The organism is Maribacter sp. HTCC2170 (genome assembly GCF_000153165.2).
In the GTDB taxonomy this organism is placed as follows: domain Bacteria; phylum Bacteroidota; class Bacteroidia; order Flavobacteriales; family Flavobacteriaceae; genus Maribacter_A.
This window is the reverse complement of record NC_014472.1, coordinates 1,863,081-1,920,751: the sequence shown is the minus strand read 5'-3', so window position 1 is coordinate 1,920,751 and position 57,671 is coordinate 1,863,081. Positions and strand designations below refer to the sequence as shown.

The 57,671-nt window shown below is 36.1% G+C and carries 53 protein-coding genes (1 of these 53 only partly in view); 26 read left to right on the top strand and 27 right to left on the bottom strand.

Translation table 11 applies throughout. From position 1 onward, the window contains the following. A protein-coding gene (locus tag FB2170_RS08470) for a hypothetical protein (protein ID WP_013306125.1) crosses the window boundary here: on the top strand, window positions 1-56 show its 3' end. It extends 463 nt beyond the left edge of the window; the window shows 56 of its 519 coding nt (coding positions 464-519); the start codon falls outside the window, past its left edge; its stop codon occupies window positions 54-56. 25 nt (window positions 57-81) lie between these two features. Next, window positions 82-633: a DUF3575 domain-containing protein gene (locus FB2170_RS08465; RefSeq protein ID WP_013306124.1), complete on the top strand. Its 552-nt coding sequence runs from the start codon at window positions 82-84 to the stop codon at window positions 631-633. 12 nt (window positions 634-645) lie between these two features. On the opposite strand, the gene FB2170_RS08460 is transcribed toward FB2170_RS08465, so the two are convergent. Beyond that, window positions 646-1,530, bottom strand: a complete 885-nt coding sequence (locus FB2170_RS08460) for a hypothetical protein (RefSeq protein ID WP_013306123.1) — start codon at window positions 1,528-1,530, stop codon at window positions 646-648. Window positions 1,531-1,796: 266 nt separating this feature from the next. Here FB2170_RS08460 and FB2170_RS08455 point away from each other — a divergent pair, with 266 nt between their 5' ends. The 9 genes from FB2170_RS08455 (at window position 1,797) to FB2170_RS08415 (ending at window position 9,286) form a co-directional block, all read left to right on the top strand. Then, window positions 1,797-3,878: a TonB-dependent receptor family protein gene (locus tag FB2170_RS08455; RefSeq protein ID WP_041633124.1), complete on the top strand. Its 2,082-nt coding sequence runs from the start codon at window positions 1,797-1,799 to the stop codon at window positions 3,876-3,878. Window positions 3,879-3,964: 86 nt separating this feature from the next. Continuing rightward, the gene (locus FB2170_RS08450) at window positions 3,965-4,432 is read left to right on the top strand and encodes a DUF423 domain-containing protein (protein ID WP_013306121.1); all 468 of its coding nucleotides are present in this window, start codon (window positions 3,965-3,967) and stop codon (window positions 4,430-4,432) included. Between the two features lie 59 nt (window positions 4,433-4,491). Beyond that, window positions 4,492-4,815: a hypothetical protein gene (locus tag FB2170_RS08445; protein WP_013306120.1), complete on the top strand. Its 324-nt coding sequence runs from the start codon at window positions 4,492-4,494 to the stop codon at window positions 4,813-4,815. A 105-nt stretch (window positions 4,816-4,920) separates the two neighbouring features. Further along, window positions 4,921-5,679: an AraC family transcriptional regulator gene (locus tag FB2170_RS08440; protein WP_316927706.1), complete on the top strand. Its 759-nt coding sequence runs from the start codon at window positions 4,921-4,923 to the stop codon at window positions 5,677-5,679. Window positions 5,680-5,701: 22 nt separating this feature from the next. Continuing rightward, on the top strand, window positions 5,702-6,469 hold the full coding sequence (locus FB2170_RS08435) for a hypothetical protein (RefSeq protein WP_013306118.1): 768 nt from the start codon (window positions 5,702-5,704) through the stop codon (window positions 6,467-6,469). Window position 6,470: 1 nt separating this feature from the next. After that, on the top strand, window positions 6,471-7,772 hold the full coding sequence (locus FB2170_RS08430; RefSeq protein WP_083802957.1) for a ferric reductase-like transmembrane domain-containing protein: 1,302 nt from the start codon (window positions 6,471-6,473) through the stop codon (window positions 7,770-7,772). Window positions 7,773-7,783: 11 nt separating this feature from the next. Beyond that, window positions 7,784-8,299, top strand: a complete 516-nt coding sequence (locus FB2170_RS08425; RefSeq protein ID WP_013306116.1) for a cytochrome b — start codon at window positions 7,784-7,786, stop codon at window positions 8,297-8,299. A 27-nt stretch (window positions 8,300-8,326) separates the two neighbouring features. Further along, window positions 8,327-8,812 carry a hypothetical protein gene (locus FB2170_RS08420; RefSeq protein WP_013306115.1) on the top strand — a complete coding sequence of 162 codons (486 nt, stop codon included), beginning with the start codon at window positions 8,327-8,329 and terminating at the stop codon, window positions 8,810-8,812. 30 nt (window positions 8,813-8,842) lie between these two features. After that, a complete protein-coding gene (locus tag FB2170_RS08415) occupies window positions 8,843-9,286 on the top strand; it encodes a DUF1772 domain-containing protein (protein ID WP_041632760.1) in 444 nt (147 codons plus the stop codon). Window positions 9,287-9,376: 90 nt separating this feature from the next. Here FB2170_RS08415 and FB2170_RS08410 read toward each other — a convergent pair whose 3' ends face one another. Beyond that, on the bottom strand, window positions 9,377-10,921 hold the full coding sequence (locus FB2170_RS08410; protein WP_013306113.1) for a glycine--tRNA ligase: 1,545 nt from the start codon (window positions 10,919-10,921) through the stop codon (window positions 9,377-9,379). A gap of 36 nt (window positions 10,922-10,957) precedes the next feature. After that, entirely contained in the window at window positions 10,958-11,854 is an 897-nt protein-coding gene (locus FB2170_RS08405) for a hypothetical protein (RefSeq protein WP_013306112.1), read from the bottom strand. A 43-nt stretch (window positions 11,855-11,897) separates the two neighbouring features. Here FB2170_RS08405 and FB2170_RS08400 point away from each other — a divergent pair, with 43 nt between their 5' ends. Both FB2170_RS08400 and FB2170_RS08395 read left to right on the top strand, forming a co-directional pair. Further along, entirely contained in the window at window positions 11,898-12,605 is a 708-nt protein-coding gene (locus tag FB2170_RS08400) for a ComF family protein (RefSeq protein WP_049782643.1), read from the top strand. Between the two features lie 101 nt (window positions 12,606-12,706). Beyond that, the gene (locus FB2170_RS08395; RefSeq protein ID WP_013306110.1) at window positions 12,707-14,323 is read left to right on the top strand and encodes an Ig-like domain-containing protein; all 1,617 of its coding nucleotides are present in this window, start codon (window positions 12,707-12,709) and stop codon (window positions 14,321-14,323) included. On the opposite strand, the gene FB2170_RS08390 is transcribed toward FB2170_RS08395, so the two are convergent. The 3 genes from FB2170_RS08390 to katG all read right to left on the bottom strand — a co-directional run bounded on the left by FB2170_RS08390 (window position 14,307) and on the right by katG (window position 17,965). Then, window positions 14,307-15,086, bottom strand: a complete 780-nt coding sequence (locus FB2170_RS08390; RefSeq protein WP_013306109.1) for an amidohydrolase — start codon at window positions 15,084-15,086, stop codon at window positions 14,307-14,309. The two genes, FB2170_RS08395 and FB2170_RS08390, sit on opposite strands and share 17 nt — an antisense overlap. Before the next feature lie 3 nt (window positions 15,087-15,089). After that, window positions 15,090-15,713 carry an NUDIX hydrolase N-terminal domain-containing protein gene (locus tag FB2170_RS08385; RefSeq protein ID WP_013306108.1) on the bottom strand — a complete coding sequence of 208 codons (624 nt, stop codon included), beginning with the start codon at window positions 15,711-15,713 and terminating at the stop codon, window positions 15,090-15,092. Window positions 15,714-15,799: 86 nt separating this feature from the next. After that, window positions 15,800-17,965, bottom strand: coding sequence for a catalase/peroxidase HPI (gene katG / locus FB2170_RS08380; RefSeq protein ID WP_013306107.1), 2,166 nt, complete (start codon window positions 17,963-17,965; stop codon window positions 15,800-15,802). 255 nt (window positions 17,966-18,220) lie between these two features. On the opposite strand from katG, the gene FB2170_RS08375 reads away from it, so the two are divergent. Continuing rightward, window positions 18,221-18,844 (top strand): DinB family protein, encoded by a 624-nt coding sequence (locus tag FB2170_RS08375; RefSeq protein WP_013306106.1) that lies wholly within the window; start codon window positions 18,221-18,223, stop codon window positions 18,842-18,844. 82 nt (window positions 18,845-18,926) lie between these two features. On the opposite strand, the gene FB2170_RS08370 is transcribed toward FB2170_RS08375, so the two are convergent. Further along, complete coding sequence (locus tag FB2170_RS08370) at window positions 18,927-19,256, bottom strand: hypothetical protein (protein ID WP_013306105.1); 330 nt, start codon at window positions 19,254-19,256, stop codon at window positions 18,927-18,929. Window positions 19,257-19,356: 100 nt separating this feature from the next. Next, on the bottom strand, window positions 19,357-19,680 hold the full coding sequence (locus FB2170_RS08365; protein ID WP_013306103.1) for a hypothetical protein: 324 nt from the start codon (window positions 19,678-19,680) through the stop codon (window positions 19,357-19,359). A 94-nt stretch (window positions 19,681-19,774) separates the two neighbouring features. Between FB2170_RS08365 and FB2170_RS08360 the strand changes: the two genes are divergently transcribed. Beyond that, window positions 19,775-20,116 carry a hypothetical protein gene (locus tag FB2170_RS08360; protein WP_148232083.1) on the top strand — a complete coding sequence of 114 codons (342 nt, stop codon included), beginning with the start codon at window positions 19,775-19,777 and terminating at the stop codon, window positions 20,114-20,116. 51 nt (window positions 20,117-20,167) lie between these two features. Next, the gene (locus tag FB2170_RS08355; protein ID WP_013306101.1) at window positions 20,168-20,419 is read left to right on the top strand and encodes a hypothetical protein; all 252 of its coding nucleotides are present in this window, start codon (window positions 20,168-20,170) and stop codon (window positions 20,417-20,419) included. A 235-nt stretch (window positions 20,420-20,654) separates the two neighbouring features. On the opposite strand, the gene FB2170_RS08350 is transcribed toward FB2170_RS08355, so the two are convergent. Beyond that, entirely contained in the window at window positions 20,655-20,840 is a 186-nt protein-coding gene (locus FB2170_RS08350) for a hypothetical protein (protein WP_013306100.1), read from the bottom strand. A gap of 211 nt (window positions 20,841-21,051) precedes the next feature. On the opposite strand from FB2170_RS08350, the gene FB2170_RS08345 reads away from it, so the two are divergent. Continuing rightward, entirely contained in the window at window positions 21,052-22,092 is a 1,041-nt protein-coding gene (locus tag FB2170_RS08345; RefSeq protein ID WP_041632759.1) for an endonuclease, read from the top strand. A gap of 6 nt (window positions 22,093-22,098) precedes the next feature. Here FB2170_RS08345 and FB2170_RS08340 read toward each other — a convergent pair whose 3' ends face one another. The 9 genes from FB2170_RS08340 to uvrC all read right to left on the bottom strand — a co-directional run bounded on the left by FB2170_RS08340 (window position 22,099) and on the right by uvrC (window position 36,028). Next, entirely contained in the window at window positions 22,099-22,701 is a 603-nt protein-coding gene (locus FB2170_RS08340; protein ID WP_013306098.1) for a DUF1080 domain-containing protein, read from the bottom strand. A 58-nt stretch (window positions 22,702-22,759) separates the two neighbouring features. Then, the gene (locus FB2170_RS08335; protein ID WP_013306097.1) at window positions 22,760-23,218 is read right to left on the bottom strand and encodes a hypothetical protein; all 459 of its coding nucleotides are present in this window, start codon (window positions 23,216-23,218) and stop codon (window positions 22,760-22,762) included. Between the two features lie 89 nt (window positions 23,219-23,307). After that, the gene (locus FB2170_RS08330; protein ID WP_013306096.1) at window positions 23,308-26,046 is read right to left on the bottom strand and encodes a TonB-dependent receptor; all 2,739 of its coding nucleotides are present in this window, start codon (window positions 26,044-26,046) and stop codon (window positions 23,308-23,310) included. Between the two features lie 173 nt (window positions 26,047-26,219). Then, window positions 26,220-27,857 carry a glucose-6-phosphate isomerase gene (gene pgi / locus FB2170_RS08325; RefSeq protein ID WP_041632758.1) on the bottom strand — a complete coding sequence of 546 codons (1,638 nt, stop codon included), beginning with the start codon at window positions 27,855-27,857 and terminating at the stop codon, window positions 26,220-26,222. Window position 27,858: 1 nt separating this feature from the next. After that, window positions 27,859-29,142 (bottom strand): peptidoglycan DD-metalloendopeptidase family protein, encoded by a 1,284-nt coding sequence (locus FB2170_RS08320; RefSeq protein ID WP_013306094.1) that lies wholly within the window; start codon window positions 29,140-29,142, stop codon window positions 27,859-27,861. Between the two features lie 385 nt (window positions 29,143-29,527). Beyond that, entirely contained in the window at window positions 29,528-30,307 is a 780-nt protein-coding gene (locus FB2170_RS08315) for a DUF3108 domain-containing protein (protein WP_041632757.1), read from the bottom strand. Between the two features lie 316 nt (window positions 30,308-30,623). Then, on the bottom strand, window positions 30,624-31,766 hold the full coding sequence (gene hppD / locus FB2170_RS08310; RefSeq protein ID WP_013306092.1) for a 4-hydroxyphenylpyruvate dioxygenase: 1,143 nt from the start codon (window positions 31,764-31,766) through the stop codon (window positions 30,624-30,626). Window positions 31,767-31,951: 185 nt separating this feature from the next. Continuing rightward, complete coding sequence (locus FB2170_RS08305; protein ID WP_013306091.1) at window positions 31,952-34,219, bottom strand: patatin-like phospholipase family protein; 2,268 nt, start codon at window positions 34,217-34,219, stop codon at window positions 31,952-31,954. Window positions 34,220-34,237: 18 nt separating this feature from the next. Next, window positions 34,238-36,028 (bottom strand): excinuclease ABC subunit UvrC, encoded by a 1,791-nt coding sequence (gene uvrC, locus FB2170_RS08300; RefSeq protein ID WP_013306090.1) that lies wholly within the window; start codon window positions 36,026-36,028, stop codon window positions 34,238-34,240. A gap of 575 nt (window positions 36,029-36,603) precedes the next feature. On the opposite strand from uvrC, the gene FB2170_RS08295 reads away from it, so the two are divergent. After that, window positions 36,604-37,170: a 5-formyltetrahydrofolate cyclo-ligase gene (locus FB2170_RS08295; RefSeq protein WP_013306089.1), complete on the top strand. Its 567-nt coding sequence runs from the start codon at window positions 36,604-36,606 to the stop codon at window positions 37,168-37,170. Here the strand turns inward: FB2170_RS08295 and FB2170_RS08290 are convergent. The 4 genes from FB2170_RS08290 to ileS are packed head-to-tail and all read right to left on the bottom strand — an operon-like array spanning window position 37,149 to window position 42,295. Further along, window positions 37,149-37,811, bottom strand: a complete 663-nt coding sequence (locus FB2170_RS08290) for a lipoprotein signal peptidase (protein WP_013306088.1) — start codon at window positions 37,809-37,811, stop codon at window positions 37,149-37,151. The two genes, FB2170_RS08295 and FB2170_RS08290, sit on opposite strands and share 22 nt — an antisense overlap. A gap of 33 nt (window positions 37,812-37,844) precedes the next feature. After that, the gene (locus FB2170_RS08285; RefSeq protein WP_013306087.1) at window positions 37,845-38,468 is read right to left on the bottom strand and encodes a hypothetical protein; all 624 of its coding nucleotides are present in this window, start codon (window positions 38,466-38,468) and stop codon (window positions 37,845-37,847) included. A 37-nt stretch (window positions 38,469-38,505) separates the two neighbouring features. Beyond that, window positions 38,506-38,889, bottom strand: coding sequence for a TraR/DksA family transcriptional regulator (locus tag FB2170_RS08280; protein WP_041633121.1), 384 nt, complete (start codon window positions 38,887-38,889; stop codon window positions 38,506-38,508). 4 nt (window positions 38,890-38,893) lie between these two features. After that, the gene (ileS, locus tag FB2170_RS08275; protein WP_013306085.1) at window positions 38,894-42,295 is read right to left on the bottom strand and encodes an isoleucine--tRNA ligase; all 3,402 of its coding nucleotides are present in this window, start codon (window positions 42,293-42,295) and stop codon (window positions 38,894-38,896) included. Window positions 42,296-42,488: 193 nt separating this feature from the next. Here ileS and FB2170_RS08270 point away from each other — a divergent pair, with 193 nt between their 5' ends. After that, entirely contained in the window at window positions 42,489-42,830 is a 342-nt protein-coding gene (locus FB2170_RS08270) for a hypothetical protein (RefSeq protein ID WP_013306084.1), read from the top strand. Between the two features lie 53 nt (window positions 42,831-42,883). On the opposite strand, the gene FB2170_RS08265 is transcribed toward FB2170_RS08270, so the two are convergent. The 3 genes from FB2170_RS08265 to gdhA form a co-directional block, all read right to left on the bottom strand. Beyond that, window positions 42,884-45,295: a TonB-dependent receptor domain-containing protein gene (locus FB2170_RS08265; protein ID WP_049782667.1), complete on the bottom strand. Its 2,412-nt coding sequence runs from the start codon at window positions 45,293-45,295 to the stop codon at window positions 42,884-42,886. Window position 45,296: 1 nt separating this feature from the next. Then, on the bottom strand, window positions 45,297-46,016 hold the full coding sequence (gene recO, locus FB2170_RS08260; RefSeq protein ID WP_013306082.1) for a DNA repair protein RecO: 720 nt from the start codon (window positions 46,014-46,016) through the stop codon (window positions 45,297-45,299). A 144-nt stretch (window positions 46,017-46,160) separates the two neighbouring features. Continuing rightward, on the bottom strand, window positions 46,161-47,504 hold the full coding sequence (gene gdhA, locus FB2170_RS08255; RefSeq protein ID WP_013306081.1) for an NADP-specific glutamate dehydrogenase: 1,344 nt from the start codon (window positions 47,502-47,504) through the stop codon (window positions 46,161-46,163). Window positions 47,505-47,960: 456 nt separating this feature from the next. Between gdhA and FB2170_RS17020 the strand changes: the two genes are divergently transcribed. Both FB2170_RS17020 and FB2170_RS08245 read left to right on the top strand, forming a co-directional pair. Then, window positions 47,961-48,956: a ParB/RepB/Spo0J family partition protein gene (locus FB2170_RS17020; RefSeq protein ID WP_013306080.1), complete on the top strand. Its 996-nt coding sequence runs from the start codon at window positions 47,961-47,963 to the stop codon at window positions 48,954-48,956. 2 nt (window positions 48,957-48,958) lie between these two features. Next, window positions 48,959-49,819 carry a DUF4062 domain-containing protein gene (locus FB2170_RS08245; RefSeq protein ID WP_148232082.1) on the top strand — a complete coding sequence of 287 codons (861 nt, stop codon included), beginning with the start codon at window positions 48,959-48,961 and terminating at the stop codon, window positions 49,817-49,819. Between the two features lie 2 nt (window positions 49,820-49,821). Here FB2170_RS08245 and FB2170_RS08240 read toward each other — a convergent pair whose 3' ends face one another. Continuing rightward, window positions 49,822-50,547, bottom strand: a complete 726-nt coding sequence (locus tag FB2170_RS08240; protein ID WP_013306078.1) for a PmeII family type II restriction endonuclease — start codon at window positions 50,545-50,547, stop codon at window positions 49,822-49,824. An 87-nt stretch (window positions 50,548-50,634) separates the two neighbouring features. Here FB2170_RS08240 and FB2170_RS08235 point away from each other — a divergent pair, with 87 nt between their 5' ends. Further along, complete coding sequence (locus FB2170_RS08235; RefSeq protein ID WP_013306077.1) at window positions 50,635-52,116, top strand: DNA cytosine methyltransferase; 1,482 nt, start codon at window positions 50,635-50,637, stop codon at window positions 52,114-52,116. A 156-nt stretch (window positions 52,117-52,272) separates the two neighbouring features. Here FB2170_RS08235 and FB2170_RS08230 read toward each other — a convergent pair whose 3' ends face one another. Beyond that, window positions 52,273-52,728, bottom strand: a complete 456-nt coding sequence (locus FB2170_RS08230) for an Lrp/AsnC family transcriptional regulator (protein ID WP_013306076.1) — start codon at window positions 52,726-52,728, stop codon at window positions 52,273-52,275. A 241-nt stretch (window positions 52,729-52,969) separates the two neighbouring features. Here FB2170_RS08230 and FB2170_RS08225 point away from each other — a divergent pair, with 241 nt between their 5' ends. The 4 genes from FB2170_RS08225 to FB2170_RS17645 all read left to right on the top strand — a co-directional run bounded on the left by FB2170_RS08225 (window position 52,970) and on the right by FB2170_RS17645 (window position 57,342). Further along, window positions 52,970-55,306 carry a carbohydrate binding family 9 domain-containing protein gene (locus tag FB2170_RS08225; RefSeq protein ID WP_013306075.1) on the top strand — a complete coding sequence of 779 codons (2,337 nt, stop codon included), beginning with the start codon at window positions 52,970-52,972 and terminating at the stop codon, window positions 55,304-55,306. A 53-nt stretch (window positions 55,307-55,359) separates the two neighbouring features. Continuing rightward, window positions 55,360-55,824: a DinB family protein gene (locus FB2170_RS08220; RefSeq protein ID WP_013306074.1), complete on the top strand. Its 465-nt coding sequence runs from the start codon at window positions 55,360-55,362 to the stop codon at window positions 55,822-55,824. 4 nt (window positions 55,825-55,828) lie between these two features. Next, complete coding sequence (locus FB2170_RS08215) at window positions 55,829-56,299, top strand: hypothetical protein (RefSeq protein WP_013306073.1); 471 nt, start codon at window positions 55,829-55,831, stop codon at window positions 56,297-56,299. Window positions 56,300-56,394: 95 nt separating this feature from the next. Beyond that, window positions 56,395-57,342: a TIGR00730 family Rossman fold protein gene (locus tag FB2170_RS17645; protein ID WP_083802956.1), complete on the top strand. Its 948-nt coding sequence runs from the start codon at window positions 56,395-56,397 to the stop codon at window positions 57,340-57,342. Window positions 57,343-57,671 lie beyond the last annotated feature (329 nt).

Sequence of the window (57,671 nt, the reverse complement as noted above, 5' to 3'; positions counted from 1 at the left end):
TATTTCAAGAAACCTTTATGTTTCGTGCTGGTTTCTCACTCGGGTTTAGATTTTAATAAAAAATAACCATAATTTTAAGTCATGAAAAATTATTTAGCATTCGCCCTAATTTTTGTATTGTTTTCTTTTACAATAAATGCCCAAGAGATAAAGGAAGATGATTTTGACAAACATGAACTCAAAATAAATGCATCGAACCTTATTGCTTTTCAGTTCTTGGATTTTTCCTATGAAACTTTGTTGAATGAAGAATCTTCTTTGGGCCTTGGTGTTTTGGTAAATGTAGGGGACGATAATTTTTTAGATGAATACCGCACCTTTTCCTTAACTCCATATTACCGGCAATATTTCTCTAGAAAATATGCGAAAGGATTTTTTGTTGAAGGATTTGGAATGTTGAATTCGGGCAAGGAAGAGTATTATGTTTACGATGAAATCAATGGGGTAGACTATATAAACGATGATAAATACACTGATTTTGCCCTAGGTATATCAGTAGGCGGCAAGTTCGTGACAAACAGGGGATTTGTTGCTGAAATATATGGGGGCATTGGGCGGAATCTGATAGGCGCAAATCAATATTTTTCCGAAATAGTAGGCCGTGGTGGTATCTCTATTGGTTATCGCTTTTAAAGCTATACCTATTTAATCAACATCCTCAAATTTGGTGTCAGCCATTCGTGTAGGTCCATCAATTTCAAGGTCACGCAGCATTTCATTTTCGAACTGTAGTGGCTTATAACCCACATCAAAAAATGTGAAGTTCAAATTGTGCATTGCTTTTTGAATTTCTATATCGACTCCTAGACTATTATTTTGCAATTGTATTAATTTAAGCTTGGGCAGCTCTAGAATATCTTTAGGAACTTCACCAATTAAATTATTCTCAAAGAGAATAAGTCTATTAAGACGTTCTAATTTCCCGATGCTTGCCGGTATTTCTCCTTCGATTCTATTATTCCCTAATTCCAGACCTTCCAAATTCCCTAAATTTCCTATTGATTTTGGAATTTCACCTTGTATCTTATTATTCGAAACCACAAACAGTTTTATACTAACCAAATTACCTATGCTTGTCGGTATGGTACCTGATAGATCATTGTCAAAGAAGTCCAAAATCACTAATGAACGTAGATAACCTATTCGTTCTGGTATAACTCCACTAAGATTATTCTTCCCCAATCTTAGAATTTTTAAATTTTTTAAATTGGTGATTTCAGTTGGTATTTGACCAGATAGACTATTAAACGCCAGGTTCAAAATTTTCAAATGCTTAAATTGATTAATAGATGTGGGGATTTGACCTTTGAGATTATTATTGAAGAGATTTATACTTACCACATGGCCATTTACTATTTCCACACCTTGCCAAGTATTCGTAGGCTGGTCCAATTGCCAAGAATTCTTCCATTCCTCACCTAAGGTGTTCTCATATAAATCCACTAAAGCATCTTTTTCAACTTTAGATACTTGGGCATTTATCGATGTGCCAATGAACACAAACAAAATAAACCACATTTGTTTTTTCATGATTTCAAAAGATTTGCATTATACATGTAAAAGAGGGAAATTTTAAACTTTTATAGTATTTGTACTACATAATAATAAGCTAATTTAGTACGACTCTCTAAAATAACGCTAGAATTTGGTATACATTGTTGTAAAATCAAGCAGATGTGTTGAAGGGCCTTTGTTAGTATGATACGTTAAAAGGCATTTGCACATAGATAACATCCATTGCGCCGTTGTATGATCTTTGTTTATTAATGGCTAATTTTGTGGTTTTATTTAAGTCTATGAAAGATTATCTTTTCTTTTTGCTTTTCATTTCTGCGTTCACTTTATCCTTTGCACAGGCTACAAGTCAAAATGATAGTATTACTCAATTGTCAGAAGTGGTTCTTTTAGACTCTTTAAAAGCCAAGCAAGCTACAGGTATTGTATCCTCAAAAGTAATTGGAGCCAAAGTGTTCCAAAACTTCAGCCCTGCTGATTTTGTTTCACCACTAAACCAAGTTTCCGGGGTTTATGTACTATCAGGTGCTTTAAATACAAACCGCATTACCATTCGAGGCGTTGGCGCTCGAACTCCTTTCGGTACAGATAAAATTAGATTGTACTACAACGAAATACCAATTACCAACGGGACAGGAGTATCCACCATTGAAGCTTTTGACCTTGAGAACATGAATTCAATTGAAATCATAAAAGGTCCAAAAGGTACCGCCTTTGGTTCTAATTTAGGCGGCACGATCATCTTAAACCCTAAAGAGGCATTGCTGCATTCTACTACCGTTAGAAATAGTTTTACTACTGGTTCTTACGGATTATTGAAAAATAGTATCGGGGTTACCCATGCAGATGACAAACTTTCAATGGAATTGCGCTATGGTCATATGTCTATTGACGGCTATCGCGAAAATAACCGTTACGAGCGCGATGGCATTTTGTTGAATACTACTTATAAAATCAATAACAAAAATAAGATTGCCTTTTTATTGAATTATATAGATTATACAGCTCAAATAGCAAGTTCTTTGAGCCAAGCAGCTTTTGACGAGGATCCCACCCAAGCCGCTTTTACCTGGAATGCAGCACAAGGGTATGAAGCCAACAAATATACTTTAGCTGGCATTTCCTTTTCACACATATTCAATGAAAATCTGTCAAATACCACTAGCCTATTCTATACTTACTTGGATCATTATGAGGCAAGGCCTTTTAATATATTGGACGAATTCACGAACGGATACGGATTTAGAACCCGGTTCAAAGGCCATTTCAATTTAAAAGAAACCCCAGCCAATTATACTTTCGGCGCTGAGCTTTACAAAGACAATTACAATTGGGGCACTTATGAGAATCGGTATGAGGATAATAATGGTAACGGAAGTCTTCAAGGAGATGAACTTAGTAATAACAAGGAACTAAGAACCCAGTTCAATGCCTTTGGAACATTGACCATACCTTTCGCCAGCTATTTTTCCGCCCAATTGGGAATGAATATCAATAAGACCAATTATGATTTTCAGGATAAGTTCAATGCGGGAAATGAAAACACAAGTGGTAAACGTAATTTTAATCTTATCTTTTTACCAAGTCTTAATCTAGACTATACCTTTTACCCCAAACAACGTATTTACTTTAATTTAAGTCGCGGCTACTCTAATCCTAGCTTGGAAGAAACCTTGACACCAGACGGAGTAATAAACCCAGATATTGCACAGGAAACAGGAACAAATTATGAACTTGGTAGCCAATTGTCATTGGATAACAATAACCTAAAAATCGATGTTGCCCTGTATCGCATGGCCATCAAAAATCTTTTGGTTGCACAACGAGTGGGAGAAGACCAATATATTGGCAAAAATGCTGGAAGCACCAAACACCAAGGTATTGAGTTGGACGTTAACTACAAGCTAAAAATAACCCCAAAATTTCAGCTAACGCCATTCGTTAGTTACTCATACAGTAACCATAAGTTTGTGGAATTCATAGACGAGGAAAATGATTATTCTGGCAACCAATTAACAGGAGTTCCTAAACATAGGTTGAATACAGGGCTTCAAATGCAATGGCGAAACGGTCTCTATTGGAACACTACCCACCAATATGTGGGTGCCATACCTTTGACTGATGGCAACATGCTCTCAAGTGAATCTTACAATCTTTTGAATACCAGAATGGGTTACAAAAAGAAACTTTCGCATACTTTTACTATTGGGGTAGATTTTGGTGTCAATAACTTAACCAATACCAAATATGCCCAATCTGTATTGATCAATGCCTCAAGTTTTGGAGGTCGTGCCCCTCGTTATTTTTACCCGGGAAATAATCGAAACTTTTATGGAAGCTTGCTTCTAAACTGCCGATTATAAAGGTACTTTCCTTAAAAATAGAATGTTTATCTTAGTTCAATAAGTGTGAGGCTAACGAAATGTCACCAACCATTTAAATTGATATTATGAAGGCATGGAATTTTATAGTAAAAAGTAACCCTAAAGAAATTAGCAAGAAATTAGAATCTGCTCTTGGATCAGTAGATGGATTCGTTTATGACATGGATTATGATAAAAATAATTCAGTAACATTTAAGGTGCGAAAACGCATTCTTTATATATGGTACATGTTTTTCGATAATTGGACTATTGTTAACGGAAAATTGTTAAAAACAGATCCCGAAAATGAGACCCATGTTGAAATTTCCTTTACTCAGCATTTCTTAACGTCAATGGTAATTTATTCGCATATGTTTTTAGGATTGGGCTTGTTGGTTGCAATACTCTTAGGAGTAAGTAACAATGCATCCTATATCTTAATTGGAGGGGTGCTATTAACAATAGGAATTGTATTATGGATTGCTGTCCAGAAGAAATTTGAAAAGGATGTTCAAAAATATAAGTCATTGATTTCTAAAATTCTAGAATCCTAAAAAGAACAAATAACTTAATGACAAAGAACTGGGCTATTTAATAATAGAAACAAGAAACCATGTGGGACGCCAAACTAAAAGTCTATGACGAGTTGGTTGCAAAATGCACCCGTTTTAAAAGAAAAGGCAAAACTGTGCCCTATACTTCTGCTAATGGTTATATGTTTTCATTATTGAACAAGGCCGGTGAAATAGGTATTCGGTTTTCGAAGGAAGTGCAAGAAAAGTACATTTCAGAATTTAATTCAGGTCTTTATAAATCACACAATGCGATAATGAAAGGTTACGTATTGATTCCCGATGAAATGCTTAAAAATTTGAATAATGTTGCCAAATACCTTGATGAGAGCTACGACCACGTGATGAGTCTTGAGCCTAAATAAAGAGCACAATCAGACAATTGCCAAATATTTAGTATCTTATTTATTCAACAACCAAGATAATAGATTTGGATTTTTTGTGAAGAAAGAATCCGAATTCAACTTTTAGTGGACGCGCCAAGCAAATATCAAGAGATAAAACCCTCTCAAGAGTTAGAAAATTTTGTGCACTCCTTTTGGATGCATAAGAACCTTACATCTAAATTTCAAAGAAAAACAATCGTACCCGATAGTTACTTCAAAATTGTTATTGTAACGAGAAACGACAAGGTCTTGAGATATTTGATAACAGGTTTGTGGACATTTGAAAAACCATTCACGATTCCATCAAATAGTACTGTTTTTGGTTGCCGCTTGAAAATGCTGGCTCCTGAATTTCTTTTAAATAGGGAAGTGGCATCTGTTCTTCAAGATATAAAACAACTTGATCTTAAGTATTTAAATGCAGATAATTTCAACCTTTCGGACTTTGCGACACTTGTAAAGCAGTGGGAAACTGAACTTCTTAAAATAAAAGTCCAAAAAGAGATTCCTGGAAGTAAATTAAGACTTTCCCAGTTGCTGGATAAAATGAACGGTGACATTAGCACCGCAGAGGTATCAAACCAGATTTATTGGACTAATCGACAGATCAACCGCTATTTAAACAAATACCTTGGTGTTTCTTTAAAAAAATACCTCAACATTCAAAAGTGCTATCAAGCTTACCTTCATATACGCGATGGCAATTTTTACCCTGAAAAGGGGTACTTTGACCAACCCCATTTTATTCGTGAGATAAAGAAACATACCGGTGAAACGCCCAAATCACTTCATAAATCCCAAAACGACCGTTTTATACAATTAAAAAGAATATCGAAGAAATAGATTTGCCCAAAATTTATTTCTTATGAGACATACACTTTTATTACTAGTAGTAAGCCTTTTTGTGATTAGCTGTGGCGACACAAAAAAGAAGACAACAACCGAAACACAAACATCAACAACCGAATCACCGATTATTGGCCGATCAAACTATGCTGTAGTCTGGAATTGGACGACAACCGATGTAAAACTGGTAACGGAGAACGCACAGAAAATCTCTGAAGAGCTAACAGCCCTTTGGAAAGAAGATATTGTAGAAAATGTGTATTACAATAGTGATTCAAAAGTTGATAAGTTGGCACATTTCCCAAATATTTCATTTTTTATAAAGGCAGAGGATACAAAAGACGCAGAATCTATCTTAAACAATTTAACGGTTGTAAAAAAAGGAATCGCAAAATTCTCATTACACCCTGTTGGAATTAAATGGTTAGGTCGCAATATAGAAGCAATTAAAGAAAGAGGGATGACAAAATCCTATGTTGTGGTTTGGAATACCATTACAAAACATGACCAATCCAATGCAAAAGAGCTCATTAAAGAAAATGTAAAAGCACAATCAGATGCCATATTGGATCTATGGGAAGAAGGCGTTGTCGAAAATATCTACATGGATATTGAGGGTACCATAGAACTTAATTTGGTATCAGATTTTGTATGCTTTGTAAATGTGAATTCTGAAAAAGAAGCTGAAGAACTGTTAGGTAAGTTGCCCTTTGTCACCAAAAACATAGCGTCTTACAAAATATTTCCTGTTGGCACTTTTTGGTTAGGTGATTCTAAAGAGAATTAAAATGCGAATTCTTAAACAGGAAGTTTACTTTCCGATAATAATCGGCATTCACTTCATCTTTTGGGCGATAGACCTATACTTTTACAAAGGTTCGTTCATGGAAGTGTCCTCAGACACCCTTTTCTTTGGTGAACTGAACAACGAATCTTGGAAAAACGTACATCGCATTTTAGGTGAAGTGTTCTCCTCTTGGGTAGTTACGGTTTTTGCCTTTAACTTTCTAATGGCTACACGTGCCAAGTGGGTGGAGAAAATTTTTGGCGGCCTTGATAAAATGTACCTTATTCATAGGCGGTCAGGTGTCATTGCAGTTGTACTACTACTGGCACATTTTATTGTCGTACCAAGAGATCTTGTGGCTTTTAATCCTGGGAAACCTTTAGGGTTCTACGCCTTTGTATTGATTATTCTTGGCGTTATCATTTCGGCCGCACCGCCTTTAAAAAAGAAGATTCCGTATCATAAATGGATTAATATTCACAAGCTAATGGGGGTCTTTTATGTCTTGGGAGTTGTACATGGTATCATGGTAAACAGCCTTATCAAGGAACTCCCCATTACACGTATCTATGTTTTCGGAATGGCCTTTGTCGGTATTATTGCTTGGGTCTACAGAGCATTTCTTTTTAATTTTTTCAACAAAAAATTGAATTATGAAATTAATGATGTACAAAATCTTGATTATGGTCTCACCGAAATTACCATGAGACCAATCTCCAATGCATTGGAGTATAATGCGGGTCAGTTTGCATTTTTCAAATTTCCGAATATCAGTAAAAAGGAACAGCATCCATTCACGCTCAGTAGTCATCCCTATAATGAAAATCTTAGAATAACCATTAAAGGACTAGGTGATTACACAGATAATATGAACGAGAAAGTCGCTAAGGGACATAAGGTCTTGGTAGAGGGTCCCTATGGGCATTTTTCGTCAAAGTACGTGAAGGAATTTGACCAAATATGGATTGCCGGAGGTATTGGTATCACACCTTTTTTATCCCTGGCCAAAGATTTGCATACCAACAAGGTGAAACTGTATTGGTGTGTAAATGATAAAAAAGAAGCTGTTTATACCAAGGAACTGCAAACAATTGTAAACGACAATCCCAATTTTGAGTATGAGATATGGTCTTCCAATGAATCGGGGCATATGACTGCTGATAGTTTGAATATTGATTCCTTTAAGAAAAAAGCATATTTAATCTGTGGCCCAAAAACCCTCAAGGACAATCTAATATCACAATTGAAACAGAAAAACGTGTCCAACAAGAATATTTTCGACGAAGAATTCGCATTTAGATAAAAAACTACAACATGAATGATTTAACAAAAAAATTTAGCAAAGGAACCATAGCCATTCATTGGTTAACGGCATTATTGATACTTACATTGTTTCCATTAGGCAAATACATGGAAGGGCTTGAGCCAGCTGAAAAAATGGGTTTAATTAAAATCCATGCAATACTTGGAATAATCGTATTTGTTCTCACATTGATCAGAAGTTATTTATTCTTTAAATCTCCTAGGCCCGAGGATTTAAAGACCGGATCAAAGTTCAATGATAGGCTAGCCATATGGATTCATAATGCGTTTTATTTCTTACTCTTGGGAATCTCAATTTCTGGTCTTGCAGTAATGATTTTAGGAGGATATGGCGATGCGTTAAGTAGTGGAAATATCGAGGCTATTAAGTCACATGATGAGATTGGACCATTAAAACCGCATGGGTTAATGGCGGTAATCATGATGGTCTTGATGGTCTTACATGTAGTTGGGGTTATCAAACACTATATTTTGACTAAGGAAAATACCTTAAAAAGAATTTTTTAATAAGAATCCGACCTTAAACCAAAAAATATGTCCTTAAAAAAGATTCTGGGTTTCATTCAAGAAATTGGTACAATTATGTACGTGGGAGGAATACTCTCCCATATTGTAATTGGTAATATCTTGGGGCACTCTGAAAATGTTGGCACCATATACGACGTTTATGTTTACAAAGAAATGAGCGCCTATATATTGATCCTACCTGGCCTGGCCCTAAAAATCATTTCTGACCTGGTTCTTTATTATAACTATCAAGTAAAACCCAATTGGTTAAAACTTAAATTACTGATGACGGCCATTCTAGCGGTAAATGCCTTTGTTTTTCTTGTACCAATGATGTCAGAATTGGTTGAATTGGCAAAAGAATCTATTCCTACAGGGAAAATCAGCCAAGCCTTTCTTGATAAGGAACATACAGAGCAATTGGTTGGCATGTCCAATATCATACCTCTATTATCAGAATTAATCTTGGGTTCATTTAAACCTAAATTCGGAAAAGAAATTAAAGCACAATAATTATTTAACAGATTATAAACAAACTAATTTATGACAGACATATTGATTTTACTTATCATTCTAATTATGGGTGCCCAATTTGGAGTTGCCCTCACATCTTCAATTATAGTGCATCCGATTTTAAAAATGGTTAGCCGTTCGACTGCAATTGAAGTTTTTAAGCCCTTTTTCGACAAAACCCATAAGGCAGTTCTATGGATGTCAATTGTAGTCAGTATTTTGGCTTTGGTACTTTCTTATACCAGTGGGAACTGGTGGTGGTTTGGTATTTCACTACTTATGCACCTCAACGGGCCATATACAATATTTTTTATGATGCCCACCAATAGACGGTTAATGGCAGAGGGTGTTGACTCCAACTCTGAACAAACCAAAACAGATTTATTGAATTGGGGAAATTTACATGCAGTTAGAACTATCTGGAACGGATTGATTTTTCTTGCCTTTATAATACTCCAAGTATATACATTCTAGATCAGAACTAAACACTGCGATTATATTGAACGAAGACGACCTAAGATTATTTAGGTCGTCTTTTATATTAAGGTAAAATATACTTGAGATTTATTCCATTTTTTGTAACCAGGACTTCATACCAACCTCCTTGTCAATAATACCTTTTAGGTCTGCAATGTCAACACGACTTTGCTTCATAGTATCGCGATGGCGAATGGTAACAGTCTGATCTTCTATAGTTTGGTGGTCAACGGTAATACAAAACGGGGTTCCCGCTGCGTCTTGTCTTCTATAACGACGCCCAACTGCATCCTTCCCATCATAAATTACGTTGAAGTCCCATTTCAAATCATCTATGATTTTATGTGCAATTTCAGGAAGCCCGTCTTTTTTCACCAAAGGCAATACTGCTGCTTTGGTCGGTGCTAAAACGGCTGGTAATTTGAGAACTGTTCTTGTTGAGCCATTTTCAAGTTCTTCCTCTTTCAGAGATTTTGAGAAAACAGCAAGGAACATACGGTCCAAACCTATAGAGGTCTCAACCACATAGGGCACATAATTCTCTTTTAACTCTGGATCAAAATACTGCAATTTTTTACCCGAAAACTTCTCATGTTGGCTTAGATCAAAATCGGTTCTTGAATGAATTCCCTCCAATTCTTTAAAGCCAAATGGGAACCTGAACTCTATATCTGCAGCTGCATCTGCATAATGTGCTAGTTTCTCGTGATCATGAAAGCGGTAATTCTCCTCACCCATTCCCAATGACAAATGCCATTTTAAACGTGTCTCTTTCCATTTTTCATACCATTCTTTCTGTGATCCTGGGCGAATGAAGAATTGCATCTCCATTTGTTCAAACTCACGCATTCTAAAGATAAACTGTCTGGCAACGATTTCATTTCTAAAGGCCTTGCCTGTCTGTGCAATCCCAAACGGAATTTTCATCCTTCCTGTTTTTTGAACATTCAAGAAGTTCACAAATATCCCTTGAGCGGTTTCCGGTCTTAAGTACAAATCCATGGCACTTTCGGCAGAGGCACCTAATTTTGTACCGAACATTAAATTAAACTGCTTAACATCAGTCCAGTTTTTAGATCCAGACATTGGGCATGCAATATCCAACTCTTCTATTAGGCTTTTAACATCAGCCAGATCTTCGTTCTCTAAAGATTTTCCTAACCTTTTTAAAATCCCGTTTGCTTTTTCTTGGTAGGCAACTACACGTTGGTTGGTGGCCAAAAACTGCTCTTTATCAAAAGAATCACCAAAACGCTTTGCAGCTTTGGTAACTTCCTTTTCGATCTTACCTTCTATCTTGGCAACATAATCCTCTACCAAAACATCGGCACGGTATCTTTTTTTGGAATCTTTATTATCGATTAATGGATCATTGAAAGCATCAACGTGGCCCGAGGCTTTCCAAATTGTTGGGTGCATAAAAATAGCGGCATCAATACCAATGATATTCTCATTGAGTTGCACCATGGCTTTCCACCAATATTCCCTTATGTTCTTTTTGAGTTCTGCCCCGTTCTGTGCATAATCATAAACGGCGCTTAATCCATCATAAATTTCACTTGACTGAAATACATAACCGTACTCTTTTGCATGCGAAATTACTTTCTTGAAATCGTCTTCTTGTTTTGCCATTTGGCAAAAATAGAATATTCCCCTAAAAGCTGAATACTATTTTAATTGAAATTCTGCAGTGGCGAGCAATCTTTGATCCTCAAAAATATTAACGGTATAATTTCCCGGTTTTAAAGAACCTTCTGGAATGGTGATGAAGTCACAAAGTTGCGTTTCTTCTCCCATAAAAGTAATTTGGGCCTTTTTACTATAAACGTTACCCTGTACGGTAATTGTATTGGCATTATCCTCAATAACGCTCATATTTGGTCCTAAGAATTGAAAATAAAGAATCTTATCTTTGTTTATCATCGTTGGATCCGCCATAATTGTAACACAACCCCGAAGTTTCTCAATAGTCGAAGCCTTATTGGTCCTTATTGGTCTGTCACCTCTTATTCTATAACTTGAACCTTCCGCACCTTCTAATTTTAGGTAACTTTTGGTTTTAAGTTCTTTGTTAAGGTCTAATATTTGTTGGCGTTGCAATGCCTCGGCCTCGGCAATTGTAGTACTTGCCTGTCTCATCTCCTCTATCTGTGCCTGGGCTTCCTCATTTTTATCAGCAAGGAGCATATTGTTATACCTAAGGAAATTGTTCTTTAACTTCAGACTATCGTTTTTAGCTTCAAGTCTTCGAAGCTCAGATTTGAACTCACGAAGTCTATCAATCGTAAACGTTAATCTCCCTACAGAATCCAACAATTGTTGCACTTCATATCGTGCACCTTGTATCTCAATTTCGTTAACTTCGTTGAGTGCAGTAAGTCTGTCAACATCGGCCTTCATCAATGTAAGGTCCTTTACCAACAGATCTTTTTCCTGTTCCAAGAAACTAATTTGGGTGTTGGATTGGGCGTAGCTATAGTAAAAAGCTATAAGAATGCCCAAAATCACAGCAACCAAAGCAGCAAGAATGATCTTGTAATTGAATTTATTATCTTGTCCGTCCATCAAACTCGTTCGGCTTTAAGTAGGTTATTAAAACTAAGATTCGTTGTACTCTAAGCTTTCAAATATACTAAATGATATCAACTCAGTCCTGCTACCTAGGGCGTGTTTTGGATGTAATGCACGATTAAATAGAGGAGAGAACCAGCTGTGTACCGTTTGTCGAAACCAATTGCCGCTCACCGAATATACTTTTAACGTTGAAAATGCCGTTGACCGTATTTTTTTTGGACGAACTACCATAAAAAAAGCAAATTCTTTTCTTTTTTTCGTCGAAAATGGCATTGTTAAAAACCTATTACACCATTTAAAATATAGAAATCAAGAACAGATTGGTACTTTTTTGGGAGATTGGCACGGCCAAATCATTGCAAAAAACAATTTCATTGATAAAATTGATTACGTGATTCCGGTACCCTTGCATCATAAAAAATTGAAAAGAAGGGGGTATAACCAGGTTTCTTTATTCGGAAAACAACTCGCACTTCATCTTAAAGCCGAATTTCTTGAAAATGGACTTATAAAAACGTCAAATACCAAAACACAGACCAAAAAAACACGAATTGGACGTTGGCAAAATAATAAAGCACTTTACATGCTTAACAAACCAGAACTTATAACGAACAAGAATATACTTCTGGTAGACGATGTAATCACCACCGGAGCGACCATGGAAATCTGTGCTCAAACCCTTGGTGAAGCCAAAGGTGTCACCATCTTTATCACCAGTATGGCCGTTGTTCCATTAACCTAGGATTTATACTTTCCTCTTAAAATATAAACCTTATGCAATGTTAATTCTTCCATACAATTTCTAAATTATGTGTTACTTTGCTCCTTAGATTGATAAAATTGATGTTCAAACGCTTTTTCGCATATATTTTCCTTTTTTTAATGGCCACCGCATTAATGCAATGTGCTAGACGTGGCAGACCTACTGGAGGCCCAAAGGATATTGCCCCGCCTGTATTGTTGAAGGCAGAACCTGAAAACATGACCATTAATTTTAATGAAACTAAAATCAGGCTCTATTTTGACGAGTTGGTCAAATTAGAAGATGTTCAAGAGCAGCTTATAGTTTCACCACCACTTAAATATCTACCGGATATAACACCTCAGGGAGGAGCCAATAAATTCATTGAAATCACGATAAAAGACACACTTCAAGAGAACACTACCTATACCTTTAATTTTGGGCAAAGTATTGTAGATAACAATGAAGGCAATCCCAACAGCTTCTTGACCTATGTTTTTTCAACAGGGGATTATATAGATTCTTTGGAGGTAAAAGGGGCCATAAAAGATGCGTTTAATCAAAAAGCAGATGAATTCGTAAGTGTTATGCTTTACGAAATTGATACAGCCTATACCGATTCTACCATTTTTCAAAAACCTCCCAATTATATTACCAATACATTGGATAGTGCTGTTATTTTTAACTTAAGAAACTTAAAGGATGGTAAATATGCGATGTTCGCACTGAAAGATGTTTCCAAAAATAATTTGTTCGATCAGAACACTGATAAGATAGCCTTTCTCAAGGATACCATTACAATACCAACAGATTCAACTTTCTTACTTAATCTGTTTAAAGAAGTTCCGAATTATAAAATCCCCGTGCCTAGTCTTGAGGCATCAAACAAAATCATATTTGGATATTATGGGGATGGGAAGGATATTGAAATATCAACCCTATCGGTTCTGCCCGATACTGTAAAAACGGCAATTACAAAAGAGATTGAAAAAGATTCATTGAATTTTTGGTTTACTCCTTTTGAAATGGATTCCCTAATTTTTACCGTCAAGAATGAAAAGCTAAAGGTCATAGACACTTTTTCAGTAAAAAATAGAAAAGTTGCTTTCGATTCTCTCAAATTGAATGCCAATCAAACAGGTAAACTTAGCTTTAATATGCCTTTTTATATAGGAGCAAATACACCATTGACCAACATTGATTCAACTAAAATAAGCTTGATGAACAAGGACTCCATTCCAGTTGATTTCTCAATTGCCTTGGACAGTATTGGCAACAAGGTCGATTTTGAATTTGTGAAAGAACCTGATGAAAGATATCAAATGGAATTACTCCCCGGTGCAATACGTGATTTCTTTGGCACTGAAAACGACACCATGAATATTGGACTTGGAACCAAAAACTATTCTGATTTTGGCATACTTAGATTGACGATGACAACAGATATCAGTAGCTATCCTTTGCTTGTTCAATTGACCAATGAAAAAGGAGAGACAAAGCAAGAAATATATGCCAAAGAACCTCAGCTATTCGAATTCAAATATATAGAGCCCGCAAAATATAGAGTTCGTGTAATTTTTGATGCAAATGAAAATGGCCAATGGGACACGGGTAATTATTTAAAACAAATTCAACCTGAAAAAGTGAGTTATTACCCAGGCATTATTGAAATGAGAGCCAATTGGGAATTAGATCAGGCCTTTACAATTTCAAACTAAACGTATCCCTGTCCTCCAAAAATTTTAATTTATTCCTTGTGTTCACAATATGCGCTTTATCCAAGGTAGCAAAAAGAACGGTTTCCTCTTCTGAGAATACGAGTTGTTCACCAAGACTGTTATATAAAGCAGAATGGCCAGAATAAACATAGCCAGCTTCATCTTGACCACAACGATTAACCCCAATACAATAAGCCATATTCTCAATAGCCCTCGCCTTTAATAAAGTGTCCCAGGCAGTTACTCGAGGTTTTGGCCAATTGGCAACGTAAATCAAAACATCATAATCTTCGGTGTTTCTAGCCCAGACCGGGAAACGCAAATCATAACATATCATAGGGTTGATTCTGAAAGCCTTATAATCAATAATTAGATGTTTGTTCCCAGCTTTATAAACTTGGTCTTCACCGGCCAAAGTAAAGGTATGACGCTTGTCATAATGGTAAATTGTCCCATTTGGCTCAACGAAATACAGCCTATTCACATAAAATCCATTTTCAAAAAAGGGAATACTACCCACAATTGCTGACTGGGCTTTTTTTGCTTCATCCAGCATCCACTCTACCGTCTTTGGGCCTTCAGAATCATCAATATTCTGAGGGTTCATGGTAAAGCCAGTGATGAACATTTCAGGCAGAACTATTAAATCTGTTTCGAACGGCAATTTGTCTATTTTGTTTGACAGATTTTCTCTGTTTTCTTCAGGATCTTCCCAAACCAAACTGGTCTGTACCAGGGCAATATTGAGTTTTTGGTTTTTCATATCTCAATCAAAATGAACATTTTTATCGTTTTCTATTACCATATTGTACAATTGGTTTATTTGAGATTCTAAAATTCTGTCTTTAGATAATTCAGGCAAATCATCAATCCTGTAAAATGCTGCACCAGCCATGTCAAAACCAGGTTTCAAACCTCCATTCTCTACCTTACATAGAAAAACCAATTTGTAGACATAAAATGGTTGAGGTGGGTGTGGATGCATTCGCTTATCATAAATAGCCAACAAGCGTACAACTGAGCAACTAAGACCAGTTTCCTCCTCAATTTCTTTTGTGACTACCTCTGAAGGCGTATAGCCCACATCTGCCCAACCTCCTGGAATTGTCCAATGCCCGTCAATTTGCTCCTTGGCCATTAGAATTTCATTCTTATCATTCATCACGAAGCCCCTTACATCTACCTTGGCCGTGGGATAATCCCTTTCAGGCATAAAAAAGTCATTAAGCATTGTCAGCGGTTGGTCAGAAACATTGCTCAAAAGTTCCAAACTTATTCCGCGAAGCTCCTCATAACGCTCTTTATCATAGTCATCTTTGGCGTATACCAGACCTGTATCAGCCAAAGCCTTTATCCTTTTAATAAGCTCAAGATTTTGATACTCTTTCATAAAACAATATTACTCATTTTAGAAAAGAATAATCAAAATCCTAAAGCTTAATAGGCAAATATTCTAAATGAAATCAAACTACTTAATTAAGCCAAATCAAAACGGTCAAGATTCATAACCTTTACCCATGCAGCAACAAAATCCCTCACAAACTTTTCTTTATTGTCATCTTGTGCGTATACCTCGGCGTATGCACGTAGAACAGAATTTGAACCAAACACAAGGTCCATACGAGTTGCAGTCCACTTTAACTCTCCTGTTTTCCTGTCCCTAATCTCATACAACTCTTTGCTCGAGGGTTTCCAGACATTGCCCATATCTGTTAGATTAACAAAGAAATGGTTGTTCAAAGCACCTTCATTATCTGTAAACACACCATGTTTTGCACCACCATGATTGGTTCCCATAACGCGCATTCCACCAACCAAAACAGTCATTTCAGGTGCTGTAAGACCCATTAATTGAGTACGGTCCAACATCATTTCTTCCGGACTAACGACATAGTCCTTTTTCATCCAATTACGGTAACCGTCAGCCAGAGGCTCTAATGGTGCAAAGGAATCCGCATCGGTCATTTCATCAGTGGCATCACCACGCCCTGCAGTAAAAGGAACTGAGATATTAAACCCAGCATCTTTGGCGGCCTTCTCTACACCTAGATTCCCTGCCAAAACAATTGTATCTGCTACGCTGATACCAAATTCTTCGGCAATAGGTTCTAAAACGGATAAAACACGTGCCAGACGCTTAGGCTCATTGCCTTCCCAATCTTTTTGAGGTGCTAATCTGATTCTAGCCCCGTTTGCACCGCCCCGCATGTCTGAACCACGAAAGGTTCTGGCACTATCCCAAGCTGTAGAAACCATATCTGAAATAGACAAACCTGTTGCTCCAATTTTTGACTTTACCGCTCCTGCATCATAATTCATTTTTCCCACAGGAATCGGGTCTTGCCAAATTAGGTCTTCTTGGGGTGCATCAGGGCCAATGTAGCGCGACTTGGGGCCCATATCCCTGTGTGTAAGTTTAAACCAGGCTCTAGCAAAAGTCTCTGAAAAATAATCTTGATCCTCCATGAACTTAAGAGAGATTTCCTTGTAAATAGGATCCATTTTCATGGCCATATCTGCATCTGTCATCATAGGGTTATAACGAATAGTAGAATCCTCTACATCTACGGGTCTGTCTTCTTCCTTAATGGTTACCGGTTCCCATTGCTGTGCTCCCGCTGGACTTTTTCGTAATTCCCAGTCATGCTTAAAGAGCATTTCAAAGAAACCATTGTCCCATTTTGTGGGATGTGTTGTCCAAGCACCTTCTAAACCTGAAGTCACAGCATGCCGTCCTACTCCTATTTCGTGCGGGTTAGACCATCCTAAACCTTGCTCCTCTACGCCCGCATTCTCTGGGTCTGGCCCTAAAATACTAGCATCACCATTACCATGGGCTTTTCCAACGGTATGTCCACCAGCGGTTAGTGCCACTGTTTCTTCATCATTCATGGCCATACGTCCAAAAGTTTCACGAATTTGAGCGGCAGTTTTTAGAGGGTCCGGCTTACCATTTACTCCTTCAGGGTTTACATAAATCAATCCCATTTGTACAGCAGCCAATGGATTTTCCATAGATCCTGGATTATCAACATTCTCATAGCGTCCATCACTTGGGGCTAACCATTCCTTTTCAGCACCCCAGTATACATCTTTTTCTGGATGCCAGATGTCTTCACGTCCGAAGGAGAAACCAAAGGTTTTTAGCCCCATACTTTCATAAGCCATATTACCCGCTAAGAGAATCAAATCTGCCCAACTTATCTTATTTCCGTACTTCTTTTTAATGGGCCAAAGCAAACGTCTGGCTTTATCTAAACTTGCGTTATCAGGCCAGGAATTCAGTGGTGCAAAACGTTGGTTCCCAGTTCCCCCGCCTCCACGACCATCTGCTATTCTATATGTACCAGCTGCATGCCAAGCCATACGGATCATAAGTCCACCGTAGTGTCCCCAATCTGCCGGCCACCAGTCTTGGCTATCGGTCATCAAATCATGTAAATCTTTCTTTAATGCCTCTACATCCAACTTCTTCAACTCTTCATGATAGTCAAAATCCTCACCTAAAGGATTTGTTTTGGTATCGTGCTGATGCAAAATATCCAAATTAAGTGCGTTTGGCCACCAATCCATTACCGATGTTCCCGTTGATGTATTTCCCCCATGATGAAATGGGCATTTACCTGATTTTTGTGTATCCATAATTATTTATTTTAAGCCTTGCAGACGTGCAATAAGCGGTTAGAATCCTGTCTTTTAAAGATACAAAATACGCCCAGTGAATATTAGGATGTTTATATATAAACTTTATTAAACAATAGATTGTGATTATGTCTATTTTGTATTCTTAATTGTTAAATTTTTTTGGATTTCAAATCCACGTGTAAATTTCCCCTACCTTTTTCGTACTAAACAAGTACAGAAAATCAATTGATATCAACATTAAACCATTAGAAAATGAAAAAAATTATCTTACCTATCGTGTTATTGAGCTTGGTTAGTTTTGGGGTAATCACTTCAGGAATAACCAATGAAGAACGAGAAATGACCGTTGCGGAATTAACGAAGACCCAAGAACGTTTTACAAATACAGTTGAAGGTCTCAATGAAATGCAGCTCAACTTTAAGCCAAATCCTGAATCTTGGTCTGTTGCAGAATGTGTAGAGCATCTTGCAATATCGGAGGGGATGATTGGCGGAATGCTTGAAGGAGCTTTAAAAACAGCCGCGGATCCTTCAAAAAGAGATTCAGTAAAAATCACCGATGAAAAACTTTTGGGAATGGTTAGCAGTCGTGAGAAAAAAGTAAAAACAGGGGAAGCTTTTGAACCTTCGGGTAAATATGGCTCTCACGCTGAAACTGTTCAAGCTTTCATAAAGAAACGTGGTGAGCATATCGAATATATAAAAACCACAAATGATGATTTAAGAAACCATTATAGTCAATCACCTGTTGGCACAATGGATGGCGTTCAAATACTATTGTTCATGAGTGGTCATACAGAACGACACGTTGCGCAAATGGAAGAAGTAATTGCACATGAAAACTTTCCGAAAATGACTTCAGTACCTCAGGATTAATAAAGTAACAATATATTAAGGTCACTTTTTTCTTTGAGAAAGTGACCTTTTTACTAACAATTATTTAGAGTAAATGACCAGCCTACTTAATTTCACCTTTTGACCTTTTCGCGTATAGTTCTGACCTCAAACGAAGATACATTGCTTCTTTTTGAACATCGTCCGCTGAAAAACCATTAAAAAGTGAATATCCCGTTACATGGCTCGAGCAAAACTCGTCTATGTCTCCCCCTTGACCACAAAGCTGATTGTATAAAGGAATAATCTCATCCCAATCAAAAAAATACGGATTGGCCTCGACCACGCCATATAGCACCTCGCTAAGTTCTTTTAATGTTTCTCCCAGTGATTTCTCTAATGAACCAAATGTTCTAATAAAGCTGAATTTGGTTCCGTTGGTGTAGTGTTTCATTTATTTATAATAGTTAATGTTATTCAACCCCCGAAATCAAAGTAACCCATACCCTTTTCCTCATTTAACAACCCAATTTCCATTACCTTGATATATCTATTCATCCTAGTTCGTTTATATCAATACTACCAGCGTACTTGTCTAAAGTATGCCCCTCTTTAAAATGTACCTTACCAACTATTCTATCTGTTTCTTGGTCAAGCTCTACCTCAACATAGAAATTGTATAGAGCGTACAAGGAAAATTTACAATTAATGGCCTTAAAGTGGGTAATAAACTCACCGTTTTGCCATAAATCATTCCATTGCTCATCCTCTGAAAGCATCATATATTCGTATAAGCCCATCTGATAAAAATATAAAAACGTTTTGCGATAATTAAACTCTTTTGTAAGTTTATAAATCTCCCCTACAATTAAGAACATCCTATTTAGAGTTTACATGAAACTTACCTTCCTTTCATCAATCTTCATAATTATTAGTTCATTCTATTTGTTATCTTGTAGTCAAGTGCCTAAAGTGGCTAAAAAATCTAAAAAGGGTGTAGATGAATTAATTGAGGTTTCGACAAAGCAGATTAACAATATCAAAGAATACGAAGATAAAACAATTGACTATATCATTGAGGAACATTTGAGCGACATACCGGATGGAATTTCAACAATAAATCAAGAATTAAATGGTTTTACGACACCCGACTCAATGTCGACCTTTGAAAAAGAAAAAACTATTTGGGAACAATTTGAAGAAGATTTCTCCAAAAAATCTAAGGATTTCTATAAAAAAAAGAAAATTGAGGACAGTCTATTCAGGATAATATTGGATGAACGCAGAGATTCAATTTTAGAAAACACAAAATAGTAGTAAAACCAAAAGTAAATCGTTCAACATTAAACATATAAAAACAACATCATGGCAACAAAGAAAGTTTTATCTTATTCAGCAATGTGGAATTACAAAAAGTCAGAAGGCGGTATTGGCTTGGAAATTAGTAAAGGTAAGCACGTTACTCTTTCGGTTAAAAACCCAATGGAGATTCTTTTGGGGTTAGATATGCTCCGAAACGAAGAACCTGTATATTACAATGATGTAGAACAGTATATTAGGTTAGGCAAAGAGCCAGTAGGTACATGGGATTCGCAGGTTGGGACTAAATCAAAATAGTTCTTATAAATAACTCTTTAACTTTTGTGCAGTTCCCAAACTCTCAGCGCAAAGTTTAGCCTAATTACAATATAGATGCCCTTCCTTTAAACGTTTTATGACATTGGGGTAGTTTACCAAAACTTGTTCCTAGGATTCAAGGGATTCCTAGTATTTTCCATTGGCCTTCGCAATAGATATACCTTCCGCTGGCGTTCCAGTATATTATTGCCCTCAATCTAGACAATGTTAACCATTAGGCATACAATGAGTTTGGAATTCGTTTGGATATAAAATCAGGTGCTGTAATATTCAGTATATATTCTCCCAAAAGTGATACTTCGAATTGAATTATTCCATTGTTAATAGAATAATCAAAAACTTGACTCCCCTCAATTGAAACAACAACTTCTTGAATAACCTCTTTGGTTTGCTTGTTCAAAACCGAAAAAGAGACTCTCGAAGTATTCTGGGCAAAAATAAGTTGACAACAGAGCAGCAGTAAGAATGAACATGATAAATATCGCGTTCTAGATTGGTATGGTTAGTATCAATTCTCACTAAATATATTAAGAATAATAAATATATGTAGGAATTTTCTACAAATAAAACATATTTTTGATATTGCGAAAGAAATCACCTCAAACCCCAGCATGATAATTAGGTTATTGACATTACTTTTTCTTATACCATTCATGGGTTTAGCCCAGCAAAAAAGATTGGTCAACTTAAGAACCATAGCCTTTTATAATGTTGAAAATTTGTTCGATATAGAAAACGATTCCCTAACCTTTGATGATGATAGAACTCCCAATGGCAAAGACAAATGGACACAAACTAGGTATTTACAAAAGATTGAAAATATTTCCAAGGTACTTTCCCGAATTGGTTCAGTAACTTCGAAAACCTCTCCAGATATCATTGGCCTATGCGAAATAGAAAATATTACCGTAATTGAAGATTTGATCAATCATCCCAACCTTCGAGATAAGAACTACGGAATTGTTCATTTTGATTCTCCCGATGAAAGTGGAATAGACGTAGCTTTAATCTATAAAAAAGGGTCTTTTTTACCAACAACTTTTCAAAGTCGCCGCTTACTATTGCAAAATGAAGATGGCGATCGAGATTATACCCGTGATCAGTTAGTGGTGGGAGGTCTCTTAGATGATGAGCAGATTTATTGTATTGTTAACCATTGGCCCTCAAGAAGTGGTGGGGAAACACGCAGTAAACCTAATCGAATTGCCGCCGCCAAATTGAATAAGAGAATCATAGATTCAATACAACGCATGGATTCCTCCGCTAAGATCATAAGTATGGGCGATTTAAATGATGACCCCATAGATGATAGCCTTAAAAAAATATTGAAAACAAAAGGAAAGAAAAAGAAACTAGAAGATCAAAGCCTTTTTAATCCCATGGAAAAGCTATACAATAAAGGTGTTGGTTCACTGGCTTACCGGGATAAATGGAACCTTTTTGACCAAATCTTTTTTACTGCCAACTTATTGGAAAAAAAAGACGATTCTTACCGTTTTTGGAAGGTCAACGCTTTTACGGCGCCTTTTCTTTATACCAAAAAAGGAAAATATAAAGGCTACCCGTTTAGAACTTATGCAGGTGGAAGCTATTTAGGCGGGTACAGCGACCACCTACCTATTTATATGTTCTTGATCAGGCCTGTTCGATAGCTTGGATTATTGAGGCATTACAACGCGAATGTTCCTCCATTTTACCTTAATACCTCCACCATCATGTATTTGAAGAGCAATTGAACCTTCTCCAGTACCAATTTTAGCATCGTTAATGGTAACCATTTCTTCACCATTGACCCATGAGGTCAATTTACTACCATAAACTCTTATTTTCATCTCGTTCCATTCCCCCATTTTCAAGGCCTTATCTTTTGCAGGGTCTGGTTTGATCAACCATCCACGACCATAAGATTCATAAACGCCCCCGGTACTATGACCTGGAGGAGCCACTTCTACTTGCCAACCACTAACTTTGGTCCCATCTACAGTAGAACGAATGAAAACCCCACTATTGCCATTGGCTTCTTGTTTAAACTCAAGAATAAGTGTAAAATCTTTGTAATGTTCTTTCGTTGCCAAATAACCGTATTGGGCATCTGGACCGCTTTCACAGACCAAGAGACCATCTTCTACAAACCACTTTTCTGTGCCATAGATTGTCCAACCAGTAAGGTCTTCCCCATTGAACAATGATTTTTCTTGCGCAAAAATTGCGCTAGTGGATACTAGTAATACTGCCAATGTCAGTGTAAAAATATTTTTCATAATACTCAATATAAAAATGTTTAAGAGGTTACCTCAATAATAATATGTCACAAATTGTTTAATTAAACCATTGCCCCCAAGGAATTCGACTCATGATCAACAATAATCCCAGACCATAAAAAATCGAAATTGTCTTGAATTTCTTTTTGCCTTCCATTACTTTCTTGTGTTTAGACCAACCTATGGTTATCAATACCAAAGCGATAATATTTACAAAAGGGTGCTCTACTGCCAATAATCGTGCAGCGGAAGTTAAACCTCCCATACCAAATTCCTGAATAGCACCTAAGCCACTGGGAGATACAAAGTAGAGTATTAACCCAATCAACAATTGTAAATGACACAAAATCAAAGCAAATAGGCTAAGTCTAAAATCTTTTCCAAGGGTAAACATCTTATTACCTACAAGCCCCATAATTGCATTGGCTACTGCTAAAAATAAAACTGCGAGTGCCACATAGGCCAAATAAGAGTGTAATTCCAACGTCCATTGATAAGCAAGTCCTTGTTCTTCCATTGTATTGTTTTAGGCTTTAAAAGTAATACTTTTTATGCATAAAAAAACCCTGATGTCACCATCAGGGTTTTAAATATTTGTACTTCAATTTAGAAGTTATAACGTAAACTTGCGTTCCATGTTCTTCCAAAACCAAAGAAGGCTTTATTTGAAGTGTTAATACCTTGATATGTTGATGCATTACCTCTATCCCCAGGGAAATAATTAGTCAACGATTCTGCCAAGTACTCTGAATCAAAAATATTATTGACATTTACAGCAAGGCTAACAGTGTTTGTACCTCCTAGATTGAATCTATAATATGCACCAGCATCAAAAAGATTGTATGTTGGCAATCTTAAAGAACCATCATGGTCTGGGCTGTCAAAATCATCTGCTGAAATAAATGCATAGTTATCAGATGCCGTATACCAGTTAGCACTTAATTTTAACCCTTCACAAGGTCTAACAATCATTTCAATATTTGATGTGAACTGAGCAGCATCACCTACCTTGACCTCATCTAAGTACAAGGTAACGTCTCTTATGAAAGTTTGGCTGTCATCAAATGCTTTTCCTGTAGCATCACCACCATATTCCCAATCACCAAGGGATAACATTCCTTTAAAGCTCACAAATTCATTTGCTCTCCAATCAGCCTCGATTTCGATTCCTTTATGAATTTGCTCAACACCATTGATGTTTGCATTCCCATTATCTTCAATACCTACACTTATGAATCTGTCTTTCCAAGAAGTTCTATAGACATTTACCTTTGTTCTAAAATCACCAAGGTTTAGACCATAACCAGCTTCAATACCAAGTACCTTCTCATTGGTTAATTCAGGGTTCAAATTGTTCTGAAAATCAATATAGACCGCATCAAAATTAGGCTGCTTTGAATAGTAGCCTGCATTTACAAATACATTGTTGGCTTCATTAAGGTTTACATTTAGTCCACCTTTGATATTTCCACCTAAAATATTCTCCCAATCAGTCTCTTGAGCAGGATCAGAATCTAAATAGTTAAAATAATCTATTCTTTTAAAGCCCTGTTGCGATACACTACCTTGTAAAAACAATGATGTTATGTCATTTTTGTATTCAATCTGACCAAAGGCTCCATACCAACGTACTAAACCATCATTATAATAATCAATTTTCTTATCGTTATCAATGCTTTTGAATACATTCCAAAGGTTACTGATTTCAGAAGGGTTTTCTTGAGTAACCACATGGAATCTATTGTTCACATTATCATTATCTCTATAACCGTCCGCTCCAAGAAGGTTGTCAACTCTTCTATAGTGAATACCTTTATATTTTCTAATATCAATACCAAAATCATGACTCCAATTTTCATTAACATCTGTATGGAAGTTTGCAATAGCACCAAACCAGTTATGTGAATTCACAGAAGCTCGTCTGATCATCCCATTTCTTCTAACAACACCAGGCAAGGCATTTGGATTACTTGGATCTACCTCATCTCTAAGACTATCATCATTTACGATGTATGAATTGGTATATGGGTCCAAACTATTCCCATAAGAGAAACCATTAAAGTCAGTAAATGTACCACCATTGGAGGCTGAGATAGCATCATACAGCATGTTCCCCTGGTTATCCCTTAATCTAGAATCACTGGCAAATTTGCCATCCAAACGTCCAATATCTCCTGTACCACCACCTCTGCCAAAAGAAGCATACGCAGATACGGATAAAGTTGATTTGTCGCTAACAATATTTTCCCAGTTCAAAGAAGCTACTGGTTTGTGATAGAAGTTTCTTCGTATTCCGAACTCCTCACCATTCAAAGTACCTTGGTTAAAATTGTATTTGGCACCATAGTCTAAATATTGAGCCACAGTCGCCGTGTTAAAGAAACTTGAAGTACGCTGATTATGCACTTGAGGAGCCCCAGTGAACATAAATTGGAAATTGTTCCTGTCGTTAGGCTCATACCCCAATCCAATAAAATAGTTGTAACCTTCAAAAGCAGTACCATTGATATAACCATCACCTGCTGTTCTTCCTAAAAGAACAGAAGCAGCAAAACCATTTTCCATTTTACCAGTATTATAAGCAACATTGGTTTTTAAATAACCATCATTACCAGCGCTTGCGGTTACTGCACCACCTTCTTCCCTCTCGGTAGATTTTGTAATAATGTTGATTGTACCACCAACAGACGATATGGCCAGTTTAGAAGAACCTAATCCTCTTTGTACTTGCATTGCCGTAGTAACATCACTAAGACCAGCCCAGTTACTCCAATAGACACTACCATTTTCCATGTCATTTACAGGAATACCATTGATCATAACAGCAGTGTTCTGAGAATCGAAACCACGAATGTTGATTCTACCATCACCAAAACCACCTCCGGTTTTTGTTGCATATACAGATGGAGTAGATCTTAAAAGTTCAGGAAATTCCTGCGATCCTAATTTTTCTTGAATTACAGAAGCTGTAATAGTTGATACTGCAACCGGGGTTTCACGATCCTTTGCAATGTCCATAATACCTGTTACAACAACACCCTCTAATTCTTGGGCATCAGGTTGTAAAGAAATCGAACCTATATTTCCAGTGCTGCTAAATGGAACACTTTGAGTTACATACCCAATGTAGGATACCACCAAAGTACCAGAATCACTATCTACATCAATAGAAAAGTTCCCGTCAAAATCAGACGAAGTTCCGTTTGTTGTTCCTTGAACAACAACACTAGCGCCGGGAAGTGGCCCTCCCATCTCACCGTCAACCACGGTTCCTGTAATTGTTCCTTGAGAAAATGCAATAGCAGTCACTAAAAAGGCTGCCATAGCCATGTACATTTTTTTCATTTTTTCAGTGTTTATTATGGTTTAAAATTTAACGCAAACATGATCATTTAAATTCGCGTTGACTTTAAGCCAGAGTTAAATTTTGCGATGCTAAATTTAACATAAATTTTTCATAAAAAACGCTGAAAAATAAGAAGTTATCAACCTTTGTCAAGAATTGAAAAAAAAGCAGACTATTTCTTAAAAGACTGCAAAAGATTCAAAGTTGAGCTGTCATGATCAGAAATTTCTGAACTCTTGATGTCATTTAAAATATTAGTGGCCAATTGCTTACCCAATTCAACACCCCACTGGTCATAACTGAAGATATTCCAAATAACGCCTTGAACAAATATCTTATGTTCATATGCAGCAATCAATGATCCAATACTTTTTGGTGTCAGCTTATCTATCAAGAAGGTATTCGTTGGATTATTCCCTTTAAATACCTTGAACGGGAGTAGTTTGCCAATTTCTTCCTCCGAAAGGTTCTTTTCTTTCAACTCACTCAAAACCTCATCAGAAGTCTTGCCATTCATTAAAGCCTCAGTTTGTGCGAAAAAATTGGCCATTAGCTTATTGTGGTGATCTGTATCTCCATGTAATGATTCCTTGTACCCTATGAAATCGGTCGGAATCAATTTTGTTCCTTGGTGGATCAATTGAAAAAATGCATGTTGTGAGTTAGTACCTGGTTCTCCCCAGATTATAGTGCCGGTCTGGTAATCCACAGGGTTACCATTTCGATCTACACTTTTTCCATTACTCTCCATTATACCTTGTTGTAAATAAGCTGAGAATCTACTTAGGTATTGCGTATAAGGAATAATCGCCTCAGTCTCCGCCTTATAGAAATTATTGTACCATATGCTCAACAGAGCCATAATTACCGGTATGTTGCTATCAAAATCAGTTGATTGAAAATGGTCATCCATTTCATTGGCCCCTTTCAGCAACCCATCAAAATTTTCAAAACCTATTGCCAAGGAAATCGTTAATCCAACGGCGCTCCACAACGAAAAACGACCACCAACCCAATCCCACATCGGGAACACATTCTCAGCAGCAATTCCAAACTCTGATATTTTTTCGGCATTGGTTGAAACAGCGGCAAAATGCTTGGCAATATCATCCTGTGTTGCATACTTAAGAAACCATTTTTTTATTGTCGTGGCATTGCTTAAGGTTTCTTGGGTCGTAAATGTCTTTGAAACTACAATGAATAAAGTTGTTTCAGGATTTAAATCCCTTAAAACCTCATGCACATGATCACCATCAACATTACTTACAAAATGCGCCTTCAAATGGTTCTTATAGAATTTTAGCGCTTCAACTACCATGGCCGGCCCCAAATCGGAACCTCCTATACCAATATTTACAATGTTTGTAAAAGGCTTGCCCGTGTAGCCTTTCATTTCACCTGAAATAACGGCATTACTGAATGCACTTATATGTTCCTTCACCGCATAAACTTCGGGAACCACATTTATTCCATCAACCAATACGGTATCCGACTTTTTAGCTCGTAATGCAGTATGTAAAACCGCCCTGTTTTCAGTTTGGTTTATAGCCTCTCCCTTAAAATATTTTGAAATGGCATCCTTCAGATTAACTTCATCAGCCAGTTCTAATAAGAGGGAGATTGTGTCTTTTGAAATTCTATTTTTTGAAAAATCAAACAAGAAGTCATCCCATTTTATACTGAATTTTTTTGCACGGTTATCATCCGCAGCAAAAAGTTCTTTTAAGTGGGTTTTTTGAGTTGAATTATAATGTTGATTTAGCTTTTTCCAAGCTTGGGTCTGTGTAGGGTCAGTGTTCTGCAATGACATTTTACTCATTAAGTGTTATTAGTTCCTCTTCCTCTTTTTGCTTTTCGGGGTATTCTATACAATCCAGTTGGTCTTTTTTCGGTCCGATAAATGCAAAATAATCTGGTCTCAGTGATTCTGCCAAAGGTTCTGCCTGAGGTAATTCCTCCTTCAACGGGTCCACTTGCCTGCCGTTTCTCCAAAAACGATAACATACATGTGGGCCACCTGTATTTCCTGTCATACCTATCCAACCTATCACATCACCTTGTCGCACAAATTCTCCTCTTCTAACATTCTGGGCCTTCATGTGCAGGTATTGTGTTGAGTATTTGCCATTATGGCGAATCTTCACATATTTGCCATTACCGCCACGTCGCGTAGACTCAGTAACTGTCCCATCTGCAGTGGCCAAAATAGGTGTGCCTATTGGGGCAGCATAGTCGGTACCTTTGTGAGGCCGCACCTTGTACCCATAATATCGGATTCTTCTTTTAAGATTGTATCTAGATGATATTCTGCTGAATTTGACCGGAGCCCTTAAAAAGGTTCTCCTTAAATTATTAGCTTCTTCATCAAAATAATCAACAACATTTAAAAGTGAATCATTCTCATAGGCAAAAGCATATATTGGCTTCCCATTATGCTCAAAATATGCTGACTCGATAGGACCAGCCCCAGCATATATGGTATCATTGATATATTTTTCTTTATAAATAACCTTGAACTTGTCTCCCTTTTGGAGCCTAAAAAAGTCAATGGTCCAGGCATAGACATCTGAAAGGTTATTGGTCACATTATAATCAATACCCTGATCCAAAATGGCTTCGGAAAGTGAAGTTTCAATAACCCCTGAAGCTTCTCTTTCAACAATTTTTACCTCTTTTTTGTTTTTATATGCTACAACACTATCCCTTAAATCTACTACAGTATAGTTTATGGCATCGTTTTCATAGATGAATACTTGGGCTCTTTCGGTAGTGTCTTTAGATTTTAAAATAACATAAGGTTTTCCTACATTAATTCGTCTAACATCAAAAGTGTCTCTGAAATCTTGTGAAACCTTATATATTTTAGGGTATTCAACTTTATGTTCCAGCATTAATTCCCCAAAACTGTCACCATCCCTAACTGTATCTTGTTGAACGGTAAAATCATCGAAATTAAAACCATAGCGCTCTACGATTTCTGGTTCCTCAATTGCAGCAAAAGCCGCTTTATGATTGTCAATTGTTACGTTGGAATTTCTATCCTTACAGGATGAAAAAACAACCAACAACATAAAAATGCCCCAATATTTATGCATTACTCTTTTTGTTTTCTGGGCCAAAGATATAGTCTACCTGTTGTTTGCCCCAATTATTTTATTCTTCTTTTGCGTAAAATTCTGGAAAAAATACGATTTAGCTCAATTTTGTAGGTAAACGACCTAGGATTGTTTTGTGCCATTCGCACTAATATACAATGTTCTTAACGCTTTGACGAGTGCTTTAGTATTCTTTTACTCAATGGATTATGCAAGATATTCACAGTCTATTGCGTTTTTTTACACTAAAAGAAGAATAAAGGTACTTGCAGGTTTGGGAAAGTGACAGATTATACCTTTGAAAACAGGGCATCGTTTACAAAACAGACCGCGAAATAAGGAATGGGAGTTCCTGAATATCTCAAGCTATTTTATTCATTTGGGATTAGTCCATTACTATCTTAAACTGATGTTTTAACCCATTATAGCCATCTAAGTCAGCCTTGATTGACCCAACCGCCAAATCGGCCTTAATGCGGATCGGAATCCTGTTTTTGTCTTTGGAAACCCATAGGGTTAAACTTTCTTGTTCTTTGAAGACTCTTCCCGATTGCACCAATGGTCTAAACTTGTAACATTCAACCTTACCGTATTTAGTGCGGATTATATCGGTACCTAAGTATTTTAATTTAAAATTAAAAATACCGTCATCATCATATAACAATTTCAAATTTATGGCCTCACCTTTTACCAAATCCTTTGGCTCATAATTATTCCTTAGATAATAAAAGGCAGAAATAAGGTCTTGAATACTATCCTGTAGTGTGAAATTTAATTTTTTCTTGTTCTTTTTATCATTAAGAACCGCTTTGTCCTCTTCATGGTCAAAATTGATTTCTACATCTTTTTTATAACCCCCCTCGTTTATCTTTCGAACAAACCTATAAGGTTTACCATCTATTTTATCAAAATAACTTTCATACGTATCATCTACTTTAAAAAAGATACTTGCGAAACCAGTTGTCTTGCCTTTGCCCACAACATGGTACACGGGAACCCCTTCAATATCGGCCGACTTTACCTGTAGTGTGGCGTAACTCGCATTCAACCAACCATAGTGCATCCGAAATTTTAACCACTCCCCAGGTTCAAACACAGATTCACTGTTCTGGGCAAATACACCCAGTGACATAGTTAAAAACAAGATTGTTATTAATGCTCTCATACCTATTTTCAATATAAAACTACTAAAAGTGAATTAATCTTTAGCGTTGTTTACCTTAACTTAAACAAAATTTATTCCAAAGTATTGTGCAAAAAAAAGCCCAGTCTAAAAACTGGGCTTTTCCTAAATAACCAACCAAACTTTAAATTATGAAAAACCAATACTTAAAGTTGTAAGGGAACCACCCCTTACTAAAGACAAATTTAAGGCTTGTTATTGATGCTACATTACCTTTTAACTTACTTTAACTAATCCCTTAACAGATCTTTATGGTTGTAACTTTAAAATTGGCAATTTGTTAAGAAAATAGCTGTTTCTACAAGGTCCCCCTTGATTCTTGTTCTCTCTCAATAGCTTCAAAAAGTGCTTTGAAATTACCTTTTCCAAAAGATTTTGCCCCTTTCCGCTGTATGATTTCGATAAACATTGTTGGTCTATCTAAAATGGGTTTGGTAAAAATTTGTAGCAGATAGCCTTCATCATCCCTATCGATAAGAATGCTTAGTTCTTTTAAAGGCTCAAGGTCTTCATCTATTTCCCCCACTCTGTCCAAAACATCTTCGTAATAAACCGGTGGAACTGTTAGAAATTCAACACCCCTATTTCGCAGCTCAGTAACTGTTTCAATAATATTGTCGGTGGCCATGGCCATATGTTGCACTCCGGCCCCATTGTAGAATTCTATATATTCTTCTATTTGGGATTTTTTTCGCCCGTCTGCAGGTTCATTAATTGGGAATTTGATCCTACCATTCCCATTACTCATCACCTTGCTCATAAGGGCGGTATATTCTGTAGAAATATCTTTATCATCAAAAGACACTAATTGCGCAAAGCCCATTACTTCTGCATAAAATTTGCACCATTTGTTCATTTCGTTCCAACCTACATTGCCGACCATATGGTCAATATACTTAAGACCAATGTCCTTTGTTTTATAGTAGGGGTCCCATTTTACATAACCTGGCAAGAAAACACCTTCATAATTGCTGCGCTCAACAAAAATATGCACAGTTTCTCCATACGTATGTATGCCAGATAAAACCACCTCGCCATTGTCATCATTTGTCTTTTTTGGTTTCAAGTAACTAACTGCTCCTCTTTTTGTTGTTTCGTGATGACTTTTCGTGGCATCATCTACCCAAAGTGCAATTGCCTTTACCCCATCACCATGTGCATTTACATGCTCATTTATTTCCCCTCCTGCCTTTAATGGTGAAGTAAGAACCAACTTAATTTTATCCTGTTGCACAACATAAGAAACCCTGTCTTTCAACCCTGTTTCGAGTCCGGCATATGCCAAAGGTTGAAAACCCCAGGCCGAAATATAATAATGTGCAGCTTGTTTGGCGTTACCTACATAAAGTTCTACATAATCAGTCCCTAAAAGAGGTAAAAAATCCTCTGCTTCAGGGTTTTCTTTTGGTAATTGCAACGAAGTATTATCTAAAGTAGACATGATATTAATGTTTATGATTAAAAATGAAGATTGATAAAGTCCCGGATTCAACCCAGGAAATGAGCAAAACCTATTTACTTACCACATTGCCCTAAGATGGGCAGTCAAATTAATTCTTTGAGCTATCATGCTAATCTGCTATATGGCAAATATCGCAAAAAAGAACCAAATATTTAATGCGGTCATTAAAACCAATATCCAAGGCTAAAGAAGAAATGACTTGTGCCTTCAGGAGACCATGAATACATTACCTGCAAGGGACCCATGAAAGATTCTAACCCATAGCTTATGCCATATCCTGAATAGGAAGGTTCGGTGAACCATTCTCCAGTCCTAAAGAGGTCATCGTCAACGTTGGCGAAATTCGCCGTGAACATCACATGGTTTTTAGGAGCAATTTCCAAATCCAATCGGCCATGTGCCTTTACATAACTATTTCCGGGCAACGACAAAAAGTCGTAACCAATGAAGGGCGTAAAATTATTAATAAGGTTATTCCCGTAACCTCCTAAAACAAAATCAAAGGTTGTTACCCCTGATGTTCCCAACTTAAACCCACCTTCGGTTTCAATATTTATAGAAAGGTTTTCAAGTAATGGAAATGCAGTTCCCATTCTAGCCTTGGCAATAGAAAATTCCTTGAAATTATCATTAAAATCAGAGGACAACACATAAAAATGAAAATCACCATCAAAAAAAAGTCCTTTCGACGGAAAGTACTTATCATCGTATGTATCCAGTTTTAATTGACCATAAGTGCTATAAAAGCTACTTTTTTCAAAATAAACACGTTCGTTTCTAGCACTAAGATTTGATATAAGCGAATTATTATCTTCTATATCACCTAATGTTCTTGTGCTGTATCTCAAATACTTATGCTCAACACCCAAACTAAAAGCAAACTCTTCTTGCCAAACTGTTTGCACATAAACTTGGTTCGTAACGTCGAGAACATCTATATTCAAATTGTTGATATTTATACCAGGTGTTGTTGGAAAATTACTCTCAATCAAATTAAAATTGATTTCTTTCTCAAAATCATTGAACCTGGAATTTATACCAAAGCTCCAATACGATCCTTTATCAATATAATATTGAAGGTTATACCTAACGTTATCCCCTAAGATAAAATCAAAGGATGCGACATCATCACTGAAAATAAAATTCTTTCGGGTAAGATTAATTATAGCCGCGCTATTATAAAGATCGTCGTAATGGGCTCCTACTTTCAAAAAAGTCCTGTTTTTTGTTTCATTAAGCTTCAATATTAGATCCTCCCCATCACCATCTGCCAATAGTTCATATCTAATCGTTTCAAAATTACCAGTCGCTGATAAGTTACTTATTCCTTGTTGCAATTTCTCAAATGTGGTCTTATCACCTAATTTGAATCTTAGCTTACCTTTGACATAACCTCGGGAATAGCTTTCATTATCCCCTCTTATTATCAATCTCGAGACCATTAAACTATCTATAGGAGAGATTGTATTGGCAACAATTGGAGTGTTGTTTTTTTGCCTGGAAGCAATCTCGTGCAATTGATCCAGTTTATCTTTGGCGGCATTTTCACCCTTAACGATTATTTCATCATCAAGATCAAAATCCATTACCGAATAATTGGCCATATCGGGTTTTATATAGACATCTGTCTGGACAGATTTTTCAACCATATCCTCAGCAGTTCTGAAATTGTTTATTTGCAACAGGATCTCTGTAGCTGAAAGTAACTCATCCCTATCTTTAAGTCCATGTTGAACGTCAACCCCAATAATGAGATTAGCCCCCATTTTTTTGACTTCTTCAATTGGGTAGTTATTTACTACACCACCATCTATCAATACCTTACCGTCTATTGTAGATGGTTCAAAAAGTGAAGGCAAAGTACCGCTGGCCATGATTGCTTCGGGTAAATATCCTTTTTTCAAAATTACTTCATCGCCGGTCTCTACATTGGTGGCAATACAAACAAAAGGAATTGGCAGTTCGTTAAAATCATTTACGTCTTTAACATGATAAAGATGTTTTACCAGCTCATGGTAAATATTCTGCCCGCCAGAAAATCCTTGAGGAATGGAAACCTTAAAATTATCAAACGGAAGTTTAACCGCATAACGTTCAGAATCTTCTTTTTCGTAAAAGGTTTTTACCCCTCGAGGAAGATTGTCACGGATCATTTTATCGAAATCAAGGTTCCTAAAAATAGAATCAAGCTGAGTGGCCGAATAACCAGAGGCATAAAGCGCACCCACAATCGCACCCATACTTGTTCCTCCAATATAATCTATTTTCACACCTGCCTTCTCAATCACCTTTAATGCGCCAATATGTGCCATTCCTTTGGCACCACCACCACTCAAGACCAAACCCACTTTTAGCTCTTCATTTTCTGATGAATCTTGCCCAATGAGTTGAACTACATTAAAGAGTACTAATAAAATGAACAGGTTTTTCATATTAAATATAAGACGCAATTACTTGCGAAAAGTTTCAACAATTTTTTTTGCTTTGGAAATTCCAACTACTTGTGCAATGTCTTCGATTGATGCCTCCTTTATCCTTTTAACCGATTTAAACTTTTTTAACAGGTCTCTGGCTGTTTTTTCACCAACACCGTTGATATTCTCCAAGGTAGAGTTGATGGCGGCCTTGCTTCTTTTATTACGATGCAAGGTAATGCCAAACCTATGTGCCTCATTTCTCAATTGCTGTATTATTTTTAAACTTTCCGACTTTTTATCTAAATATAAAGGAATAGGGTCCTCTGGAAAATATATTTCCTCTAGTCTTTTGGCAATTCCTATAATTGCAATCTTTCCCCTTAAGCCTAAAATATCCAAACTTTTCAAAGCAGAGGAAAGTTGGCCCTTTCCTCCATCAATGACAATTAATTGTGGTAAAGGTTGCGTTTCGTCCAACAATCTTTTGTAACGCCTGTATACCACTTCTTCCATTGAGGCAAAATCATCCGGGCCCACAACGGTCTTTATATTATAATGTCTGTATTCTTTTTTTGAAGGTTTGCCATTCTTAAAAACCACACAAGCTGCGACAGGGTTACTTCCTTGTATATTACTATTATCAAAACATTCAATATGTCTTGGTTCGGTTGACAATCGTATGTCTTTTTGCATTTGGGCCATTATTCTATTTGTATGGCGCTCAGGGTCCACTATCTTGATCTGATTGAACCTTTCCTGTCTAAAATATTTGGCGTTCCTAATCGAAAGGTCAAGAATTTTTCGTTTGTCACCCAATTTGGGAACAGTAACTTTTATATGGGGTTCTACTACAACTTTAAAAGGCAAATAAATCTCTTTTGATTCTGAATTAAACCGTTGCCTTATTTCAAAAATGGCCAGTTGCAAAAGATCCTCATCTTTTTCTTCCAGTTTCTTTTTGATTTCCATGGTATGCGATCTAATAATGGCTCCAAGCGATATCTGTAAGAAGTTAACATATGCAAAAGAATCATCGGCTATTATCGAGAATACATCAACATTATTGATTTTAGGATTAACAATGGTGGTCTTTGATTGATAGTTCTCAAGAACAGCTATCTTGTCTTTGATCTGTTGTGCTTCCTCAAATAGCATATCATCGGCCAACAGTTTCATTTGGTTTTTGAAAGATTGTAAAGAAGACTTGAAATTCCCTTTGAGGATACTTCTTATCTCATCAATCTGTTTATCATAATCCGAACTGCTTTGTAGACCCTCGCAAGGCCCTAAACAATTTCCCAAATGATATTCAAGACACAATTTATACTTGCCCGATTTGATCTTTTCCTCGGACAGATCATAATTGCACGTTCGCAGTGGATAAACGTTTCTGATTAATTCCAATAAAGTTTTGACCGTATACATGCTGGTATACGGTCCAAAATACTCAGAACCATCTTTAATCAATTTTCTAGTTGGGAATATTCTCGGGAAACGTTCTTTCTTAATACAGATCCAAGGATAGGATTTGTCATCCTTCAACAAAACATTATATCGCGGTCTATATTTTTTAATTAGGTTGCTTTCCAATAAAAGTGCATCTGACTCAGTGGAAACAACAATATGCTTTATACTTCTGATTTTTTTTACCAGAATACGGGTTTTACCATATTCATGGTTTTTATTAAAATATGATGAAACTCTTTTTTTAAGGTTTTTGGCTTTGCCAACATATAAAATAGTATCGGCCTCATCATAAAACTGGTATACCCCTGGGCTGTTAGGCAACGTACTTATTTGAATTTTTAAGGGTAGTTGGGGCATTTAGCTATAAATTGTTTTGTGATTAAATACACTCTGTTAAATTACTACGTTTTTGGTTAAATGAATATGCTTTACATTTTTTTAACTACTGGCTTCAACAAGAATTGTAACGCGTGCCGATCAAAAATTCAATACTGTTTTGTTAGGATAAATTTGAACCTCTAACTTTTTGTTATTATTTCTTGACATTATGAAAAAAAAACGTCCTCATGAATAATTATTCTTATATTTAACTAAGCAAGTGCTATAATACTGTTGATTTCAACTCTTTCCACACAACACCTTGAATATTAGCATTTTAAATGGTTTTACCTTTAAATTTTCTCTTTTCCGGAATTATCAAATTGTTAAAATTTTATTTAAATTGTGCATTTCATCGATAAAATGGTGCACTTAATAGTGATTTTATCAATTTTTTATTTACATTTAGAAAATCAAAATCAGATAATACATGGACAGTTACATAATAACCCTCGGCACCTACTTAATACTAATGTTGTTTTTCAAAGTATATTTTGCAGTAGTCGCAAAAGAGTAGTCTTAAAATTAAATCGTAATTCTTCAACCGCCCCCTTATGTTGAAATCTGAATTACGTTTACTATTTACTGAAAGGAGAAACGCCCTTCAGGAAAAAGAAATAACTGCATCAAGTTTATTGATTTCCAATCAATTGTTAAAACTCCCTATATGGAGTTTTTCTTTTTTCCACCTGTTCCTACCCATCTTAGAAAAAAAGGAAATAGATACCTCTTATGTTCTTACCATTTTGCAAGGGAAAGATAAAAATGTAGTCGTTCCGAAAATGCAGGACAACAACCTTATTAATTATTTACTTACCGATAATACCCTTTTGCGAAAGAATCGTTGGAATGTTCCTGAACCAGTCGAGGGCATACTAATAGCCCCAGAACAAATTGAAGTTGTATTCATTCCGCTGTTGGCATTTGACAAGCAGGGTAACCGGGTTGGTTACGGAAAAGGATATTATGACCGTTTTCTTAAACAGTGTAAAGCGGATGTTATAAAAATTGGGTTATCTTTTTTTGATGCCGAAGAAGAAATATCAGACGTTTTTGAGGCTGATATTCCGTTGGACTATTGTGTTACGCCCAAGAAAATCTATTCGTTTTCTATTTCTTGATTTTCTTCTAGCACTTCATTCTCTTCCTCCTTGTTTCCAAAAGCCTTTTTATTAAAGACCAACAATATGCCTACCCCAGTGCTAATAGCAGTGTCTGCAATATTGAATACGGGGTCAAAAAAACTAAAATGATTACCACCGAAATAGGGCACCCATTCTGGCCATGTGGTATCAACCATGGGAAAATATAGCATATCTACAACCTTCCCGAAAAACAAACCGCCATAAGGTTCGTCTGAGAACATAGTAGCAACTTGCCCAATGCTATCATTGAACAAAATCCCATAAAAAACAGAATCGATAATATTGCCCAAAGCACCGGCAAAAATAAGTGAGACAGCAAGAATAAGCGTTTTGGAAGAATGCTTTTTAATACTATCCAATAACCAATATCCTATCCCCGCAACAGCAAATAACCTAAATACTGAAAGAATCAACTTTGCCGTATTTTCCGAAATTGGAAGAAAATCGTTGAGCTTGGCTCCCCATGCAGCGCCTGAGTTTTCAATAAAATGTATTTTAAACCATTCGAACACCTCATAAGAGTCGCCCAAGGCAAAATTCGTTTTAATGTATATCTTGCTAATCTGATCAACCAGCAGCACCAAAACAATAATCAGCAAAGATTTTTTAAGACTCATTTTATTAATTCTTGATGGGCAAAAATAGGGATATTATTCGGTTTTAATCAAGTAGATATTACCCGTTGTGGTAGTCAAATTATAATAATCATTTCCGAGAGGAATCTTTTCACTTTCAATATTCCCAAAGCTATTTTTGGTTTCTATGGTAGCCTCTTTTGCCTGAACGTGAATATCCCCACTTCTTGTCACTGCAGTCGTATTGCCCTTTATTTGATCTAAGCTGCAATTACCATCATCCAAAGTCACCTTTAGGCCCATATAGTTTCCTTCGACATAGACATTGGTATTCGACCCAAAAAGATAGGCCTTCATATTTTCTGGTATTTGAATTTTTAAAGAAATTGAAATAACCTTGTGGGCACTTAATTTGTCATTTGGTTTTATAAAATTGGGCTGAAAACCTGTGCTTATTTCTATCGTTGGGCCATTCTCCTCAATTTTAACCAATAAATCATCCTTGTACTCACCATCGAGTAATGCCTCAACTCTAATTTCTTTAGAAGTAGTTGTAGAAAGGTCGACCCGGAAACAATTTTTGGAGTCAATTAGAATGAAAGATGTCTCGGGGTTTATAATCGACTTTTTCACAACTTTTTGGGCGTTGGACAACCCAAAAGATAAAAGTAAAGCAAATAAGATTTTCTTAGTGGCCATTCGTTGGCATAAAAAAACGCCCCTGAGGGCGTTTCAATTATTTTTGCATGTTTTTCGCCTCAATACTCAGAGTGGCATGAGGAACCAATTTTAATCGCTCCTTATTTATGAGTTTGTTGGTTACCCTGCAAATGCCATAAGTTTTGTTCTCTATACGCAAAAGCGCATTTGTTAGGTCACGTATAAACTTTTCTTGACGAATCGCCAATTGGGTATTTGCTTCTTTACTCATTGTATGAGAGCCCTCTTCAAAAGCCTTGAAGGTAGGTGACGTATCATCAGTACCATTATTACCATCGTTCATATATGAGCTTTTTAACAACTCTAGATGACTCTTTGCTTTCTCAATTTTATCTTCAATCAAAGACCTGAATTCTGCCAAATCCTTATCTGAATATCTTACGTTTAAATCTTTTGCCATTTTTTTAGTGTTTTTCAATAAACAATTTAGTGTTCACCTCGTCAAAGGCAATTGCCGTGCCATTTTCAAGGATATCCTCAAACTGCAGTTCGGCTGTTAGTGTTTCCGCTTTAATATAACCTATGTTACTTTCAACGGCATTCTCAACCAAACCATCCTTAAGGATCTTAATATCAATTTTATCAGTGACCTCAAAACCAGACTCTTTTCTAATATTTTGAATCCTGTTTACGAGTTCCCTGGCAATACCTTCCTTTCTAAGGTCTTCATTGATTGTAACATCAAGAGCTACGGTAAGTGGCCCTTGGCTTGCTACCAACCAGCCTTCTATATCTTGGGAAGCTATCTCTACATCCTGTAACTGTAATTTAATGATTTTATTATCGATATTTAAAGATATTTCGCCCTGCTGTTCAATTTTTTGGATGTCTTCCTGTCCTAAAGAACTAACGCTCTGTGCGATAAGCTTCATATCCTTGCCATATTTTGGGCCTAATACCTTGAAATTTGGCTTTATTTTCTTGACCAAAATTCCCGATGCATCATCCAAAAGTTCAATTTCCTTGACATTGACCTCTGACTTTATCAAATCGGCAACTGCTTCAATTTCATGTTTTTGCTGATCATCCAAAATAGGGATCATAATTTTTTGCAGGGGTTGACGAACCTTTATTTTTTCTTTCTGTCGAATAGAAAGTACCAAAGATGAAATCGTTTGGGCCTTGGCCATTTTACTTTCCAAATCCTTATCAACCAGAGATGCATCATACTCTGGGAAATGGGATAAATGAACACTTTCAAATTTATCCTTTGAAGTGGTATTGGTCAGGTCCCTGTATAGTCTATCCATAAAGAAAGGCGCAATAGGGGCCGACAGTTTTGCAACGGTGGTCAAACAAGTATATAGTGTTTGGTAGGCCGAAATCTTATCTTTCTGGTAATCCCCTTTCCAGAACCTTCTTCTACATAAACGAACGTACCAGTTACTCAAATTTTCCTGCACATAATCAGAAATTGCCCTAGCGGCCCTTGTTGGCTCATAATCATCATAGGCCTCATCTACCTTTTTAATTAAGGTATGAAGTTCAGAAAGAATCCAACGATCAATTTCAGGGCGTTCATTTAGTGGAATATTATCCTCAGCATAAGAGAATTCATCTATGTTCGCATATAAGGCAAAGAATGAGTATGTATTATAAAGTGTGCCAAAGAATTTTCGTTTTACCTCAACAATCCCATCAATATCAAACTTTAAATTGTCCCAAGGATTGGCGTTTGAAATCATGTACCAACGTGTGGCATCGGGCCCATGCTCATCCATAGTTTCAAAAGGATCAACCGCATTGCCCAGACGTTTGGACATTTTCTTGCCTTCCTTGTCCAAAACAAGTCCGTTGGAAACTACATTTTTATAGGCCACGGAATCAAAAACCATAGTGGCTATGGCATGTAAAGTGTAGAACCAACCTCGGGTCTGATCCACGCCTTCAGCAATAAAATCTGCTGGAAACGTTTCTCCTTTATCAATCAAATTTTTGTTTTCAAAAGGATAATGCCATTGCGCGTAGGGCATAGAACCACTATCAAACCAAACATCTATCAAATCGCTCTCGCGTTTCATAGGTTTGCCCGATTTTGAAACCAAAGTGATCTGGTCAACAATATTCTTATGAAGATCAATCTTTTCATAATTGTCTTCACTCATATCACCAACCACAAAATCTGCAAAAATATCCTGTTCAAGTACACCTGCTTCCACAGCTTTCGCCATTTCAGATTTCAATTCTTCAACAGAGCCAATAATCATATCCTCGGTACCATCTTCGGTACGCCAAATAGGAAGTGGTATTCCCCAATAACGAGATCGGGAGAGGTTCCAATCATTGGCGTTTGCCAACCAATTACCGAACCTACCTTCACCTGTAGCCTTAGGCTTCCAGTTTATGGTTTCATTCAAATTGAACATTCGGTCCTTGACATCGGTGATTTTGATGAACCAAGAATCCAACGGATAATATAAAATTGGCTTATCTGTACGCCAGCAATTGGGATAACTGTGTACATATTTTTCGACCTTAAAAGCTTTGTTCTCCTCTTTTAGTTTGATGGCAATTTCAACATCGACCGACCTCTCTGGAGCAGTTCCATCGTCATAATACTCATTCTTGACGTACTTACCACCCAATTCCTTCATTTCGGGTCTAAACTTGCCTTGTAAATCTACCAACGGGACTGGATTCTTATTTTCATCCAAGACCAACATTGGTGGCACCTCAGGAACGGCCTGCTTGGCAACCATGGCATCATCTGCACCAAAAGTAGGCGCCGTATGTACGATTCCCGTACCATCTTCAGTCGTTACAAAATCCCCGGCAATGACCCTAAAAGCATTTTCTGGGTTCTGGTATGGCAGGGCATAGGGCAATAATTGCTCATATTCAATGTCTACCAAATCTTTTCCAACTACTTCGGTAATGACCTTAAACGGAATCTTTTTATTTGCAGTAGTATATTCTGTAAAATCGCTCTCATTTTCAGCCTCAAAAAACTTGCCGCTGAATTGTTTTCCAACCAGATTTTTGGCCAAAATCACATTGATTGGTTCAAAGGTGTATTGGTTGAAACTTTTAACCAATACATACTCTATTTTGGCACCGACCGTTAATGCGGTGTTCGAGGGAAGCGTCCAAGGAGTCGTTGTCCAAGCCAACATATGAATATCACCATCAATGTTGTTCAAGGCCTCGGGTAAAGTTTCTTTTTTAACCTTGAATTGTGCCGTAACCGTAGTATCGGTAATATCTTGATAGGTTCCTGGCTGATTCAATTCATGTGAACTTAATCCAGTTCCTGCTTTTGGTGAATAGGGCTGAATGGTATACCCTTTATAAATAAGGTCCTTATCGTAAATCTGTTTCAACAACCACCAGACAGACTCCATATATTTGGACTTGTACGTTATATATGGATCTTCCATGTCAACCCAATAACCTACCCTTTCAGTCATTTCATTCCAAACATCGGTATAACGCATTACCGCTTTTTTACAAGCAGCATTATATTCTTCAACAGAAATTTTTACGCCAATATCTTCCTTTGTGATTCCCAATTCCTTTTCAACACCCAGCTCGATTGGAAGTCCGTGTGTGTCCCACCCAGCTTTTCGCTTAACCTGAAAACCTTTCATGGTCTTATAGCGTGGAAAGATATCCTTGATGGTTCGTGCTATTACATGATGAATACCAGGCATGCCGTTGGCAGATGGTGGCCCTTCATAAAATACATAGCTTGGATTACCTTCTCTACTGGAAACACTTTTTTCGAAAATCGAATGCTCTTTCCAGTACTGTAGCTCTTCCTGTGCAACCTTAGGTAAATCCAATCCTTTATATCCGGCAAACTTCATTATATCTATTGTAACGCTATATTATTAAGGCTGCAAAATTATAAATTTAGATTGAATTATTTCCATATTATACCAAATGAAATACAGGCAATTAGGTGCATTATAGCTAATTACAACGGCAAAGCGTCCAAATGAATGAATATTGCGTATATCTTAACAGTTGAAATAAAATAAACGCAAAAACCAAAACAAAATGAAAAAAGTGATTTTAAGTGCCATTTTAATGGTAGCAATGAGTGTATCATTTGTATCATGTAGAGAAACTGCTGAAAAAGCAAAAGATGCTACTGAGCAAGCAGGTGAAGCAATCGATGAAGCTGCAGAAGCTACTGGTGACGCTGTTGAAGGCACCTTGGAAAAAGCTGGCGAAGCTGTTGATGCTGCTGGTGAAGCAGTAGACGGTGTTAAAGATGCTGCCAATGATGCTGTTGATGCTGCTGGAGATGCAGTAGATGGTGTTAAAGATGCTGCAGGAGATGCTGCAGATAAAGTAAAGAAAACAGCAAAAGAAGTAGAAGACGCTGTTAAGAATTAAGCACTTTCTTGTTTTAAGATTTAAACCCTGGCCTTTTGGTCAGGGTTTTTTGTTTAAAATTTATAGCCTAGCCCTAGAATAAGATTCGTACCTGGTGCAGCTATCCCTGAGGAGTATGTTCTATAAAGTTGATTGGTTATATTCTCAACCGTACAACTAAGCTTAAGCGAATGTGTTATGTTATATTGACTTCGGATGTTCAAGGTATACCATGAGGGTGAATATGGCAATCCGTTGGCATCTTTGGCGTATATGTAAGCTTTATTCTGTTCTGAGTGCGCCAAATCGTAGTTTTCTATCTCACCATTATAATTGATAAAAGCATCCATTTTAAGATTTTGGTTCTTCCATATCAAATGTAAATCCCCAAAAGTAGGTGCCACATGTCTTGCGGGAGTGTCCGTCCCAAACTCATCTTCTTCAATTCCTTCGGTCAAAGTAAGGTTTGATACCAAGGATAAATTTTCTGAAAGAAACGCTTCAAGACCAAACTCAAAACCATATACATAGGCTTTGGCCGCATTCTGCATTGCCTGAACGTTGCTCATTTCACCATTATATTCTATTTGCGATTGGCCATTGAACAAATAATCCCTGCGCACCAAGGCGTCTACCAAATAGGTGTAAAAGGCAGCCCCTTTGAACACAATTTTGTCCTTGAAATTCTTTTGTATTCCCAACTCCACATTATAGGCATATTCAGGTTCCAAATCTGGATTCGGCACTACAACAGACCCTGGCTCAGAATCAAAAACCTTTCCTACATCATCTATATTCGGTGATCTAAACCCTGTTGACCCATTAAAAGTCACTTGCAAATTGGCCCTTGGGAACCAGCTGAACCCTAAACTACCCGTTAATGCGCCTGTACTAAGATTGGCATCGTCGAAAGGAAACGGATAAAAAGTTTTATCAAAATCGGCATTGATCCAAACATGGCTGTACCTTAATCCTGAAAGCAAAGTGAAGTTTGGTTTTGCTTTATATTCCCCATTCAAATAACCCGCCGTTGTTTGCCAAGAAGAACCATCAGGATATCGGGAGGCGCCCTCCAAAGTAGTATTTGAATTGATATTCTTATGACTGCCTTCAGAATTCACATAGTTGTACACATACTCTGCCCCGTAGTACAATCGTAGGTCACCTATTTTCTTGTTCTCAAAATCAATGTTCGTAGATAGTGCGTTCACCATTTCCTTGGTTGAATACAGCATAGGGTCTTGGAACCCTCGGTCGTTTCTACTTTCCTCGAAATATTGATACGCAGTGGTTATTTTCAGTCCGTCATAGAATTTTCCCTTTCCTTTTTTGTTTACCTGAACATTGCCCATAAACCATTTTTGCGGACCGTAATACCACTCAGCAGAACGAAGGCCCTCACCAGTACTTGCTGGTCTTATCAATCGATCATAGCGCGAATAATCAGAGGTTTCGGAATAAAATAGGCCCACGTTCATATCCCAATTGTTATTGGGTCTGTGGGTGATTTTCTGCATCAGGTTTAGCTGATTATACCCTGTGGAAACCTGTTTTTGGGGGTCTTTATTTGTCACCAATTCATCAATCCCATTGGTTGTTCTCACATAATTATTGCGTAGGTATGAATCAGGGCCATTCTTCCCCATTTTTAAATCATCAAAACTGTTATAGGTAATACTGGTCAAATACGCCCATTTCTTCTTCCCAAGATTAAAATCTATATGGGCCGTATTCTCACTGCTCGCTGTCGCAAACCTATAATTGGCATTGCCAGAAAATGAAAGGCTATCGGTATTTGAAAGCCCTGCTTTTTGTGTATAGAAATTCATTACACCACCAATGGCATCACTTCCGTAGATTACAGAACCCGGCCCGAATATAACCTCGGTATTTTTGATGGTATAAGGGTCAATGGCTATAACATTCTGGATATTCCCGCCCCTAAAAATGGCATTGTTCATTCGAACACCATCAACGGTCAATAATAACCTGTTCGTTGCAAATCCCCGAATCATTGGGCTACCACCACCTAACTGACTTTTTTGCACAAATACTTTTCCACTGTTTTGTAGTAAATCGGCAGAGGTTTGCGGATTAGCAAATGCAATAGAGCGCGCATTCAATGATGCGATCTTATGTGGAATATCTTTCTTTTGCTGTTCCCATTTAGAAATTGACATGACCACCTCATCCAACTGTTCTGGTTTTAAAACCATTAAAGCCCGAGAACTGTTCCTGATCAATTGCGCCTTCGAGGCTTTAAAGACTTCGTAGCTTATATGTTTAAAGGTGATTCGCTCGTTGGTACTAAAGGCGGTTAAGTCGCATTTACCATTAAAATCACTAAGTGTGGTTTTTGATTTATCGCTGTTGAAGATTGCCACATTTACGATGGGCTCTTTGGTGTTAGCATCCAAAACCTGTATTTCTTGGCCCTTAACAGTAGCAAAGAATAGTAAAAGAATCATAAATACTACCTTGTTCATACTAGCTGAAAACTTCATTTAAAATAGCAAGCGATCTGGGTTTTCTAAAACCCTGCAAATGTAATTCAAAATAAAGAACCAACGATTGTAATAACTCCTGTCTATTGGCCTTCTTCATCTTGATCTTATTTAATGTATCAAAATTTATGCCCAAGAACCGTTTGAAGTAATTTAAATTCTCCCCTTTAATATTAGGGCTCAAAGTGAGGTTATTGGTGAATTCGGCCTCTAACAAATCAAAATATAAACCCTCGGTACTTGTGGTATCCGGGTAGAACCCTAAATACTTGGTCAGATCAATTAAAAAATAGATGTGAAAATTGTTCGCCTCAGTGTTGGCATCCAACCACTGTAAGGCGCTCTCCATATAATAAAAAAGGCCTTCGTTGCGCTCTTCTTCCTGTATACTGTTCGCCAACATTTCAGATAAAAAAAGCGTGATGGCATTTTTTGAAATATCTGAATGCAATGTTTGGTATTGATGGGTGACCCTAGCCTCGCGAATAGACTCCAATGTACCTTTGTTCTTATGGTTTGCAACAATCTCCAATTGGGTCAACGGCTGAAAGTAAGCTGTTTTCAATTTGCCTTTCCTAGAGGCAAGAACACCTTTCAATAAATATGATTTTAAGCCGTCTGACAAAGTAAATGCTTTCACGATCAAGCTGGTATCACCATATTTGAGTGATGATAAAACAATGGCCTTGGTTGTTACTTGCATGGTTGGTTCTAAGGATATTCCAAAGATAAGTGGAAAAAATACGAAGTACGAAGTTAGAGGTTAAAGGTTAGAGATTTAAAAACAAAAAAGTGCGAAGCATTATTCATACTTCGCACTTTCAGTTTCCAACGTAGTAGCTGAAATCTAAATCACCCCTTGCGCAAGCATGGCATCTGCCACCTTCACAAAACCGGCAATATTAGCACCTTTTACGTAGTTACAGTATCCGCCGTCTTCCATTCCAAATTCGATACATGAATCGTGAATATCTGACATAATACTTTTTAATCGTTCGTCAACTTCTTCCCTTGTCCAGCTGATTCGCAATGAATTCTGTGACATTTCAAGACCTGAAGTTGCAACCCCACCGGCATTTGAAGCCTTACCAGGGGCGAACAATATTTTCGCATCATGGAACGCATGTATGGCATCTGCCGTTGACGGCATATTAGCACCTTCGGCCACACACATACAACCATTCTTGATCAGTTCTTTGGCGTGTTCTACATTCAACTCATTTTGGGTTGCACATGGTAATGCGATATCACAAGCAACACCCCAAGGCTTCTCACCTTTATGGAAAGTAGCTGAAGCATATTTATCGGCGTACTCAGAAACACGCCCACGTTTGTTGTTCTTCAGATTCATAATAAAGGTCAACTTCTCATTGTCAATACCATCTTTATCGTGAATGTACCCACTGGAATCTGATAGGGTTACCACTTTACCACCTAATTGGATCACTTTTTCAGCAGCAAACTGCGCTACATTACCAGAACCTGATATCACCACTGTTTTACCACTTACATCCTCATTTTTGGTTTTAAGCATGCTCTGTGCAAAATAAACCGTACCGTAGCCAGTAGCTTCTGGGCGAATTTTAGAACCACCCCATGACAATCCTTTCCCGGTCAAAACACCGGTAAATTCATTTCTTATTCTCTTGTACATTCCAAAAAGGAAACCGATCTCTCTGGCACCAACTCCTATATCACCAGCAGGTACATCTGTATTTGGGCCAATATGTCTGTTCAATTCCAACATAAAGGCATGGCAAAAACGCATAACCTCATCATCTGATTTTCCTTTAGGGTCAAAATCGGAACCACCTTTACCACCACCCATTGGGAGTGTAGTAAGGCTGTTTTTAAATACTTGCTCAAAAGCCAAGAATTTTAGGATACTCGCATTTACCGAAGGGTGAAAACGTAACCCACCTTTATACGGCCCAATAGCAGAGTTCATCTGGATCCTATATCCTCTGTTTACATGAATCTCACCTTTGTCATCGACCCAGGCAACTCTAAACGAAAGTAAACGTTCTGGTTCTACCATTCTCAAAAGAATGTTTTTACCGTAGTAAATATCATTATCAATGATGTACGGAATCACTGTTTCTGCTACTTCCTGTACTGCTTGGATAAACTCAGGCTCATGACCGTTTCGGGTTCTTACCTCATCCATGAATGCTTTGATTTTTGCCTCCATATAAATGTATTATCTAGTTAGTTTTATTGATTTTAGAATATAACGGCAAAAATATAGTATTCCTATAATTTATACGCTATTTATTTAAAAATTTGATAATTAGATTGGGGCAAAAGTGCTCACAATTGTTAGAATGGTAATTAGGGTGTGAATTTGTTCTCATTTTCCTAGTGATGCAAGTATCCTTAGGCGAGACGATTCGGCATGGAACAAAAAAATGCCATCGCCTATTGTTTTGCCAAATCGAAAAATGAGATTAGCTGGTAGGCAAACTCATTTAAGATTCATGAATTCTTATGTACTAAAACAATCAGCAATGAACTAAAATTCTCTTAGACCTCTGAACATACAAAAAACTAAGGAATTTTCTTAACAAATATGACAACCTTCTCAATTTCAAGTAGTTTAGATTAACTTAAATATCTAACTTTAACATCTTAGAAAACATTGTTAATCATGACCGAGGACGAAACCAAGCTCAACTATCAAGATGAAATTCAATATTTACCTATTTCCAAAATAGAAGCCAATAAACATAATCCGAGACAAAGATTTTCTGAAGAAGAAGAGGATGAACTTATAGCCTCAATACTTGAAAAAGGTATCCTTAATCCACTAATTGTTTTTAAAAAGAGTGGTTCTGACGAATATGTAATTCTTGATGGAGAAAGAAGGTTTAGAGCCAGTAATAAGTTAAATTTAAAAGAGCTACCTGCCAGAATACTTTTAGATGAGCCTGATAAACTGGAAAGTTTATCACTCATGTTTCATATACATCATGTTCAAAAGGATTGGACTCAATTTTCTATATCAATTACGTTAATTGATATAATTAAAGAAATGGGTATGAACCCTAAAAGGTTAAGTAAGAATGATAGAGCACAATTAATCAAGAAAACTTCACTTTCAAATTATAAAATTAATCGATATCTAATCTTTCAAGATTACCCACAAGAAGTAATAGACCGATTTTTAAGATCAGAGATTGAAGAAGAACAGGAACCAGGAGCAGACCCTGATATTCTATTAGAGATGTACCGCCCTATCCGGCAGATTACTAAACTCATGCCGGAACTTCTAAAAAAGTACCCCGTTGAAAAAATTATTGATTCTTGTATCAAAAAGAAAGCGAATGATGTTATAATAAATAATAAAGAATTTAGATTTTTGAACAAGAGTTTAACTGCGGCTGACAAAGGAATGGTTAATAAAGAGAGGCTAAAGGAAGAAATCATTAAGTTTATTAAGAATGTAAATACCACACCAGAATCGATATATCTTAAAACCGCAGAAACCTACTTTCAAGTCCAGTCTTTAGCAAAGATGACAGAAACCTTAACTGAAGAAATTAATAATCTGAACTTAGCTAATATTTCAAGCCTAGAAAGAACAAAAATCACAAATCGATTAGACAAATTGCAAGTTTTAATAAAGTCTCGATTTGATATATGAGTATGGAAAACTCAATTGAAAAACTCTCAGATTATTATTTGAAAAATGGTTTTGACGAAACTAAAAATTTAGAGGGCCTTTTTAAATTTCGCCCAGATTTTGTTTATAAAAAAGATGACCATTATTTAGGCGTATATACGCGTAATTCTGATAGTATAAATTCTTCAATTTTAGAAAGGATAGCCCAAACCTATACTATAAATGGCATTCCGAGTAATCATATTATTTTTTTTACTAAAACACCAAATAGTGATGCTCTGGTAGATTGCGGTAAAAACAATATTCAGGTTTGCTATTTTGAAAATAGTAAGTTGAAGTTTATAGGAACTGAAGAGCTTGTTATTGAGAATGAAGTACAACCAGATTATGAAATGCCAAAAATGAGCATATTTATTTCCTCAAAACAAATCATAAATGAACGTAAACAGGCAATTAAAATAATCGAAAGGATAAATTTAAAATATCATAAACCAATTTATCCATTTGCTGTAGAATTAAATAAAAAAGGTAAAGTTTTAACGCCCAAAGAGCTAAAGTTGGAAATAATGAACGGTATGGATGAGTGCGACTATTTTTTTGGGATTCTTACCGAAGATTTTAGTAGCGCAACTGAATTAGAAATTCAAGTGGCATTAAAAATGAAAAAATCAGCAAACATAAGATTATATGTTAAGGATGACGAAGAAACTAAAGAGACTTGGAAGGATTTATTATTCGAGATTCATATGAGATATAAAACTAAAGGTGAAACTATTTGGTACTATCCTTTTCTAGATAAATTAGATTTAGAAGATGAAATAAGAAAGGATGTAATGGAAATAATAAGCAAAAAGCACAGAGATAATAATTCATTATTCTTATGAAATTATTTCTTCGAATTTAACTCAAGTATTTTCTCCCAATTTATTATTCCATTCTCGTCACAAAACTCAATACTAAATTCCCTTGTGAATTTGTTTATCATCATACTATATGATTTCATAAAATCATCATTGCGTTCTTTCGCTTTATAGCCCAAGGGTTCAATAATCTCTTTATATAAATTTTCATCCCCAGAAATAAACTCCCAAAATCTTTGTCCGCAAAATTTAAAATATTCCCCTTTATCTGGTTTATTGTCTCGGCCATAGCAGCAACCATTTATGGAAACTACAGTAATACCACTATTACTTGTTCTTAATGTTCTAGAGGCTTGCTTATAATAATCTTTGAGTTTTTTAAGAGATGTACTATTAGACCATTTTGGACCAGATTTAATTGCTACGATATATCTTTTATCATCAATATCAAATTCTAAATCAATTCCTTCAATTCCTGATTTCCAACCGCCATAAACTTTCGTATTTATGAATATTGCCAGACCTTCCAACCAGTCCCCAAATATTGTCTCCTCATTTGAAGAAATATGAGCATCGACTATTGCTGAAACGATTTCACCTGACGTTAATACGTTTTTGGCTTTAAAAAGATAAGGATTTTTCCTTTTGAGAACTTTTTTTAGTTCAAGCTTGTTCAAGCTTTCAATTCTCTTTTGATGAAAGGAACCAATATTCTTTTCTACATATTCTTTTACTTCGCCAATATTTATCATTAAAGTTATAAATTAAGCATGTTTTCAAATTTACTCAATCCATTTAATTTGATAACTTATATCTTTACTTAAATTTCTAATTTACAAATGGCTAAATTTTCTTTTATTGATTTGTTCTCTGGTATCGGGGGTTTTCGGTTAGGACTTCAAAGAAATGGCGGAGAATGTATTGGTTTTAGTGAAATCAATAAGGATGCTATTGACTTTTATTGCGAAAATTTTGGAGATGACAGGAGTGAAAATTTAGGTAACATAACTAAAATAGAAAATTTACCACAACATGATTTACTAACGGCAGGTGTGCCATGTCAAAGTTGGTCAATAGCTGGTAAAAACTTAGGTTTTGAAGACGATAGAGGTCAACTATGGAACGATACAATTTACCTGCTAAACAAATCGAGACCAAAAGCTTTTATCTTTGAAAATGTCAAGGGAATTCAAGACCCTAGAAATAGAGATGCTTTTAAATACATTTTAAATAGAATAAAAGAGGCTGGGTATTTTGCAAAATGGTTTTTGATAAATTCTCATGATTATGGTCTGCCTCAAAATAGGATTCGTGTATATATAATAGGATTTAAGGATAAAAGATATTTGGATAGCTTTAAGCTCCCTGATAAACCATTAAATGGGCATAAATTATTTCAGCATTTAGAAGATTTACCTAAGCCCCAATTCAAAAAAAAGAAAATAAATCCAACAATTTTATTTGGTAAAAATGTACCGTTTTCACGGACTAAATTTCAAAAAAAAGATGAGTTAAATGATTTCTTTTTATTTAATGATATTAGAAATGGACACTCAACTATACATTCTTGGGATTTAAAAGAAACCACAGAGAGGGAAAAAGAAATTTGTTACCTATTGCTTACCAACCGCAGGAAAAAGAAATATGGACCATTTGACGGTAATCCTCTGTCTTTGGAACACTTTAAAGAAATAGACTCGTCAATTTCAAAATTAGAAATTGATGAACTATGTACAAAAACAATATTTAAAGAAGTAGATTATGTTTATGAAATTAATAACATCGAAACAAATGTTTTTACAGGAGAAGAGTTTCTAATTCTTGAACATAGTATCGGGAATCGTTTGCATATCAAAGACCTTAAGAATAGTCCAGAACTAAAGAAAAATAAAATAAAATTCTCCAGGGTTTTGAAAAAATTAATCCAAAAAAAATGTTTGTCCCCTATAGAAATAAGATACGACTTTAAGAACTCGAAAATAAGTTCAGGAATAGATGGGATAAATAGAATTTATTTACCAAATTCTGAGGTATTTTCGACCTTAGTTGCTAGTGATACTAACGATTTTATTGCAACTGAGAATATTTTTGCATCAGACCCTGAAGAGTTTAAAAGTCTTTTCTTAAACAAGATTGTTAAGCAAAAAAAGTTTCGAAAAATAAAGAAAACGGAGGCTTTGGTAATTCAAGGATTTGATGACGAATTTAATCTTCCAAATGAAAGGTCAAGGTGGATGAAATTAATAGGTAATAGTGTTTCAGTTCCTGTAATTGACTATCTAGCAAAGTCTATTGTTGAAACTGGTGTTTTTGAAGATTAACCTCATTAGAATCCATACCATTCCACACACATTTATTCATTGCTTGTCAATTGTTTTTTAAAGGTATTCATGAACCTCAAAGAAAAAATGCTTTTCGGTTTCATTACCTTTTGAGAAGAAGTTTTTTAGAAGAAAAAAATTAAAGAAAATTGTGAATTATACCTGAAGAGGCATTTCCCCTTCCAATACTTTACCCGATATCACGGACGATAAAATAAGTGATGTAGTTAGTTCTCCAAAAGCTCCCAACCTACTATTGAGGTTTTGAAGATGGGTAGGGTTCTTTACATGGCCTTTCATCTGCATACAGTCGCGCCCCGTTAGTTGATGGCACTCAAATATTTCAGGAACAGTTTTGACAAAATCCATGAAATTTTGCGTCTGCCCATACCTTATCTTAATTGAAATGTACACACCCAAAGGATAACCTAATGCTTCTATATCAATTTTAGCAGTATACCCTTTTATAATACCGAGATCCTCGAGTTTTTGAATACGTTCTGAAACTGCGGGCGACGACAAGCCGACAGTTTTAGCAATATCCTTAACGGCCATTCTAGCATCTTTTTGCAATTCCGCAAGAATTGCCCAGTTCAATTTATCTATTTGCATGATACCTAATATTTGATATACAAATATAATATATATGTTTTGTATTAGTCGTTTTTTGCCTATTATTTAGTAGTATTAATACTAATTAACTTTATATAATAAGTAATTATTACTAATATAATTAATAAAATATATTTAACATTAAATAATTAATTATAAAATGCATATTACCTGTCTTTATTAATATTAATATATAAAATACAGTTTAATTTTGAAGTATATATACTTAAAACTTCATATTATGATTGTACATATATTCAATATTAAAAGAGATTTTAGTAAAAGAAGTATGTTCGTATTAAAAAATAAGGACTCAAAATTTGAGTCTTGTCTTATTTTATTGGTGGGCTTGTTTTTTATTGGAACGTCAATTTCACATGGCCAGGATCAAGCGCAATCAGAGGAAGGGTTAAGTGCTATGAAAGGGATTAAAAAAGAGCATGATTTTAATTCAATAAGAAGTGTTGTAAAAATTACGGATAAGGTTGTAATTGATGGAGAAGTAAACGAACTTTTTTGGGAAGCAATAGAACCTTTAAATAGTACCCAAAAGGTGCCCAACGCCGGAGACCAACCTACTCAAAAAACTGAGATAAGAATTGCCTACGATGAGAAGTACCTCTATTTATCAGGAAGATTATTTGATAACGAACCCAATAAGATAAACACAAATACTAAAAGGCGCGATGATTTTACCGAAAATACAGAATGGTGTGGCCTGCTTATAGATACCTATGATGATCGAGAGAATGCGTTAGCCTTTTTCGTTACCCCTACTGGCGCAAGACTAGATATGGCTTTATCGAATGACATTGTTGGCCCAAACGCATTTAATTTGAGCTGGAACACCTTTTGGGATGGAGCATCTAAAATAACAGAAGAGGGTTGGTTCGCCGAAATCAGAATTCCTTTTTCAAGCTTGCCATTTGAGTCGGTCGATGGCAAAACGATAATGGGTATAACCACTTGGCGATATTTAGCGAGAAACGATGAAACTGATATTTTTCCTCCACGAGATCTTAGTACAGGTAGTTCTTTTAGACCTTCCTTAACGCAACGATTTGTTTTTGAAAATATTGAAGAAAAAAAGCCATTTCGAATTGCCCCTTATATTTTGACAGGCGGTGAAAGCAATAGTAACCTTTCTGAAGATGGGCAAGAATATGAATTTGATGATGCATTTAAACGCGAACTTGGTTTGGACGCTAAAATTGCTTTTGGTAGTAATGCAATAGCCGATATCTCATTGAATACCGATTTTGCCCAAGTAGAGGTAGATGACCAACAAGTGAACTTGAGTCGTTTTAATCTATTTTTTCCTGAGAAAAGACTGTTTTTTCAAGAAAGAGCAAGCTTGTTTGATTTTAATTTTGGGGCGTTTGATAAAGTATTTTACAGTAGACAAATAGGTATTGTAAATGGAAGGCAGACAAGAATTTATGGAGGATTGCGTACGGTAGCTAAATTTGGAAGGTGGGAAGCTGGATTCTTAAACATGCAGACCGCATCTCAAGATGATGTGGCCTCGGAAAATTTTGGGGTATTTCGAGTACGTAGAAGAATTCTTAATGAGAATTCTAACTTAGGATTGATTGTCACGAACCGCACCGATTTAAGAGGTACTAATAATACAGTTTATGGTATCGACACCACTATCAAACTATTTGGCCAAAATTTTCTATCTGCGAGATGGGCACAAAGTTTTGATACCAATTTGGAACCAGAGGATACCGACAATTCAAAATATTTTGTTCAATTGAACAAAAGGTCTCAAAAAGGAGTTGTTTATACCTTTAATTATGGTAGAACCGGTAAAAACTATCTTCCCAAGATGGGTTTCGAAAGAAGGTTGGATTATAACCAATTAGGAACCAAACTTTCCTATAATATATTCCCAAGTGCCAAATCAAAAATTGTTCAATACGGACCCTATGTAAACAGTGTTTTTATTTGGGGGAACACTTCAAAAGAATTGGAAACAAGAAACAATGAATTAGGTTTTCAATTATTGACCAAACTCGGGTGGAACTATACCATTTTCCTAAACAATAACAAGGAGTTACTACTTTCGGAGTTGTCATTGGTTGGAGGTATTACTCTAGATGCTGGTGCATATAATTTTAACTCGGTAAGCGCAACTATGATAAGCCCTGTCACACAACGCATTTCCTATGCTACAACACTTGACATAGGAAACTTTTATGATGGTAAAAAAGTTACGATAAGTGCATCACCATTTATGAATATTACTCCTGATTTTATCTTGCAGGGGAGTCTGTCTTATAACAAATTAACATTTGAAAGTTCAAATATAAATAAAGACATCACTCTTGCAAGCCTCAAACTCTTACACACTTTCAGCACAAAACTAACATTGAGTTCTCAAGTTCAATACAACAACGTAAGCAAAACTTACGCAGGCAATTTCAGGTTAAGATATAATCCTAAAGAGGGTAATGATTTCTATCTGGTTTACAATGGTGATTTTAACCAAAATATAGGCAGGGTGCAACCCTATCTACCAACAAGTAACTATCAGAGTGTCCAGTTGAAGTACACGCATACCTTTCAATTATAAAGGACTGTTATGGCACGTTATAACCAATTTAAAAAGAAAACAAAGAAAATATTATGACAGAAACAATAAACAAATTAGACGCACTTTTGATATTAACAAAGGAGTACATTTCTAAATCTTCCGACGCAGAATTAAATCTAAAAACCAGTCCCGAAAAATGGTCAAAGAAGGAAATTATGGGACATTTAATTGACTCTGGCATTAATAATATACAACGTTTTACAGCAATTCAAATTGAAAAAGAGCCCTATAGAATAATGCCAATGAAGCAGGTTGAATTAGTGCAAGTAAATGATTATCAGAATGCTGAAATTGAAGAACTTTTGGCTTTTTTGATGTCTATCAATATGCGAGTAAAAAATCTCATGTTGCTACAAAACGCTCTAACACTAACCAAACCCATTGAATTATATACTCAAGGAAACATATCTGATTTGAGGTATTTGATGGAAGATTATGTGGTACATTTTGAGCAACATGTAAATCAAATCATAAAGCCATCAAAAATAAAAAAGTAATACTATGGAAAAATTCAAAAAAAGAGCAGTTAAATACTTAGATATAATCGAATTTGGTGACTGGAAATTCAAATTGTATAGTATGAAATATAATGAACTAAGAGTTACTCCAGAAATAGAAAAAACAATAAAAACGATTTTGCCTGATTGGATAAAGAAAAATTCCCAGAGAAATGATTTTCCCAATTATAAAATCGGAACTGTGATTATTCATGAAGCAAAGGACAGTATTTTAGTTGTCGTAAATTGGTGGGTGTACGAAAACGTTATTCAAAATCATGTTTATTGTTCTGAATATAAGCATCCTTATAAGTTTGTAGATATTTCAAGTAAGGGATTGCGGTTTTGCGTTTGGGAAATGAACATATTGTGGCATGAGAGAAATTTATGGGTGAAACATGTCTTAAAGAAATCAGACAACCCCGATTGGAATTCATATTTGAATCATTACTATGTGTTAGACTATGCTGCTTAAAAAATACTGCCACCTAGAATGCCTGTATTTTCATTACTGGCAAAAACCAACAACGCAATATATGCTAACCGTTAGTGGGCACTGAAAAAGAAAATATGAAAAAGAAAGTCTGTATTTTTTGTGGAGCAAATGATGGTAATGCAATAGAAATTCTAAACCACGCTAAACTTTTGTGTGACTTACTAATTTATGCCGACTATGATTTAGTTTATGGTGGTGGGAATAGTGGTCTGATGAGAATTATAGCGAATAGATTTCTTAATAATGGAATGCAGGTTATAGGAGTTCGACCAAAAATGCTAATTAAGGAAGAGAATGCACATGATGGCATAACAGAATTGATTGTAGTGAATTCTATGCAAGAAAGGAAATCAAAGATGGTTGAATTAAGTGATGTTTTTATAGCCTTACCGGGAGGAATTGGAACTTTGGACGAGATTATAGAAACTTATACTTTGCACAAAATAGGATATATAAAAAAACAATCCGCAGTTTTAAATTCATTTGGCTATTACGAAAGTTTGGAAACTTTGATGAATAAAATGGTTGAGAAAGGATTTTTAACAAGCGATGCAAGGTCTAAATTTGTCATGGAGGCAACACCCGAAAAATTGTTATGTAAATTAAATATAATTAAAAGCAACATAAAGGAAATTGATAAAGTAGCTTTAATAGAAATAAAAGAAGGTAGAATATTAAGTGCAAAATCATTTGGTAAGGACAAGTATTACATTCCCGGAGGAAAACGAGAAAAAGGTGAATCTGATGAAGAAACTTTAATAAGAGAAATATCAGAAGAATTAAGCGTAAACATTCTAAAAAAGTCAATAGACTATGTTGGAACATTTATAGCACAAGCTGACGGAAAAGAAAAAGGTGTTGATGTGAGAATGACATGTTATAGTGGTTCGTTTAATGAAGTGCTAAAAGCTTCGAATGAAATAGAGGAAATAAGGTGGTTGAATTATAGTGATATAGAATTAGTCGCTGATGTCGATAAAATAATCTTCAATTATTTAAAAAGGAAAGGTGAATTAAATTAGAAAACGCCCATTAACAATGTATATGAGCTATAGTTCAGAGAAGAGATTCTAATTAATGGTAATTTGGAATTTTGTAAGAAAAAATAGTGAGAGAGCCACCACGAATTATCAACGCAACACTATTGATTAAAAATTTATAATAAATTCCCATTGCACACACATTGCCACTACGCTCCTATCGTCCATCAATTTATTTGTGACGCATTACCTTTTCAGAGAGAGTTTTAGAAGAAAAATTAAGAAGGTTCGTAATCTATACGGCCAACGCTCCTACTCGCTCAACAAAAAACGCCACCAACTAAAACCCACTATCGGGCAGTATAAAGAAA

What these genes read in the sequence shown, in the direction of transcription:
- FB2170_RS08465 (WP_013306124.1), top strand. Translation starts at nt 82, where the DNA reads ATGAAAAATTATTTAGCATTCGCCCTAATTTTTGTATTGTTTTCTTTT.
- FB2170_RS08460 (WP_013306123.1), bottom strand. Translation starts at nt 1,530, where the DNA reads ATGAAAAAACAAATGTGGTTTATTTTGTTTGTGTTCATTGGCACATCG.
- FB2170_RS08455 (WP_041633124.1), top strand. Translation starts at nt 1,797, where the DNA reads ATGAAAGATTATCTTTTCTTTTTGCTTTTCATTTCTGCGTTCACTTTA.
- FB2170_RS08450 (WP_013306121.1), top strand. Translation starts at nt 3,965, where the DNA reads ATGAAGGCATGGAATTTTATAGTAAAAAGTAACCCTAAAGAAATTAGC.
- FB2170_RS08445 (WP_013306120.1), top strand. Translation starts at nt 4,492, where the DNA reads ATGTGGGACGCCAAACTAAAAGTCTATGACGAGTTGGTTGCAAAATGC.
- FB2170_RS08435 (WP_013306118.1), top strand. Translation starts at nt 5,702, where the DNA reads ATGAGACATACACTTTTATTACTAGTAGTAAGCCTTTTTGTGATTAGC.
- FB2170_RS08430 (WP_083802957.1), top strand. Translation starts at nt 6,471, where the DNA reads ATGCGAATTCTTAAACAGGAAGTTTACTTTCCGATAATAATCGGCATT.
- FB2170_RS08425 (WP_013306116.1), top strand. Translation starts at nt 7,784, where the DNA reads ATGAATGATTTAACAAAAAAATTTAGCAAAGGAACCATAGCCATTCAT.
- FB2170_RS08420 (WP_013306115.1), top strand. Translation starts at nt 8,327, where the DNA reads ATGTCCTTAAAAAAGATTCTGGGTTTCATTCAAGAAATTGGTACAATT.
- FB2170_RS08415 (WP_041632760.1), top strand. Translation starts at nt 8,843, where the DNA reads ATGACAGACATATTGATTTTACTTATCATTCTAATTATGGGTGCCCAA.
- FB2170_RS08410 (WP_013306113.1), bottom strand. Translation starts at nt 10,921, where the DNA reads ATGGCAAAACAAGAAGACGATTTCAAGAAAGTAATTTCGCATGCAAAA.
- FB2170_RS08405 (WP_013306112.1), bottom strand. Translation starts at nt 11,854, where the DNA reads ATGGACGGACAAGATAATAAATTCAATTACAAGATCATTCTTGCTGCT.
- FB2170_RS08395 (WP_013306110.1), top strand. Translation starts at nt 12,707, where the DNA reads ATGTTCAAACGCTTTTTCGCATATATTTTCCTTTTTTTAATGGCCACC.
- FB2170_RS08390 (WP_013306109.1), bottom strand. Translation starts at nt 15,086, where the DNA reads ATGAAAAACCAAAAACTCAATATTGCCCTGGTACAGACCAGTTTGGTT.
- FB2170_RS08385 (WP_013306108.1), bottom strand. Translation starts at nt 15,713, where the DNA reads ATGAAAGAGTATCAAAATCTTGAGCTTATTAAAAGGATAAAGGCTTTG.
- katG (WP_013306107.1), bottom strand. Translation starts at nt 17,965, where the DNA reads ATGGATACACAAAAATCAGGTAAATGCCCATTTCATCATGGGGGAAAT.
- FB2170_RS08375 (WP_013306106.1), top strand. Translation starts at nt 18,221, where the DNA reads ATGAAAAAAATTATCTTACCTATCGTGTTATTGAGCTTGGTTAGTTTT.
- FB2170_RS08370 (WP_013306105.1), bottom strand. Translation starts at nt 19,256, where the DNA reads ATGAAACACTACACCAACGGAACCAAATTCAGCTTTATTAGAACATTT.
- FB2170_RS08365 (WP_013306103.1), bottom strand. Translation starts at nt 19,680, where the DNA reads ATGTTCTTAATTGTAGGGGAGATTTATAAACTTACAAAAGAGTTTAAT.
- FB2170_RS08355 (WP_013306101.1), top strand. Translation starts at nt 20,168, where the DNA reads ATGGCAACAAAGAAAGTTTTATCTTATTCAGCAATGTGGAATTACAAA.
- FB2170_RS08345 (WP_041632759.1), top strand. Translation starts at nt 21,052, where the DNA reads ATGATAATTAGGTTATTGACATTACTTTTTCTTATACCATTCATGGGT.
- FB2170_RS08340 (WP_013306098.1), bottom strand. Translation starts at nt 22,701, where the DNA reads ATGAAAAATATTTTTACACTGACATTGGCAGTATTACTAGTATCCACT.
- FB2170_RS08335 (WP_013306097.1), bottom strand. Translation starts at nt 23,218, where the DNA reads ATGGAAGAACAAGGACTTGCTTATCAATGGACGTTGGAATTACACTCT.
- FB2170_RS08330 (WP_013306096.1), bottom strand. Translation starts at nt 26,046, where the DNA reads ATGAAAAAAATGTACATGGCTATGGCAGCCTTTTTAGTGACTGCTATT.
- pgi (WP_041632758.1), bottom strand. Translation starts at nt 27,857, where the DNA reads ATGTCATTGCAGAACACTGACCCTACACAGACCCAAGCTTGGAAAAAG.
- FB2170_RS08320 (WP_013306094.1), bottom strand. Translation starts at nt 29,142, where the DNA reads ATGCATAAATATTGGGGCATTTTTATGTTGTTGGTTGTTTTTTCATCC.
- FB2170_RS08315 (WP_041632757.1), bottom strand. Translation starts at nt 30,307, where the DNA reads ATGAGAGCATTAATAACAATCTTGTTTTTAACTATGTCACTGGGTGTA.
- hppD (WP_013306092.1), bottom strand. Translation starts at nt 31,766, where the DNA reads ATGTCTACTTTAGATAATACTTCGTTGCAATTACCAAAAGAAAACCCT.
- FB2170_RS08305 (WP_013306091.1), bottom strand. Translation starts at nt 34,219, where the DNA reads ATGAAAAACCTGTTCATTTTATTAGTACTCTTTAATGTAGTTCAACTC.
- uvrC (WP_013306090.1), bottom strand. Translation starts at nt 36,028, where the DNA reads ATGCCCCAACTACCCTTAAAAATTCAAATAAGTACGTTGCCTAACAGC.
- FB2170_RS08295 (WP_013306089.1), top strand. Translation starts at nt 36,604, where the DNA reads ATGTTGAAATCTGAATTACGTTTACTATTTACTGAAAGGAGAAACGCC.
- FB2170_RS08290 (WP_013306088.1), bottom strand. Translation starts at nt 37,811, where the DNA reads ATGAGTCTTAAAAAATCTTTGCTGATTATTGTTTTGGTGCTGCTGGTT.
- FB2170_RS08285 (WP_013306087.1), bottom strand. Translation starts at nt 38,468, where the DNA reads ATGGCCACTAAGAAAATCTTATTTGCTTTACTTTTATCTTTTGGGTTG.
- FB2170_RS08280 (WP_041633121.1), bottom strand. Translation starts at nt 38,889, where the DNA reads ATGGCAAAAGATTTAAACGTAAGATATTCAGATAAGGATTTGGCAGAA.
- ileS (WP_013306085.1), bottom strand. Translation starts at nt 42,295, where the DNA reads ATGAAGTTTGCCGGATATAAAGGATTGGATTTACCTAAGGTTGCACAG.
- FB2170_RS08270 (WP_013306084.1), top strand. Translation starts at nt 42,489, where the DNA reads ATGAAAAAAGTGATTTTAAGTGCCATTTTAATGGTAGCAATGAGTGTA.
- FB2170_RS08265 (WP_049782667.1), bottom strand. Translation starts at nt 45,295, where the DNA reads ATGAACAAGGTAGTATTTATGATTCTTTTACTATTCTTTGCTACTGTT.
- recO (WP_013306082.1), bottom strand. Translation starts at nt 46,016, where the DNA reads ATGCAAGTAACAACCAAGGCCATTGTTTTATCATCACTCAAATATGGT.
- gdhA (WP_013306081.1), bottom strand. Translation starts at nt 47,504, where the DNA reads ATGGAGGCAAAAATCAAAGCATTCATGGATGAGGTAAGAACCCGAAAC.
- FB2170_RS17020 (WP_013306080.1), top strand. Translation starts at nt 47,961, where the DNA reads ATGACCGAGGACGAAACCAAGCTCAACTATCAAGATGAAATTCAATAT.
- FB2170_RS08245 (WP_148232082.1), top strand. Translation starts at nt 48,959, where the DNA reads ATGGAAAACTCAATTGAAAAACTCTCAGATTATTATTTGAAAAATGGT.
- FB2170_RS08240 (WP_013306078.1), bottom strand. Translation starts at nt 50,547, where the DNA reads ATGATAAATATTGGCGAAGTAAAAGAATATGTAGAAAAGAATATTGGT.
- FB2170_RS08235 (WP_013306077.1), top strand. Translation starts at nt 50,635, where the DNA reads ATGGCTAAATTTTCTTTTATTGATTTGTTCTCTGGTATCGGGGGTTTT.
- FB2170_RS08230 (WP_013306076.1), bottom strand. Translation starts at nt 52,728, where the DNA reads ATGCAAATAGATAAATTGAACTGGGCAATTCTTGCGGAATTGCAAAAA.
- FB2170_RS08225 (WP_013306075.1), top strand. Translation starts at nt 52,970, where the DNA reads ATGATTGTACATATATTCAATATTAAAAGAGATTTTAGTAAAAGAAGT.
- FB2170_RS08220 (WP_013306074.1), top strand. Translation starts at nt 55,360, where the DNA reads ATGACAGAAACAATAAACAAATTAGACGCACTTTTGATATTAACAAAG.
- FB2170_RS08215 (WP_013306073.1), top strand. Translation starts at nt 55,829, where the DNA reads ATGGAAAAATTCAAAAAAAGAGCAGTTAAATACTTAGATATAATCGAA.
- FB2170_RS17645 (WP_083802956.1), top strand. Translation starts at nt 56,395, where the DNA reads ATGAAAAAGAAAGTCTGTATTTTTTGTGGAGCAAATGATGGTAATGCA.